This window comes from Pseudomonas sp. UBA6753 (assembly GCF_002453565.1).
Lineage (GTDB): Bacteria > Pseudomonadota > Gammaproteobacteria > Pseudomonadales > Pseudomonadaceae > Aquipseudomonas > Aquipseudomonas putida_Z.
Genome location: NZ_DKHD01000036.1, coordinates 1 through 56,297, shown reverse-complemented (window position 1 = coordinate 56,297; position 56,297 = coordinate 1). Strand labels below are relative to the sequence as shown.

The 56,297-nt window shown below is 63.5% G+C and carries 56 protein-coding genes and 1 pseudogene (1 of these 57 running past the window's edge); 15 read left to right on the top strand and 42 right to left on the bottom strand.

Translation table 11 applies throughout. The features are described from left to right. From relA to B2790_RS15875, 5 genes are all read right to left on the bottom strand, one after another. On the bottom strand, positions 1-1,859 hold the 5' portion of the coding sequence (gene relA, locus B2790_RS15895; RefSeq protein ID WP_015269231.1) for a GTP diphosphokinase. 382 nt of this gene lie to the left of the window's left edge; 1,859 of the gene's 2,241 nt are visible here — the first part of the coding sequence; its start codon is at positions 1,857-1,859; the stop codon falls past the left edge of the window. A 96-nt stretch (positions 1,860-1,955) separates the two neighbouring features. After that, a complete protein-coding gene (gene rlmD, locus B2790_RS15890; RefSeq protein ID WP_286919188.1) occupies positions 1,956-3,314 on the bottom strand; it encodes a 23S rRNA (uracil(1939)-C(5))-methyltransferase RlmD in 1,359 nt (452 codons plus the stop codon). After that, on the bottom strand, positions 3,315-4,214 hold the full coding sequence (gene cysM / locus B2790_RS15885) for a cysteine synthase CysM (RefSeq protein ID WP_025338011.1): 900 nt from the start codon (positions 4,212-4,214) through the stop codon (positions 3,315-3,317). Between the two features lie 161 nt (positions 4,215-4,375). Next, positions 4,376-5,767 (bottom strand): sensor histidine kinase, encoded by a 1,392-nt coding sequence (locus tag B2790_RS15880; RefSeq protein ID WP_286919187.1) that lies wholly within the window; start codon positions 5,765-5,767, stop codon positions 4,376-4,378. 3 nt (positions 5,768-5,770) lie between these two features. Then, on the bottom strand, positions 5,771-6,490 hold the full coding sequence (locus B2790_RS15875; RefSeq protein WP_286919186.1) for a response regulator transcription factor: 720 nt from the start codon (positions 6,488-6,490) through the stop codon (positions 5,771-5,773). Between the two features lie 193 nt (positions 6,491-6,683). On the opposite strand from B2790_RS15875, the gene B2790_RS15870 reads away from it, so the two are divergent. The 4 genes from B2790_RS15870 (at position 6,684) to B2790_RS15855 (ending at position 11,468) form a co-directional block, all read left to right on the top strand. Then, positions 6,684-9,440 (top strand): response regulator, encoded by a 2,757-nt coding sequence (locus tag B2790_RS15870; protein ID WP_286919185.1) that lies wholly within the window; start codon positions 6,684-6,686, stop codon positions 9,438-9,440. 168 nt (positions 9,441-9,608) lie between these two features. Next, the gene (locus B2790_RS15865) at positions 9,609-10,598 is read left to right on the top strand and encodes a 2-hydroxyacid dehydrogenase (protein WP_025338007.1); all 990 of its coding nucleotides are present in this window, start codon (positions 9,609-9,611) and stop codon (positions 10,596-10,598) included. Positions 10,599-10,629: 31 nt separating this feature from the next. Next, on the top strand, positions 10,630-11,067 hold the full coding sequence (locus B2790_RS15860) for a hypothetical protein (protein ID WP_004375491.1): 438 nt from the start codon (positions 10,630-10,632) through the stop codon (positions 11,065-11,067). Then, on the top strand, positions 11,064-11,468 hold the full coding sequence (locus B2790_RS15855; RefSeq protein WP_004375489.1) for an META domain-containing protein: 405 nt from the start codon (positions 11,064-11,066) through the stop codon (positions 11,466-11,468). Before B2790_RS15860 ends, B2790_RS15855 begins: the two co-directional genes overlap by 4 nt. A gap of 126 nt (positions 11,469-11,594) precedes the next feature. Here B2790_RS15855 and B2790_RS15850 read toward each other — a convergent pair whose 3' ends face one another. Continuing rightward, positions 11,595-12,059 (bottom strand): TlpA disulfide reductase family protein, encoded by a 465-nt coding sequence (locus B2790_RS15850; protein WP_015269224.1) that lies wholly within the window; start codon positions 12,057-12,059, stop codon positions 11,595-11,597. Positions 12,060-12,144: 85 nt separating this feature from the next. Here B2790_RS15850 and arsC point away from each other — a divergent pair, with 85 nt between their 5' ends. From arsC to B2790_RS15835, 3 genes are read left to right on the top strand one after another with little or no spacing between them, the layout of a single operon-like run. Further along, positions 12,145-12,498: an arsenate reductase (glutaredoxin) gene (arsC, locus tag B2790_RS15845; RefSeq protein ID WP_025338006.1), complete on the top strand. Its 354-nt coding sequence runs from the start codon at positions 12,145-12,147 to the stop codon at positions 12,496-12,498. Then, the gene (wrbA, locus tag B2790_RS15840) at positions 12,495-13,100 is read left to right on the top strand and encodes an NAD(P)H:quinone oxidoreductase (RefSeq protein ID WP_025338005.1); all 606 of its coding nucleotides are present in this window, start codon (positions 12,495-12,497) and stop codon (positions 13,098-13,100) included. The genes arsC and wrbA overlap by 4 nt, the downstream gene beginning before the upstream one ends. Further along, the gene (locus B2790_RS15835) at positions 13,093-13,506 is read left to right on the top strand and encodes a DUF2069 domain-containing protein (protein WP_075043999.1); all 414 of its coding nucleotides are present in this window, start codon (positions 13,093-13,095) and stop codon (positions 13,504-13,506) included. The genes wrbA and B2790_RS15835 overlap by 8 nt, the downstream gene beginning before the upstream one ends. 102 nt (positions 13,507-13,608) lie before the next feature. Here the strand turns inward: B2790_RS15835 and B2790_RS15830 are convergent, their stop codons facing one another. Both B2790_RS15830 and ttcA read right to left on the bottom strand, forming a co-directional pair. Further along, positions 13,609-14,280: a DNA-3-methyladenine glycosylase I gene (locus tag B2790_RS15830; RefSeq protein ID WP_286919184.1), complete on the bottom strand. Its 672-nt coding sequence runs from the start codon at positions 14,278-14,280 to the stop codon at positions 13,609-13,611. Between the two features lie 4 nt (positions 14,281-14,284). Beyond that, positions 14,285-15,109 carry a tRNA 2-thiocytidine(32) synthetase TtcA gene (gene ttcA / locus B2790_RS15825; protein WP_012270926.1) on the bottom strand — a complete coding sequence of 275 codons (825 nt, stop codon included), beginning with the start codon at positions 15,107-15,109 and terminating at the stop codon, positions 14,285-14,287. Positions 15,110-15,371: 262 nt separating this feature from the next. Here ttcA and B2790_RS15820 point away from each other — a divergent pair, with 262 nt between their 5' ends. Beyond that, a complete protein-coding gene (locus B2790_RS15820; RefSeq protein ID WP_003252385.1) occupies positions 15,372-15,971 on the top strand; it encodes a Yip1 family protein in 600 nt (199 codons plus the stop codon). A gap of 131 nt (positions 15,972-16,102) precedes the next feature. Further along, positions 16,103-16,597 (top strand): SprT family zinc-dependent metalloprotease, encoded by a 495-nt coding sequence (locus B2790_RS15815; protein ID WP_025338002.1) that lies wholly within the window; start codon positions 16,103-16,105, stop codon positions 16,595-16,597. A gap of 171 nt (positions 16,598-16,768) precedes the next feature. Here B2790_RS15815 and fpr read toward each other — a convergent pair whose 3' ends face one another. Beyond that, a complete protein-coding gene (gene fpr, locus B2790_RS15810) occupies positions 16,769-17,548 on the bottom strand; it encodes a ferredoxin-NADP reductase (protein ID WP_286919183.1) in 780 nt (259 codons plus the stop codon). A gap of 121 nt (positions 17,549-17,669) precedes the next feature. On the opposite strand from fpr, the gene finR reads away from it, so the two are divergent. Next, a complete protein-coding gene (gene finR, locus B2790_RS15805; protein WP_004375481.1) occupies positions 17,670-18,596 on the top strand; it encodes a LysR family transcriptional regulator FinR in 927 nt (308 codons plus the stop codon). On the opposite strand, the gene B2790_RS15800 is transcribed toward finR, so the two are convergent. The 3 genes from B2790_RS15800 to B2790_RS15790 form a co-directional block, all read right to left on the bottom strand. Beyond that, on the bottom strand, positions 18,593-18,958 hold the full coding sequence (locus B2790_RS15800; protein WP_286919182.1) for a diacylglycerol kinase: 366 nt from the start codon (positions 18,956-18,958) through the stop codon (positions 18,593-18,595). The two genes, finR and B2790_RS15800, sit on opposite strands and share 4 nt — an antisense overlap. A gap of 73 nt (positions 18,959-19,031) precedes the next feature. Continuing rightward, positions 19,032-19,682 (bottom strand): response regulator transcription factor ErdR, encoded by a 651-nt coding sequence (gene erdR, locus B2790_RS15795; RefSeq protein WP_025338000.1) that lies wholly within the window; start codon positions 19,680-19,682, stop codon positions 19,032-19,034. Between the two features lie 78 nt (positions 19,683-19,760). Beyond that, positions 19,761-20,471, bottom strand: coding sequence for a tRNA-uridine aminocarboxypropyltransferase (locus B2790_RS15790; protein WP_075043997.1), 711 nt, complete (start codon positions 20,469-20,471; stop codon positions 19,761-19,763). A 360-nt stretch (positions 20,472-20,831) separates the two neighbouring features. On the opposite strand from B2790_RS15790, the gene B2790_RS15785 reads away from it, so the two are divergent. Then, positions 20,832-21,251 (top strand): quorum-sensing-regulated virulence factor family protein, encoded by a 420-nt coding sequence (locus B2790_RS15785; protein ID WP_085665685.1) that lies wholly within the window; start codon positions 20,832-20,834, stop codon positions 21,249-21,251. 15 nt (positions 21,252-21,266) lie between these two features. Here the strand turns inward: B2790_RS15785 and B2790_RS15780 are convergent, their stop codons facing one another. Further along, entirely contained in the window at positions 21,267-21,476 is a 210-nt protein-coding gene (locus B2790_RS15780) for a hypothetical protein (protein WP_025337998.1), read from the bottom strand. Positions 21,477-21,638: 162 nt separating this feature from the next. Between B2790_RS15780 and B2790_RS15775 the strand changes: the two genes are divergently transcribed. Beyond that, complete coding sequence (locus B2790_RS15775) at positions 21,639-22,757, top strand: LOG family protein (protein WP_025337997.1); 1,119 nt, start codon at positions 21,639-21,641, stop codon at positions 22,755-22,757. 229 nt (positions 22,758-22,986) lie between these two features. On the opposite strand, the gene recX is transcribed toward B2790_RS15775, so the two are convergent. The 5 genes from recX to B2790_RS15750 form a co-directional block, all read right to left on the bottom strand. Further along, positions 22,987-23,457 carry a recombination regulator RecX gene (gene recX, locus B2790_RS15770; protein WP_075043995.1) on the bottom strand — a complete coding sequence of 157 codons (471 nt, stop codon included), beginning with the start codon at positions 23,455-23,457 and terminating at the stop codon, positions 22,987-22,989. Between the two features lie 21 nt (positions 23,458-23,478). Next, the gene (recA, locus tag B2790_RS15765) at positions 23,479-24,546 is read right to left on the bottom strand and encodes a recombinase RecA (RefSeq protein ID WP_015269214.1); all 1,068 of its coding nucleotides are present in this window, start codon (positions 24,544-24,546) and stop codon (positions 23,479-23,481) included. 103 nt (positions 24,547-24,649) lie between these two features. After that, entirely contained in the window at positions 24,650-25,132 is a 483-nt protein-coding gene (locus B2790_RS15760) for a CinA family protein (RefSeq protein WP_286919181.1), read from the bottom strand. Positions 25,133-25,573: 441 nt separating this feature from the next. Then, the gene (locus tag B2790_RS15755) at positions 25,574-26,095 is read right to left on the bottom strand and encodes a hypothetical protein (protein ID WP_286919180.1); all 522 of its coding nucleotides are present in this window, start codon (positions 26,093-26,095) and stop codon (positions 25,574-25,576) included. Beyond that, complete coding sequence (locus B2790_RS15750; protein ID WP_286919179.1) at positions 26,053-26,340, bottom strand: DUF1778 domain-containing protein; 288 nt, start codon at positions 26,338-26,340, stop codon at positions 26,053-26,055. Before B2790_RS15750 ends, B2790_RS15755 begins: the two co-directional genes overlap by 43 nt. Before the next feature lie 452 nt (positions 26,341-26,792). Here B2790_RS15750 and mutS point away from each other — a divergent pair, with 452 nt between their 5' ends. Both mutS and fdxA read left to right on the top strand, forming a co-directional pair. After that, a complete protein-coding gene (gene mutS / locus B2790_RS15745; RefSeq protein ID WP_286919195.1) occupies positions 26,793-29,366 on the top strand; it encodes a DNA mismatch repair protein MutS in 2,574 nt (857 codons plus the stop codon). A gap of 140 nt (positions 29,367-29,506) precedes the next feature. Further along, entirely contained in the window at positions 29,507-29,830 is a 324-nt protein-coding gene (gene fdxA / locus B2790_RS15740) for a ferredoxin FdxA (protein WP_004375459.1), read from the top strand. Between the two features lie 618 nt (positions 29,831-30,448). On the opposite strand, the gene rpoS is transcribed toward fdxA, so the two are convergent. From rpoS to B2790_RS15700, 8 genes are all read right to left on the bottom strand, one after another. Continuing rightward, entirely contained in the window at positions 30,449-31,456 is a 1,008-nt protein-coding gene (gene rpoS / locus B2790_RS15735) for an RNA polymerase sigma factor RpoS (protein ID WP_013971277.1), read from the bottom strand. 108 nt (positions 31,457-31,564) lie between these two features. After that, the gene (locus B2790_RS15730; RefSeq protein ID WP_084785063.1) at positions 31,565-32,422 is read right to left on the bottom strand and encodes a peptidoglycan DD-metalloendopeptidase family protein; all 858 of its coding nucleotides are present in this window, start codon (positions 32,420-32,422) and stop codon (positions 31,565-31,567) included. A 220-nt stretch (positions 32,423-32,642) separates the two neighbouring features. Next, positions 32,643-33,281: a protein-L-isoaspartate(D-aspartate) O-methyltransferase gene (locus tag B2790_RS15725; protein ID WP_015269209.1), complete on the bottom strand. Its 639-nt coding sequence runs from the start codon at positions 33,279-33,281 to the stop codon at positions 32,643-32,645. 35 nt (positions 33,282-33,316) lie between these two features. Then, a complete protein-coding gene (gene surE, locus B2790_RS15720) occupies positions 33,317-34,066 on the bottom strand; it encodes a 5'/3'-nucleotidase SurE (RefSeq protein ID WP_025337991.1) in 750 nt (249 codons plus the stop codon). After that, positions 34,054-35,112 (bottom strand): tRNA pseudouridine(13) synthase TruD, encoded by a 1,059-nt coding sequence (gene truD, locus B2790_RS15715; protein ID WP_085593278.1) that lies wholly within the window; start codon positions 35,110-35,112, stop codon positions 34,054-34,056. Before truD ends, surE begins: the two co-directional genes overlap by 13 nt. Beyond that, positions 35,109-35,582 (bottom strand): 2-C-methyl-D-erythritol 2,4-cyclodiphosphate synthase, encoded by a 474-nt coding sequence (gene ispF / locus B2790_RS15710; protein WP_286919178.1) that lies wholly within the window; start codon positions 35,580-35,582, stop codon positions 35,109-35,111. The genes truD and ispF overlap by 4 nt, the downstream gene beginning before the upstream one ends. A gap of 175 nt (positions 35,583-35,757) precedes the next feature. After that, positions 35,758-36,612, bottom strand: a complete 855-nt coding sequence (fghA, locus tag B2790_RS15705) for an S-formylglutathione hydrolase (RefSeq protein WP_025337989.1) — start codon at positions 36,610-36,612, stop codon at positions 35,758-35,760. Positions 36,613-36,620: 8 nt separating this feature from the next. Beyond that, a complete protein-coding gene (locus tag B2790_RS15700; RefSeq protein WP_016712915.1) occupies positions 36,621-37,733 on the bottom strand; it encodes an S-(hydroxymethyl)glutathione dehydrogenase/class III alcohol dehydrogenase in 1,113 nt (370 codons plus the stop codon). Between the two features lie 107 nt (positions 37,734-37,840). Between B2790_RS15700 and B2790_RS15695 the strand changes: the two genes are divergently transcribed. Beyond that, complete coding sequence (locus tag B2790_RS15695; protein WP_025337988.1) at positions 37,841-38,737, top strand: LysR substrate-binding domain-containing protein; 897 nt, start codon at positions 37,841-37,843, stop codon at positions 38,735-38,737. 130 nt (positions 38,738-38,867) lie between these two features. On the opposite strand, the pseudogene ispD (B2790_RS15690) reads toward B2790_RS15695, so the two are convergent. From ispD (B2790_RS15690) to B2790_RS15615, 16 genes and pseudogenes are all read right to left on the bottom strand, one after another. Continuing rightward, positions 38,868-38,936, bottom strand: a pseudogene (gene ispD / locus B2790_RS15690) (2-C-methyl-D-erythritol 4-phosphate cytidylyltransferase); the annotation flags it as partial. 123 nt (positions 38,937-39,059) lie between these two features. Then, entirely contained in the window at positions 39,060-39,767 is a 708-nt protein-coding gene (ispD, locus tag B2790_RS15685; RefSeq protein WP_137163173.1) for a 2-C-methyl-D-erythritol 4-phosphate cytidylyltransferase, read from the bottom strand. After that, entirely contained in the window at positions 39,764-40,045 is a 282-nt protein-coding gene (gene ftsB, locus B2790_RS15680) for a cell division protein FtsB (RefSeq protein WP_004375443.1), read from the bottom strand. Before ftsB ends, ispD (B2790_RS15685) begins: the two co-directional genes overlap by 4 nt. Positions 40,046-40,213: 168 nt before the next feature. Further along, on the bottom strand, positions 40,214-41,503 hold the full coding sequence (gene eno, locus B2790_RS15675) for a phosphopyruvate hydratase (protein WP_286919177.1): 1,290 nt from the start codon (positions 41,501-41,503) through the stop codon (positions 40,214-40,216). A 153-nt stretch (positions 41,504-41,656) separates the two neighbouring features. Further along, positions 41,657-42,502 carry a 3-deoxy-8-phosphooctulonate synthase gene (gene kdsA, locus B2790_RS15670; protein ID WP_025337985.1) on the bottom strand — a complete coding sequence of 282 codons (846 nt, stop codon included), beginning with the start codon at positions 42,500-42,502 and terminating at the stop codon, positions 41,657-41,659. A gap of 3 nt (positions 42,503-42,505) precedes the next feature. Then, on the bottom strand, positions 42,506-44,134 hold the full coding sequence (locus B2790_RS15665) for a CTP synthase (protein WP_025337984.1): 1,629 nt from the start codon (positions 44,132-44,134) through the stop codon (positions 42,506-42,508). A 269-nt stretch (positions 44,135-44,403) separates the two neighbouring features. Continuing rightward, entirely contained in the window at positions 44,404-45,687 is a 1,284-nt protein-coding gene (tilS, locus tag B2790_RS15660) for a tRNA lysidine(34) synthetase TilS (protein ID WP_286919176.1), read from the bottom strand. A 140-nt stretch (positions 45,688-45,827) separates the two neighbouring features. Next, positions 45,828-46,775 (bottom strand): acetyl-CoA carboxylase carboxyl transferase subunit alpha, encoded by a 948-nt coding sequence (gene accA / locus B2790_RS15655; RefSeq protein ID WP_286919175.1) that lies wholly within the window; start codon positions 46,773-46,775, stop codon positions 45,828-45,830. Positions 46,776-46,881: 106 nt separating this feature from the next. After that, the gene (gene dnaE / locus B2790_RS15650) at positions 46,882-50,406 is read right to left on the bottom strand and encodes a DNA polymerase III subunit alpha (RefSeq protein WP_286919174.1); all 3,525 of its coding nucleotides are present in this window, start codon (positions 50,404-50,406) and stop codon (positions 46,882-46,884) included. Between the two features lie 188 nt (positions 50,407-50,594). Further along, a complete protein-coding gene (gene rnhB / locus B2790_RS15645) occupies positions 50,595-51,218 on the bottom strand; it encodes a ribonuclease HII (RefSeq protein WP_085593290.1) in 624 nt (207 codons plus the stop codon). Between the two features lies 1 nt (position 51,219). Further along, positions 51,220-52,347: a lipid-A-disaccharide synthase gene (gene lpxB / locus B2790_RS15640; protein WP_286919173.1), complete on the bottom strand. Its 1,128-nt coding sequence runs from the start codon at positions 52,345-52,347 to the stop codon at positions 51,220-51,222. 1 nt (position 52,348) lies between these two features. Continuing rightward, the gene (gene lpxA / locus B2790_RS15635; RefSeq protein ID WP_025337980.1) at positions 52,349-53,125 is read right to left on the bottom strand and encodes an acyl-ACP--UDP-N-acetylglucosamine O-acyltransferase; all 777 of its coding nucleotides are present in this window, start codon (positions 53,123-53,125) and stop codon (positions 52,349-52,351) included. Beyond that, the gene (fabZ, locus tag B2790_RS15630; RefSeq protein ID WP_004375427.1) at positions 53,122-53,562 is read right to left on the bottom strand and encodes a 3-hydroxyacyl-ACP dehydratase FabZ; all 441 of its coding nucleotides are present in this window, start codon (positions 53,560-53,562) and stop codon (positions 53,122-53,124) included. The genes lpxA and fabZ overlap by 4 nt, the downstream gene beginning before the upstream one ends. Positions 53,563-53,676: 114 nt before the next feature. Further along, the gene (gene lpxD, locus B2790_RS15625) at positions 53,677-54,732 is read right to left on the bottom strand and encodes a UDP-3-O-(3-hydroxymyristoyl)glucosamine N-acyltransferase (protein WP_013971258.1); all 1,056 of its coding nucleotides are present in this window, start codon (positions 54,730-54,732) and stop codon (positions 53,677-53,679) included. A gap of 1 nt (position 54,733) precedes the next feature. Continuing rightward, on the bottom strand, positions 54,734-55,237 hold the full coding sequence (locus B2790_RS15620; RefSeq protein ID WP_015269197.1) for an OmpH family outer membrane protein: 504 nt from the start codon (positions 55,235-55,237) through the stop codon (positions 54,734-54,736). Positions 55,238-55,281: 44 nt separating this feature from the next. After that, positions 55,282-56,297 (bottom strand): BamA/TamA family outer membrane protein (locus B2790_RS15615; RefSeq protein ID WP_286919172.1); only part of this gene is annotated, 1,016 nt, incomplete at its 5' end.

Below are 56,297 nucleotides of genomic sequence, written 5' to 3'. Positions count from 1 at the left end.
CCCGGCAGCGGCTGGCAGCAGCCAGCCATCTGCGTCAGCAGGTTGCCGACGCCCTGGATCTGGATGTCGCCACGCTTGCCGGTACGCGGCCCGGTAGGCTTGCGCGGTACCAGTTCGATCTGCTCGATGCGCTCGGGCTCCAGCAACTGCTGGGCGGCGTTGACCAGGTGCGCCAGGCGCAGGTCGCCAGCACCGAGCGAGGCGAACATGTCCTCGGCCGTCTTGACGTTGGTCTTCTCGGCCAGGCGCTCGAAATCCACCTGCGGCAGGCCCAGGCGGCTGAGCTCGCGTTCGAGCAAGGTCTTGCCGGCAGCGACGTTCTGGTCGCGCGCCTGCAGCTTGAACCAGTGCACGATCTTGGCCCGCGCCCGCGAGGTGGTGACGTACCCCAGGTTGGAGTTCAACCAGTCACGGCTGGGGTTGCCATGCTTGCTGGTGATGATCTCGACCTGCTCGCCGGTCTGCAGGCTGTAGTTGAGCGGCACGATGCGCCCGTTGATCTTGGCGCCGCGGCAGTTGTGGCCGATTTCGGTGTGCACGCGGTAGGCGAAGTCCAGCGGCGTGGCACCCTTTGGCAAGTCGATGGCGTGGCCGTCCGGGGTGAACACGTAGACCCGGTCCGGCTCGATGTCGACCCGCAGCTGCTCGGCCAGGCCACCGATGTCGCCCAACTCTTCGTGCCACTCCAGCACCTGGCGCAGCCAGGAGATCTTCTCTTCGTAATGGTTGGAACTGGACTTGACGTCGGTGCCCTTGTAACGCCAGTGGGCGCAAACCCCAAGCTCGGCTTCCTCGTGCATGCCGTGGGTACGGATCTGCACTTCCAGCACCTTGCCCTCGGGGCCGATCACCGCGGTGTGCAGCGAGCGATAGCCGTTCTCCTTGGGGTTGGCGATGTAGTCGTCGAACTCCTTGGGGATATGCCGCCACAGGGTATGCACGATGCCCAGCGCGGTGTAGCAGTCGCGGATTTCCGGCACCAGCACGCGGACCGCGCGCACGTCGTAGATCTGGCTGAATTCCAGGCCTTTGCGCTGCATCTTGCGCCAGATCGAATAGATATGTTTCGCCCGGCCGCTGATGTCGGCCTTGACGCCAGTGGCCAGCAGCTCGTTCTGCAGCTGGTTCATCACCTCGCTGATGAAGCGCTCGCGGTCCAGCCGGCGCTCGTGCAGCAGCTTGGCAATCTGTTTGTACTGGTCGGGTTCGAGGTAGCGGAAGGACAGGTCTTCCAGCTCCCACTTGATGTGGCCGATACCCAGGCGGTGGGCCAGCGGCGCATAGATGTCGAACACCTCGCGCGCGACACGCAGGCGTTTCTCGTCGTCGGCGGCCTTGACCGCACGGATCGCGCAGGTACGCTCGGCCAGCTTGATCAGTGCCACGCGCACGTCGTCGACCATGGCCACGAGCATCTTGCGCAGGTTCTCGACCTGCGCCTGCGAACCCAGCACCAGCGATTGGCGCGGGCTGAGGCTGGCGCTGATGGCGGCCATGCGCAGCACACCGTCGATCAGCTTGGACACCACCGGGCCAAAGCGCTGGCTGACCTCGGCCAGGGTCACCTTGCCCTCGCGCACCGAGCGGTAGATGACCGCCGCCACCAGGGAATCCTGGTCGAGCTTGAGGTCGGCGAGGATTTCGGCGATCTCCAGGCCCGCCTGGAAGCTGGACGTACCGTCCGCCCAGGAATGCTTGGCCGGGTTGCCCTTTTTCTCGACCTCATGGGCAAACTCGCAGGCCTCTTTCAGCGCTGCGCGATCCAGTGCCGAATCGACGCTTACCACATGGTCCAACCATGCTTCGAGATTGATACTGCCGTCAGTGTTGACCGGCTGGTGCACTCTCACCTGTACCATCTTTGTTTTACCTTTCCATACAGCGCACCACGCGGGTGCGCTGGCAATCACCGTGCGGCCACCCTTCCGTGAAAGCCGCACCAAGGGGCCAGTCAGCTAGCCCGCTTCGAATAACGCCATGGCCTCGACATGCGCCGTCTGAGGAAACATGTCGAGAATCCCGGCCCTTTTTAACCGGTACCCCTGGCCGACCAGCACCTGGACGTCTCGCGCCAGCGTGGCCGGGTTGCACGATACATAGACCAGCCTTCTGGCCTTGAGGCGGGCGATGCCTTGCACCACCTCGAAAGCACCGTCGCGCGGTGGATCCAAGAGTACCGCAGAAAAGCCCTCGGCGGCCCATCCGGCGCCCGCCAAAGGCTGCGATAAATCGGCCTGAAAAAACCGTGCGTTATGCACATTGTTGTTCCGGGCATTGGCCGCGGCCCGATCGACCATGGCCTGCACACCTTCCACAGCTACCACCTCGCGCGCCTGGCGGGCCAGCGGCAGGGCGAAGTTGCCCAGGCCGCAGAACAGGTCCAGCACGCGCTCGTCGGCCTGGGGTGCCAGCCAGGCCAGGGCCTGCTCGATCATCGCCGTGTTGACTTGGGCATTCACCTGCACGAAGTCACCTGGGCGCCAGGCCAGTTCCAGCTGCCAGGGCGCCAGGGCAAAGCCCAGTTGCGCGGCCGGGTCCACTGGCGCCGGCTCACCTTCGCCCTGCAGCCACAGCTGGGCATTGGCCTGCTCGCAGAATGCCTGCAGCCTGGCCAGGTCTTCAGCCGGCAACGGCGCGACATGGCGCACCAGCAGCGCCTCGGCAGTGCCGCTGAACAGTTCCACATGGCCCAGCGCCTGCGGCTTGCTCAGCGAGCGCAGCACGGTCGGCAAGTGGCGCAGAATCGATTGCAAGGGCTGTACCAGCACCGCGCAATCGTCGATGGCAATGATGTCCTGGCTGGCTTCGGCGCGGAAGCCGACCTCCAGCTGGCGCGCCTTGGCGTCCCAGCGCACGGCCACGCGGGCGCGGCGCCGGTAGCCGAACTCCGGCCCGCTCAGCGGTGCGGCCCATTCCTCGGGCTGCACGCCGGCCACCCGCTGCAGCTGCTCGGCCAGGGTGCGCTGCTTGAGCGCCAGCTGCGCTTCGTGCGGCAGGTGCTGCAGGTTGCAGCCACCGCAGCGCTCGTAATACCGGCATGGTGCTTGACGGCGCTCGGGGCTGGCCTGCAGCAGGCGCTCAAGGCGGGCCTCGACCACTTTGCCGCGGGCATTGAGCACCCGCGCCTCCACGGCCTCGCCGGCCAGGGCGCCACTGACGAACCAGGTGCGCCCTTCGTGGAAGGCAATGCCCCTGCCGTCACCGGCCAGGCGCTCGATTTCCAGGCGCTGCTTCTTGCCCACCGGGACCTGGGGGCTGCGGTTGCCGCCGGCCGGCTGGAAGCGCAGGCCGCTGTTGCTTTTCTTCTTGGACATTTAGCTCGGGTCGAACAGGCCGGTAGACAGGTAACGATCGCCACGGTCGCAGATGATCGCGACCATCGTGGCATTTTCCACCTCGCGGGACAGGCGCAGCATGGCCGCGACCGCACCACCGGAAGACACGCCGCAGAAAATGCCCTCTTCACGGGCAAGGCGACGGGTGGTTTCCTCGGCTTCCTGCTGCGACATGTCGACCACGCGGTCGACGCGGCTGGCGTCGAAGATTTTCGGCAGGTATTCCTCGGGCCAGCGGCGGATGCCCGGAATGGCCGAGCCTTCCATTGGTTGCAGGCCGACGATCTGCACCGCCGGGTTCTGTTCCTTGAGGTACTGCGAGCAGCCCATGATGGTGCCGGTGGTACCCATGGAGCTGATGAAATGAGTGATGGTGCCCTGGGTCTGCTGCCAGATCTCGGGGCCGGTGCTGTTGTAGTGGGCGATGGGGTTGTCGCCGTTGGCGAACTGGTCCAGCACCAGGCCGCGGCCTTCGGCCTGCAGCTTCTCGGCCAGGTCACGGGCGCCTTCCATGCCCTCCTCCTTGGTCACCAGGATCAGCTCGGCGCCGTAGGCGGTCATGGCGGCCTTGCGCTCGGCGGTGGAGTTGTCGGGCATGATCAGGATCATCTTGTAGCCCTTGATCGCCGCAGCCATCGCCAGGGCGATGCCGGTGTTGCCGGAGGTGGCTTCGATCAGGGTGTCGCCGGGCTTGATCTGGCCACGCAGTTCGGCGCGGGTGATCATCGACAGTGCCGGGCGGTCCTTCACCGAGCCGGCGGGATTGTTACCTTCGAGCTTGAGCAGGAGGGTGTTGCTGGTTTCGCCAGCGATACGCTGCAGGCGAACCAGGGGCGTATTGCCGACGCAATCGGCGATGGTTGGGTACTGCAAGGTCATGGCGTATTTCACAATCCGGACGGCAGGGGTGCCTATCATACCGGCAAACCCTTCCCGGCCATATCACGCAATCTGTGGTCAATATAGCTACAAGCTATATCGGTGTGACCTGTGCCGGCCTCTTCGCGGGCTTGCCCGCTCCCACAGGGATTGCGCTGCATTCAAGATAAATGCTGTACCTGTGGGAGCGGGCGTGCCCGCGAAGGGGCCGGCACATGTAACGGCAATCTCATCCACAACCGCAGCCCGCGTTTGCCATTCTGCGCCCACAAGGTGCCACCCTGGCGCTGGATGGCACTGCGGGCAATGCTCAGCCCCAGGCCGAAACCGCCATCCCCGGGCCGCGAACCGTCCAGCCGCGAGAACGGTGCAAAGATCCGCTCCAGGTCTTCTTCAGCCACGCCTCCGCCTTCGTCTTCCAGCCACAACCGCCAATACCCGCCTTCACGCTGCCCACCGAGGCGCACCACACCATCGTCCGGCGAATGACGAATGGCATTGCGCAACAGGTTCTCCAGCGCCTGGGCCAGGTGGTTCAGGTTACCCTGCACCCAGCAGTCGGCCGGTACTTCGCAGCGCAGCCGCGCCAGCGACCAGCCGCTTTCATAGCTGGCATTCTCGGCCAGCAGCTCCCACAGCGCCTGCACCTCGATCGGCTCCAGGTTCATCGGCGCACGCTCGGCGTCCTGCCAGGCCAGTTGCAGGGTGTCCTCGACCAGCTGCTGCATGCAGTCCACCTCCCGCGTCAGGCGTTCACGCAGGCGCTGCAGGTCGGTTTCGCCATCGCAGGCCACCCGCAGCCGGCTGAGTGGCGTACGCATTTCGTGGGACAGGTCACGCAGCAACTGCTGCTGCATGGCTACCGTGCCCTGCAGCCGCTCGGCCATCTGGTCGAAGGCCCGGGCCAGTTCGCCCAACTCGTCATGCCGGGCGATAGTGCGTGGGTCGAGGCGAGCCGACAACTGGTCGGCGCGCCAGGCATTGGCCTGCTCGCGCAACTGGTTCAACGGCACGATCAGCATGCGGTAAAGGCCCACGCACAACAGCAGGGTGAACAGACCGGGGATGATGCCGTTGGTGACGATGCGCCACAGCATCCGATACTGCCCGGGGTTGAAGCGCTGCGGCAGTTCGATCACCAGCAGGCCCTGCTCCGGAGCCCCCGGGAACGGTATGCGCAGCCACGGCTGCTCGACGCTGCGCCGGCTCATCGGCCAGTCGACACCGCGCAGGCGGGTCAGCCGCTGCATGATCTGCGGGTCGAGGCTGGCGCTGTCCAGCGGCCGCAGGTTGAGGTCGAGCACGCCAACCCAGCCGCGTTCGCGCTGGTGCATCGCCGCCACCCAACGGTCCAGCCCTGCCCGCCCACCACTGCGCAAGGCCTGCTCGGCCTCGGCAGCGTAGCCACGCAAGGCCTGCCGCGCCGGTTCCGAGAGGAAGGCGTTCTGGGTTTCCATGTGCCGGCCCCAGGTGTAGCTGAGGCCGATCATCAGCAGGCAGAAGCCCACCAGCAGGATCGCCAGCTTCCAGAACAGCGAGTGGCGGTCGAGCATGGGTCACTCCGCCTCGCTGGCGCTGAGTACGTAGCCTTTGCCCCACACGGTGCGGATCTGCCGTTCGTGATAGCCGATACCCTTGAGCTTGCGGCGGATCTGGCTGACGTGCATGTCCAGGCTGCGGTCATGCCGCGAATAGCCTCGCTGCAGCACTTGCTGGTAGAGGAACGGCTTGCTCAGCACTTCGTCGAGGTTGCGGTTGAGGATGTCGAGCAGGCGGTATTCGCTGGGAGTCAGGCCGGCCAGGCGACCCTCCAGGCGCACGTCGCACAGTGCCTCGTCGTATTGCAGTTCGCCGCTGCCGGCGCGCGCCTGCGGGGCTTGATGGCGCCGCTCGAGGGCGACGCGGCGCAGGATGGCCTCGATGCGTACCTGCAGCTCGGCCATGCTGAACGGCTTGGGCAGGTAGTCGTCGGCACCGCGCTGGAAGCCGCTGATGCGGTCGGCCTCGGCGCCCAGCGCCGACATCAGGATCACCGGCGTGGCGCTGCGCTTGCGCAACTGCGCGAGGGCATCCAGGCCGTTGAGCCCGGGCAGCAGGATGTCCATGAGCACCACGTCAAAAGCGTGGCGCCCCGCCGTTTCCAGGCCCTCCAGGCCATTGCGGCACCAGGTCACCTGGAAGCCGCCGCGCTGCAGCTCTTCGTGCAGGTAGGCACCGAGGACCGGGTCATCCTCGATGGCGAGGATATTGGAGTTGTGAATAGCTACAGGATTCATTGGCAACTGCCATGCATTCTCAATTGCGCAATTATTGAGTATCCAGCGCCCGCCAGGCAACCGCCCTGCGACCAATGCCCCTGCAAGGGCGCAAAACACGTACTAAAGAGGTGCAATAGCGCGGCAGGCGGAGTAACTTCCCGGCTTGGCCGTCATCGCTTGACGGCGTCCAGGCACATGACAGGAGGCGAGTGTGCTCGATCGCTTGGGAATTCGCAGCCGGGTCCTGCTGCTGGCCCTGCTGCCCGCCGGCCTGATGGCCCTGGTGCTGGGTAGTTACTTCACCTGGCTGCAACAGAACGACCTGCGCACCCAGCTGCTGCAACGCGGCAAGATGATCGCCGAGCAACTGGCGCCGCTGGCCGCGCCCGCCATGGCCAAGCTGGCACCGGCGCAACTTGAGCGCATTGCCGCACAAACCCTGGAGCAGGCCGATGTGCGTGCGGTCGCCTTCCTGGCCCCGGACCGCACGCGCCTGGCCCACGCCGGCCCGAGCATGCTCAACCAGCCACCCAGCGGCGGCAGCGGCACCCAGCTGCTGCAGCGCAGCGGCAATGACGCCACACGCTACCTGATGCCGGTGTTCGGCCACCATCGCGACCTGGCCACCGATGCCGTGCCGGCCGAATCCGAACGCCTGCTGGGCTGGGTCGAGATCGAGCTGTCCCACGACGGCACCCTGCTGCGCGGCTACCGCAACCTGTTCACCAGCCTGCTGCTGATCCTCGCCTGCCTGGTGCTCAGCGGCCTGCTGGCACTGCGCATGAGCCGTACCATCAACGACCCGATCAAGCGCATCAAGCACGCGGTCAACCAGCTCAAGGACGGCCACCTCGAGGAACGCCTGCCGGCCCTGGGCAGCCATGAGCTGGACGAGCTGGCGCGCGGCATCAACCGCATGGCCGAAACCCTGCACAACGCCCACGAAGAGCTGCAGCACAGCATCGACCAGGCCACCGAGGACGTGCGCCAGAACCTGGAAACCATCGAGATCCAGAACATCGAGCTGGACATGGCGCGCAAGGAAGCCCTGGAAGCCAGCCGCATCAAGTCGGAATTCCTGGCCAACATGAGCCACGAAATCCGCACCCCGCTCAACGGTATCCTCGGTTTCACCCACCTGCTGCAGAAAAGCGAGCTGACACCGCGCCAGCTGGACTACCTGAGCACTATCGAGAAGTCCGCCGACAACCTGCTGGGGATCATCAACGAGATCCTCGACTTCTCCAAGATCGAGGCCGGCAAGCTGGTGCTCGACAGCATCCCCTTCAACCTGCGCGACCTGATCCAGGACACCCTGACCATCCTCGCCCCGGCCGCCCACGCCAAGCAGCTGGAGCTGCTCAGCCTGATCTACCGCGATACCCCGTCGTCGCTGATCGGCGACCCGTTGCGGCTCAAGCAGATCCTTACCAACTTGGTCAGCAACGCCATCAAGTTCACCCGCGAAGGCACCATCGTCGTGCGCGCCATGCTCGAAGACGAGCACGAAGACAGTGCGCAGCTGCGCATCAGCGTGCAGGACACCGGCATCGGCCTGTCGCCACAGGATGTGCGTACGCTGTTCCAGGCCTTCAGCCAGGCCGACAACTCGCTGGCCCGCCAGCCCGGCGGCACCGGCCTGGGGCTGGTGATCTCCAAACGCCTGATCGAGCAGATGGGCGGCGAAATCGGCGTCGACAGCACCCCGGGCGAGGGTTCGCAGTTCTGGATCAGCCTCAACCTGCCCAAGGCCCACGATGGTGTCGAGGAGCTGCCGCTGCAACCGCTGCTGGGCCGCCGCGCAGCCATCGTCGATGGCCACGAGCTGGCGCGCCAGGCGCTGGAACACCAGCTGGAAGACTGCGGCCTCAGCGTCAGCCTGTTCGCCTCCTACGACCAGCTGCTGCAGGGTGTACAGGCCGCCAGCCAGGCTGGCCTGCCGTTCGAGTTCGCCGTGCTCGGGGCCAACCTTGGCAACCTGTCGCCCGAGCAGCTGGGCCATTACCACCAGCAGCTCGAGCGCTACCATTGCCAGTGCGTGGTGCTGTGCCCGACCACCGAGCAGGCGCTGTACCATCCGTACCTGCCCAACGGCCATGGCCAGTTGCTGTCCAAGCCGACCTGCACGCGCAAACTGCGCCGCCTGTTGCTGGAACTGGTGCAACCGCGCCGCCCGCAGGGCGAGGTGAACAGCGTCAACGGCCAGCGCCAGCCGAAGATCCTCTGCGTCGACGACAACCCCGCCAACCTGCTGCTGGTGCAGACCCTGCTCGAAGACCTGGGCGCCGAGGTGCTGGCCGTCGACAACGGCTATGCGGCGGTGCAGGCGGTGCAGGACGAGCCGTTCGACCTGGTGCTGATGGACGTGCAGATGCCCGGCATGGACGGCCGCGCCTGCACCGAGCAGATCCGCCTGTGGGAAAACACCCAAAGCGGCAACCCGCTGCCGATCGTCGCCCTCACCGCCCACGCCATGGCCAACGAGAAGCGCGCGTTGCTGCACGGTGGCATGGACGACTACCTGACCAAGCCGATCAGCGAACGGCAGCTGGCCCAGGTGGTGATGAAATGGACCGGCCTGAGCCTGGGCGCGCCACAGCAGGAACGCCTGGCCGAGCAACTGGCCAACGGTGATGACCTGAAGGTGCTGGACCCCGAGGAAGGTCTGCGCCTGGCCGCCGGCAAGGCGGACCTGGCGGCGGATATGCTGAGCATGCTGCTGACCTCGCTGGAAGCCGACCGCGAAGCCATACGCGCTGCCCGCGAGGCCGACGACCGCAACGGCCTGATCGAACAGGTGCACCGCCTGAACGGCGCCTCGCGCTATTGCGGCGTGCCGCAGTTGCGGGCCGCGTGCCAGCGCAGCGAGACCTTGCTCAAGCAGGAAAACCCGCTGGCTCAGCAGGCACTGGACGAACTGGATGCGGCAATCAACCGCTTGGCGGCGCAGGCCAGATTGAGCGCCTGACCTCACCGGCCCTATCGCCGGCAAGCCAGCTCCCACAGGAAATCACTGCTCTTGAAGGCCGTGTTGTACCTGTGGGAGCTGGCTTGCCGGCGATAGGGCCGGTCCAGGTCAACACCCCTTTCAACCCGCTGGCTACAATCCCCAGACCATTGCAAAGGAAGCCCCACCATGCGCGCCCTGTTGTTCAGCAGCCAGCACTACGACCAGGAAAGCTTCACCCGTGCCGCCAGCGGCACCACCCTGGACCTGCACTTCCAGCCCGCCCGCCTGACCCTCGACACCGCTGCCCTGGCCGATGGCTACGAGGTGGTCTGCGCCTTCATCAATGACGAGCTGGACGCCCAGGTGCTGCAACGCCTGGCCGCAGGCGGCACGCGCCTGGTCGCCCTGCGTTCGGCCGGCTACAACCATGTCGACCTGGCCGCCGCCCAGCGCCTGGGCCTGACCGTAGTGCGGGTGCCGGCCTACTCGCCGCACGCCGTGGCCGAACACGCCGTGGCGCTGATCCTGGCCCTGAACAGGCGCCTGCACCGGGCCTACAACCGCACCCGCGAGGGTGACTTCACCCTGCACGGGCTGACCGGCTTCGACCTGCACGGCAAGACCGTCGGCGTGGTCGGTACCGGCCAGATCGGCACCGCCTTTGCCCGCATCATGGCCGGTTTCGGCTGCCAATTGCTGGCCTATGACCCTTATCCCAACCCCGACCTGCTGGCCTTGGGCGCGCGCTACCTGCCATTGCCCGAGTTGCTGCGCGAAGCCCGCGTCATCAGCCTGCACTGCCCGCTGACCGAGCACACCCGGCACCTTATCAATGCACAAAGCCTGGCCCAGCTGCAGCCCGGCGCCATGCTGATCAACACCGGCCGCGGCGCGCTGGTCGACACCCCGGCGCTGATCGACGCGCTGAAGAGCGGCCAGCTCGGCTACCTGGGCCTGGACGTCTACGAAGAAGAAGCCCAGCTGTTCTTCGAAGACCGCTCCGACCTGCCGCTGCAGGACGACGTACTGGCCCGCCTGCTGACCTTCCCCAACGTGATCATCACTGCCCACCAGGCGTTCCTTACCCGCGAGGCACTGGATGCCATCGCCGCGACCACGCTGGACAACATCAACCGCTGGGCGGCAGGCAATCCACAGAATCTGGTGATGGGTTAGTGCTAGGATACGCGGCATTTCTGGAGGACCCATGGTCGAACACGATTTCCGCTACACCCTTTTCAACCCGCAACACACCCTGATCGAGTGCCGCGCCCTGGTGCCGGGCCGCTATCAGGTCACCGGCAACGGCGGTTCGATGCACAAAGGCGACACCCTGCTGGTCACCCTCAAGGGCAGCAAGGACTTGTCCATGCGCCTGACAGTGGAGAGCGTGCGCCACCTGATCAACCCACGCGGCCAGTGGGTTGCCGTGGCCAGCGGCCCGGTGTTCAACGAGCTGGAAATCCTCACCTGGCAGGTTGCGTGCGACAGCTGCGACGCCGTGCTGGACTTCGAGTTCGCGGTGGACGCCAAGCTGGGCAAGAAAGCCCGCCAGCCTGCCGCCAGCGCGCGCGTTGCCGAGCTGGGCTGGGCCAGCCGTGGCGAAAAACACCTGTGCCCGCGTTGCCAGGAGAGCGCCGAGTGAAGAATCTGCTGACCGGCGTGCTGATTGCCACCGGCCTGCTCGGCTGCGCCGCGGAACCTTCGAAACTGCAGCAGGAGCGCAGCTACGTGCTGGAGTGGATTGGCGAACGGCCGCTGATCGACTACAGCCACCTGACCCTGACCTTGGCCAGCGATGGCCGTGCCTATGGCAACGGCGGCTGCAACCACTGGTTTGCGCCGTACACACTGGACGGCGAGCACCTGAGCTTCGGCAAGGTCGGCAAGACCCGCAAGCTCTGCGCACCGGCGTTGATGGAGCAGGAAAAGCGCTTCCTGCAGGCGCTGGAAACAGTGCAGCGCTGGGATGTGTCGCCTATCGAGCAGATGCGTTTCTGGCCGGCCGAAGGCAAGCCGCTGCGCTTCTGGCCTGAGGAAGGCTGAATCGCTATTGCCTGTACTGGCCCTATCGCCGGCAAGCCAGCTCCCACAGGTACTGCACAGGGTTCATATGCTGTGCAGTACCTGTGGGAGCTGGCTTGCCGGCGATAGGGCCGGTACAGGCTGACTTCAGGCGCCCTTCAGTGCCTTGATCTTGGCCTGCAGCCCTTCCAGGGTCTGCTCGCCCATCAGCTGTTCCCGCACCTTGCCCTTGTCATCGATGATGTAGGTCACCGGCAATGCCTCGCTACGTGGCAGGTCATAGCGCTCGGCCGGGTCCTGCGCCAATACGGTGAAAGCGATGCCCAGGGTTTCGGCAGCCTGCTTCAGCTCCTGCCCCTGCAAGCCATCGAAGTTCACCCCCACTACCTTGATACCGTCGGCCGCCCACTGCTTGGCTGCCGCGTTCAGTTCAGGGATTTCGGTACGGCACGGCCCGCACCATTCGGCCCAGTAGTTGAGCACCAGCCAGTGCCCGTCGATCTGTTCGGCCTTAACCGTATTACCGTGTTGGTCCACGCCATAATCGGCACCGCAACCACCGAGCAACAGGCTCGCGGTGATGGCCAGTACTGCTGCCAGACGCCTTGCCATGGGTCAATCCTTCTCGAGTTTTAAAGCAAATTGGTCAGTCGCTGCGGTTAGAATAGCCGCCACACCCTGCTGGATGCGACCCGACATGACCGACCTCACGCTCTATCATAACCCGCGCTGCTCGAAATCCCGCGGCGCCCTGGAACTGCTCGAAGCTCGCGGCCTGGCGCCGACCATCGTGCGCTACCTCGAAACCCCGCCCGACGCTGCCACCCTGAAGGCCCTGCTCGGCAAGCTGGGCATCGCCGCGCGCCAGCTGCTGCGTACCGGCGAGGACGAGTACAAGGAGCTGAACCTGGCCGACCCGGCACTGACCGACGCACAACTGATCGAGGCCATGGCCCGGCACCCCAAGCTGATCGAGCGGCCGATTCTGGTCGTCGGTGACAAGGCCGTGGTCGGCCGACCGCCCGAGAAAGTACTGGAGATCCTGCCGTGAGCCAGCCCTACATCCTGGTGCTGTATTACAGCCGCCATGGTTCGACCAGCGAGATGGCCCGGCACATCGCCCGCGGCATCGAGCTGGCCGGCATGGAAGCCCGCCTGCGCACGGTACCGGCGATTTCCACCGAGTGCGAAGCAGTGGCCCCGGACATCCCGGCCAGTGGCGCGCTTTACGCCACCCTGGACGACCTGCGCCACTGCGCCGGCCTGGTATTGGGCAGCCCGACCCGCTTCGGCAACATGGCGGCACCGCTCAAGTACTTCCTGGATGGCACCAGCAGCCTGTGGCTGGGCGGTGAACTGGTCGGCAAGCCGGCGGGCGTTTTCACCTCAACCGCCAGCCTGCATGGCGGGCAGGAAACCACCCTGCTGTCGATGATGCTGCCACTGATGCACCACGGCATGCTGGTAATGGGCCTGCCGTACAGCGAATCGGCACTGCTCGAGACCCGCGGCGGCGGCACCCCGTATGGCGCCAGCCATCATGCTGGCGCCGATGGCAAGCGCGAGCTCGACCAGCACGAGATAGCCCTATGCCGCGCCCTTGGCCAACGCCTGGCGACCACCGCCAAGGCCCTGGAGGCCGCACGTGGCTAAGAAGCCCAAGGTATTGCCGGCGCTGGAATGGCTGGCACCGCGTCTGCGCCTGACGCGGGCGCTGAGCCTGGCGTTTTTCTTTGGCCTGATTGCCCTGCTGGTGGTGAACAACCTGTGGTTCGCCAACCTGCACGGGGCGCGGGTCGAGGTGATCCTGGCGATCGAACTGGTGCCGTTGCTGCTGTTGCTGCCGGGCATGCTGACGGGCAGCGCCCGGGCACATGCCTGGACCTGCTTCGTGGTGAATATCTATTTCATCAAGGGGGTGCTGGCGGCGTTCGACCCGGCACGGGCGGTATTTGGCTGGGTAGAGGTGCTGGTGAGCCTGGGGCTGTTCATTGCCGGGCTGCTGTATGTGCGCTGGAAGTTCCAGCACGAGCGGCGCATGGCCGGCGAAGGCAGTTAGATTCTTCGCGGGCTTGCCCGCTCCCACAGGTACAGCGCAAGCCTCAAATGCGGTGCGATCCCTGTGGGAGCGGGCATGCCCGCGAAGAGGCCAACACAAATCTCAATGGTTGACGGTATGCGCCAGCATCACCGACAACTGGCACAGCGGCCGCCCACTCTCGGCATGCCACTGGTTGAACGCCTGCTGCACCAAGGCCAGGTCCCGCTGGCTGGTCGGCGGCTTGTCGATCACTTTCTGCGCAATCAACGCCGCAGCCATGTCATCGGTAGGGATGAACGTGTCCTTGCCGACCATGCGCAAGAAGCGCGGTGCCGACAACCCGCCCAGCTGGTTGCCGTGCTTGGCCAGGTACTTCCACAAACCGACGATGTCGGTCACCGGCCAGTCGGCGATGAAGGCGCCGAAACTGCCCTTCTCCTTGGCCACGTCAAGAACCATCTGCGCATTGCGCGGCACGCTCTTGAGCTTGCCCAGGTGGCGGATGACGCGCTCGTCGTGCATCAGCCGCTCGAGGTGCTCGGCGCCCATCAATACCACCTTCTCCGGGTCGAAGCCGAAGAACACCTGCTCGAACGCCGGCCACTTGGCATCCACCAGGCTGTGCTTGAGCCCGGCGCGAAACACGCGCAGAGCCAAGGTCGACAGGTAGCGGTCATCGCTGATATCACGCAGTTGCGCCGGTGTGCGCGGCTGCGGCAGGAAGGCCTCCAGGGCCTGGGCCGAGCCGAAGCGGTTCAGGCAGTACTCGTGCAACCACTGGTAATCGCGCATGGGCTCAGATGTTCAGCACGTCAAGGAAACGCGGGGTAGCGTTTTCGTCGATCTTCAGGCTGGTGAAGTCGAACAGGTTGCGGTCAGCCAGCTGCGACGGCGCCACGTTCTGCAGGGCACGGAAGATGCTCTCGGTACGCCCCGGGTGCTTGCGCTCCCACTCCACCAGCATGTCCTTGACCACCTGGCGCTGCAGGTTTTCCTGCGAACCGCACAGGTTGCACGGGATGATCGGGAATTCCTTCATGTCCGAGTAGGCCTGGATATCCTTCTCGCTGCAGTAGGCCAGCGGGCGGATCACCACGTTGCGGCCATCGTCGGCGCGCAGCTTCGGCGGCATGCCCTTGAGCGCGCCGTTGAAGAACATGTTGAGGAAGAAGGTTTCGACGATATCGTCGCGGTGGTGCCCCAGCGCCATCTTGGTCGCGCCGATTTCGTCGGCGAAGGTGTACAGGGTGCCACGGCGCAGGCGCGAGCACAGCGAGCAGGTGGTCTTGCCCTCGGGGACCAGCTCCTTGACCACCGAGTAGGTGTCCTTCTCGACGATGTGGTACTCGACACCCAGTTCCTTGAGGTAGGCCGGCAGCACATGCTCGGGGAAACCCGGCTGCTTCTGGTCCATGTTCACCGCGACGATCTCGAACTTGATCGGTGCCACCTTCTGCAGGTGCAACAGAACGTCGAGCATGGTGTAGCTGTCCTTGCCGCCGGACAGGCAGACCATGACCTTGTCGCCATCCTCGATCATGTTGTAGTCGGTGATGGCTTCGCCGGCGAGACGACGCAGGCGTTTTTGCAGTTTGTTCTGGTTGACCGAGAGGGTGCCCATAGCGCTTGGATCCGCGAGGTGTGACAAAAGCCGGCTATTTTACGCACAAACGCGGCGGCGCTGTAGGCATTCCGATAAAGACTTCATTGTAATCAACAGCGCGCCTTACAGCGCAATTTGCTCTAAAAAGCTCGGTTTATGCGGGTAACGGCTTCCTATACTGCGACATAAGGCCACATTACCGCTTGCTTCGGTGTTCGGGCCTCGGGCCGCTTGCGCTCCATCTGGGGGGCGTTTGGCAACATTGAGAGGAGTGATCGGCATGATTCATCACGTTGTGGGGCTGTTTACCCATCCCGACCAGGAATGGCGGGAAATTCGTGGCGAAGAAGAAACCATCAGCCACATGTACCTGACGCACACCCTGATCCTGGCTGCGATCCCCGCCGTTTCGGCGTTCATCGGTACCACCCAGGTCGGCTGGGTGATCGGCGACCGGCCAGCGGTGATGCTGACCATGGAAAGCGCCATCTGGATGAGCATCATGTCGTACCTGGCGATGCTTGCCGGGGTGGCGGTAATGGGGGCGTTCATCCACTGGATGGCCCGCACCTACGATGCCAACCCGTCCATGGCACAGTGCATCGCCTTTGCCACCTACACCGCCACCCCGTTGTTCATCGGCGGCCTGGCGGCACTGTACCCGCACCTGTGGCTGGGCATGCTGATCGGCACCGCCGCCATCTGCTACACGGTGTACCTGCTGTACGTCGGCTTGCCGACGTTCATGAACATACCGTCCGACGAAGGCTTCCTGTTCTCCAGCTCGGTGCTGGCAGTGGGCCTTGTGGTACTGGTGGCGATCATGGCCGCCACGGTGATCATCTGGGGACTGGGCGTGGGGCCCGTCTACACCAACTAGAACAGACTCGACCAACACTGGGGCATCAACCTGGGGCCGCCGCAAGGCGGCCTCTGGCTGTGCGCTGACCGGTGGCTCGGCAGGCTGCCCGGGGTTGCGGCATAATGCCCGGTCAGGAGAACCACCCCGCCATGCCCGAGCTGCTCAGACAACGCGTCGAAACCTGTTACCAGCAAGCTGAAACCTTCTTCAAACGCCCCTTCCCGCGCCCGGAAGTCAGCTTCAAGCTGCGCGGGCAAAAAGCCGGTGTCGCCCACCTGCACGAGAACCTGCTGCGCTTCAACCTGCAGCTTTACCGCGAAAACCAGGAAGACTTCCTGCGCCAGACCGTGGCCCATGAAGTGGCGCATCTGGTGGCCCACCAGCTGTTCGGCGACCGCATACAGGCCCATGGCGAGGAGTGGCAGCTGATCATGCGCGGGGTGTATGAACTGCCGCCCAACCGTTGCCACAACTACGAAGTGCAACGGCGCGTGGTGACCCGCTACATCTACCGCTGCCCGTGCCCGCAAAGCGACTTCCCGTTTACCGCGCAGCGGCACAAGCTGGTGCGCCAGGGGCGGCGCTACCTGTGCAAGCGCTGTCGGGAGATATTGGTGTATAGCGGCGAGACGCGCGTCGAATAGATTGTGTATTGCCTGTACCGGCCCTTTCGCGGGCTTGCCCGCTCCCACTCAGGCCTTGTGATATCCCTGTGGGAGCGGGCAAGCCCGCGAAAGGGCCGGTACAGGCGATACATGAATCACAGGCACAAGAAAGGCGACCCAAGGGTCGCCTTCTTTGCATCAGCCTGCGCCTTACTTCTCGACGAAGGCACGCTCGATCAGGTAATCACCCGGCTCGCGCATGCGCGGGGAGATCTTCAGGCCGAAGCTGTCCAGTACTTCGCTGGTCTCGTCGAGCATGCTCGGGCTGCCGCAGATCATCGCGCGGTCGTCCTGCGGGTTGATCGGTGGCAGGCCGATGTCGCTGAACAGCTTGCCGCTGCGCATCAGGTCGGTCAGGCGGCCCTGATTCTCGAACGGTTCACGGGTCACGGTCGGGTAGTAGATCAGCTTTTCGCGAACCGACTCACCGAAGAATTCGTTCTGCGGCAGGTGCTCGGTGATGAACTCGCGGTAGGCCACTTCGTTCACGTAGCGCACGCCGTGCACCAGGATCACCTTCTCGAAGCGCTCGTAGGTTTCCGGGTCCTGGATGACACTCATGAACGGTGCCAGGCCAGTGCCGGTGCTCAGCAGGTACAGGTGCTTGCCCGGGTTCAGGTCGTCGAGTACCAGGGTACCGGTAGGCTTCTTGCTGATGATGATCTCGTCGCCTTCCTTCAGGTGCTGCAGCTGCGAGGTCAGCGGACCGTCCGGCACCTTGATGCTGAAGAACTCCAGGTGCTCTTCCCAGTTCGGCGAAGCGATGGAATAGGCGCGCATGAGCGGACGGCCGCTTTCTTGTTGCAGGCCGATCATCACGAACTGACCGTTCTCGAAGCGCAGGCCCGGGTCGCGAGTGCACTTGAAGCTGAACAGGGTGTCGTTCCAGTGGTGCACACTGAGGACACGTTCGTGGTTCATGTTGCTCATTTAATGGGGCTCCTGAAGAAAGACGCGGCGCGCGCAAGACGCGCAGTTGCGCGATAGTTTAGGGGCAGCGACAATATCTGTTAACTGGATTATCAAGATATGTGTTATCGGTTATATCGATATGCGATTTACACTTCGTCAGCTGCAAGTCTTCGTTGCCGTGGCCCAGCACCAGAGCGTTTCGCGCGCCGCCAGTGTGCTGGCCTTGTCGCAGTCGGCCGCCAGCACCTCGATCACCGAGCTTGAGCGCCAGTCCAGCTGCCAGCTGTTCGACCGCGCCGGCAAGCGCCTGAGCCTCAACGCCCTGGGCCAGCAACTGTTGCCGCAGGCCGTGGCCCTGCTCGACCAGGCCAAGGAAATCGAAGACCTGCTCAACGGCAAGTCCGGTTTCGGCTCGCTGGCGGTCGGCGCCACGCTGACCATCGGCAACTACCTGGCCACCCTGCTGATCGGCAGCTTCATGCAGGTGCACCCGGAAAGCCAGGTGAAGCTGCATGTGCAGAACACTGCGCATATCGTGCAACAGGTGGCGCATTACGAAATTGATCTGGGTCTGATCGAAGGCGATTGCAACCACCCGGACCTGGAAGTGCAGCCCTGGGTCGAGGACGAGCTGGTGGTGTTCTGCGCGCCGCAGCACCCGCTGGCCAAGCTGGGCCGCGCCGATGTACAGACCTTGTCCCAGGAAGCGTGGATCCTGCGCGAACAGGGCTCGGGCACGCGCCTGACCTTCGACCAGGCCATGCGCCACCACCGCACCAACCTCAACATCCGCCTGGAGCTGGAACACACCGAAGCGATCAAGCGCGCGGTGGAGTCGGGCCTGGGCATCGGCTGCATCTCGCGCCTGGCCCTGCGTGACGCCTTCCGCCGCGGTAGCCTGGTAGCGGTAGAAACCCCGGAGCTGGACCTGATGCGCCAGTTCTACTTCATCTGGCACAAACAGAAGTACCAGACCTCGGCCATGCGCGAATTTCTCGAACTGTGCCGCAACTTCACTGCGGGCTTCACCCGCAGTGACGAGATCGTGTTGCCACCAATCGCTTAAAGCAGGATCACACCCCACACCAGCGCCACCATGGTCAGTGCCACCAGTTGCGCGGCGCTGCCCATGTCCTTGGCGTTTTTCGACAGCGGGTGGCGCTCCAGCGAAATGCGGTCGATGGCTGCTTCCACCGCCGAATTGAACAGTTCGACGATCAGGCCCAACAGGCACACGGTGATCATGATCGCCCGCTCCGCACGGCTGACCGGCAGCCAGAAGGCGACCGGGACCAACAGCACGTTGAGCAGCACCAGCTGGCGGAACGCGGCCTCGCCCTTGAAGGCGGCGCGCAGGCCGTCCAGCGAATAGCCGGCGGCGTTGAGGATACGTTTGAGGCCGGTCTGGCCCTTGAATGGCGATGTCATGTGAGTCACTTCACAACGGAAAGGCCAGCAGACTAGACCGGCACGGGTCAAAAAAGCGTGAAGCCACGCGCACTCAGCTGCTGGCAACCGATTCAAGTTGTTGCAGCAACAACGCCGCCTGGGTGCGGGTACGCACACCCAGCTTGCGGAAGATCGCGGTCACGTGGGCCTTGATGGTCGCTTCCGACACGTTCAGCTCATAGGCGATCTGCTTGTTCAGCAAGCCTTCGCAGACCATGGTCAGCACGCGGAACTGCTGCGGCGTGAGGCTGGCAAGGCCTTCGCTGGCGGCCTTGGCCTCGGCCGAGACATCGACCTTTTCGAACGCCTGCGGCGGCCACCAGACCTCGCCGTCGAGCACCTTGCGCACCGCATCCTGGATCACTTCCAGGGTGCTGGACTTGGGAATGAAGCCACTGGCGCCAAACTCGCGGGACTTGACCACCACTGCGGCCTCTTCCTGCGCCGATACCATCACCACGGGGATCTGCGGGTATTGCCCGCGCAGCAGCACCAGCCCGGAAAAACCGTAGGCACCCGGCATGTTCAAGTCCAGCAACACCAGGTCCCAGTCGGCTTTTTCGCTCAGACGGGTTTCCAGTTCGGCGATGCTGGCGACTTCAACCAGGCGTACATCCGGGCCCAGGCCGAGGGTAACGGCCTGGCGCAAGGCGCCACGGAACAGCGGGTGGTCATCGGCAATCAGGATTTCGTAAGTGGCCATCGATCTGGGGATCCTGTTCTGTGTCGGGCACTCGGGTAAGGGTCATTATGAACCAAAGCAGGGGTTGTGCCCCTTGGACTATAGGAAGGTATGCAAACGCTGGTGGGTGTCGTCCTGCTCGTCCAGCGGCAGGCGCCGCTTGCCGCTCAGGTAATGCAGGCTGAACACATCCAGGTAGGCGTCCAGCGCCTGCGAGGCCTGGGTATCGCCGGCCAGGTCCAGGCACATGGCAGCGACTTCCGCGGTGCAGAAGTGATCGTCGCGCTTGGAGCGGCGCAGGCGGTAGCGGGACATCTGCTCGGCCTGCAGGCTCAACACCGGGAAGCGGTCAAGGTACGGGCTTTTGCGGAACATTTTGCGCGCTTCGGTCCAGGTGGCATCCAGCAGGATGAACAGCGGGCGCTTGCCCGGCTCGCGCACTACCTCGCTGACCACCCGCTCCTGGGCAACGAATTCGCCAGGGAAGACGATGTAGGGCTGCCAATGCGGATCGCCCAGCAACGCCAGCAAGCGTTCGTCGACCGAAGTACGCAGCCAGCCGAAGGCCGAGGTGTCCTCGATCAGGTCGGCGATCAGCCAGCCGGTATTGGTGGGCTTCAGTGGCTCGGTGTCATGCATCAGCAGGCACACGCCGGACTCTGCCTGCACCCGCGGCTTCCAGGCGCACAGGCAATGAGTGGCGATGACCCGGCAATCGGGGCAGCGCTCGGCACGCGAACCACGGGCGATGAAGGGTTTGTTGCTGCGGGCCAGTCGTTCGGCGCGCAGACGCGCTACCGCATGGCTCATGCCGGCAGGCCTCTGGACAGGTTGGGAATGGACACAAGGATGACTCGGAAAAAACTAAGAGCGCCAGTCTACCAGAACAGGGGGCAATTGCTGTGCAGGTGGCGGCGCGGCCCATATAATCGCTGTTTTTACCGTACCCCCAGTCGCGCCTGCGCGCTTCTGGGGCTGCTGCGCAGCCCATCGCCGGCAAGCCAGCTCCCACCTCGACCGCATTGCACCAGGCCATGTGCAATCCCTGTGGGAGCTGGCTTGCCGGCGATGGGCCGCACTGCGGCCCCAATTGCAGCCACCGTGCGGTTTTCACGGAACGCCGTCGACCTGCGCATGTCAAAGCGCCAGTCATCGAACCAGGAGAGATTCATGCTGCGCCGTATCGTCCCCGCCCTGAGCCTGCTGCTCGCCCTGCCCCTGGCAGCCCAGGCGGCTTCCAAGCAGGAATACGACCTGAACAACACGCTGCAGAAGGTTGCCAAAGAGAGCAGTGTCGGCACCCCGCGAGCCATCAACGAGGACATCCTCGACCAGGGTTACACCGTGGAGGGCAAGGCACTGGTCAACCACCTGAGCGTGCGCCAGGACCATGCCGCGCGCATGCAGGCCAACCCCGAACAGGTACGCAGCCAGCTGGGTGACAGCGTCTGCCGCAACAGCGGTTTCCGCAACCTGATGTCCAAAGGCGCGGTCATGGTCTACCGCTTCACAGTCTACAAGACCAACCAGCCGATCATGGACCAGGCGTTCGACAATGCCAGCTGCGTGGCCGGCAACAAGAAGAAGTAACCAACACTTCGATCGCTACGCCTTCTCGTCTTCACGGGCGCGCCAGCGCCCTTCAGCGGCATCGGCGCGCATCTCTGCCAGCAGCGCCTGCAGGTAGCGCGACTGGCATTCCAGCCCCGACAGCCTGCGCCGGCATTCGGCCTCCAGGCTCAGGTGATGCACCTGGGCCGCATTCTCCAGCTGCTGGTAAAGCTGCCGGTCCACTTCGATGATCAAGCGATGCATACCGCCACCTCCTGCATCGACACGTTTCGCTCTACCCAGTTAACCAAACCCGCATCCCCCGTGGCTGCATGCCGACGGGCGGCTGTGCCGAACACCCCCGGCACAATTGAGCGCAAGGGTCTAGATTGAGGTCAGAGGTATTGGTGCAGAAGGAGACGTTGCATGCCTTACCAATCGAGTGAACTGCTGTTCAGCCACTTCCGCGACAACAACATCGACCTGAGCAACATCGACGCACAACTGCAACTGGTGGCACCGAACAGCCCCAACCTGCCGCTGTACCGCGACATGATGCTGACCATCCTGCGCATGGCCCATGACGACACCGACCGCTGGAGCGCCAAGATCACCCTGCAGGCCCTGCGCGAACTGGACCATTCGTTCCGCACCCTGGAACGCTACAAGGGCCGGCGCAAGGTGACCGTGTTCGGCTCGGCGCGCACTCCGCTGGAGCACCCGATGTACGCCCTGGCCCGCGAGCTGGGCGCAACCCTGGCACGCTCCGACCTGATGGTCATCACCGGTGCTGGCGGCGGCATCATGGCAGCTGCCCACGAAGGCGCCGGCAGCGACCACAGCCTGGGGTTCAACATCACCCTGCCCTTCGAACAACACGCCAACCCCACGGTGGACGGCACCGACAAGCTGCTGCCGTTCCATTTCTTCTTCATCCGCAAGCTGTTCTTCGTCAAGGAGGCCGATGCCCTGGTGCTGTGCCCGGGTGGTTTCGGCACTCTGGATGAAGCGCTGGAGGTGCTGACCCTGATCCAGACCGGCAAGAGCCCGCTGGTACCGGTGGTGCTGCTGGATTCGCCAGGTGGCAGCTTCTGGCGCGACTGCCTGGACTTCATCAGCCGCCAACTGGAGGAAAACCGCTACATCCTGCCCAGCGACCTGAAACTGCTGCGCCTGGTGCACAGCGCTGACGAGGCAGTGGAAGAAATCAACCAGTTCTACAGCAACTACCACTCCAGCCGCTGGCTGAAGAGCCAGTTCGTGATCCGCATGCATCACCCGCTCAGCGAGGCGGCGCTGTATGACATCCAGGAAGGCTTTGCCGACTTGCGCCTGAGTGGCAAGTATCACCAGCAACCTGACAGCAGTGCCGAGCACGAAGTGGGCAACTTCAGCCACCTGACCCGTTTGTCATTTGCCTTCAATGGCCGGGACCAGGGCAGGCTGCGCGAGCTGGTGGACTTCATCAACCTGCCGGAGAACTGGGCCAAGCCGCAGCCCATGCATACCACGCAGCGGGCCAGGGAGGCGTTGAAGGTCAGTTGATTGTCGAACAAATTTCCAAAGCGCGCCGCGCAACCTGTGGGAGCGGCGTTGCCGGTACTCGCGGGTAAACCCTAATGCCGGTCAGATAACGTTTGCCGGCTGGATTGGGGCTGCTTTGCAGCCCTTCGCGGGCTTGCCCGCTCCCACAGGGACCGCGCATTTTCTGAACCTTGCACCAAACCTGTGGGAGCGGGCAAGCCCGCGAAGGGCCGCAAAGCGGCCCCAGTCTTCAGTAGTCGTCGATATCACGCCCACTGAGCAGACGGCCGATCATGTCCATGGGGAAACCCCGGTAAGCCAGAAACCGGGTCTGCTGGGCACGGCTGCGGGGATCGTGCGGGCGCTGACCAGCAAACTTGCGCTGCCATACGTCACGCATGCGCTCGCCCCAATCCACCTCGCTCTCGCGTAGCGCCTGCTCGATATCAGCACGCGCCAAACCGCGCTGGCCTAGCTCTTCGCGAATACGCGCAGGGCCGTAGCCGGAGCTGGAACGGTATCGGATGAAACTTTCGAGGTAACGGGCTTCGCTAAGCAGCCCTTCTTCGGCGAGCCGGTCGAGTTCAGGCTCGATCAGCTCGTCCGAAGCGCCGCGCTGACGCAACTTGCGCGTCAGCTCGACGCGACCGTGCTCACGTCGCGCGAGCAGGTCCATGGCTGTCCGCCGAATGGCGACGGGGGTGTCGAGTACGGCGGACATGTTCGGCTATCTACCGCGCAATCAATAACCGGCGTCAGCGTCGGCCATGTCATCGGCATCGGCTTCGGCAGCAGCAGCCTTACCAGCAGCCGCAACAGCACCAGAGGTCAGCAGCTTCTCGCGAATCTGCTTCTCGATCTCGGCACCAATAGCCGGGTTCTCAGCCAGGTACTTGGCAGCGTTTGCCTTGCCTTGACCGATCTTGTTGCCCTGGTAGGCGTACCAGGCACCGGACTTCTCGACCAGGCCTTGGGAAACACCCAGGTCAATGATTTCGCCGTTACGGTAGATACCCTTGCCGTAGAGGATCTGGAACTCGGCCTGACGGAATGGCGGCGAAACCTTGTTCTTGACGATCTTGACGCGGGTTTCGCTACCGACCACCTCGTCGCCTTCCTTGACCGCGCCGGTACGGCGGATATCCAGACGCACCGAGGCGTAGAACTTCAGGGCGTTACCACCGGTGGTGGTTTCCGGGCTGCCGAACATCACGCCAATCTTCATACGGATCTGGTTGATGAAGATGACCAGGCAGTTGGCGTTCTTGATGTTACCGGTAATCTTGCGCAGCGCCTGGGACATCAGGCGCGCCTGCAGGCCCACGTGCATGTCACCCATCTCGCCTTCGATCTCGGCCTTCGGTACCAGAGCAGCCACGGAGTCGACGATGATCACGTCAACAGCGTTGGAACGCACCAGCATGTCGGTGATTTCCAAGGCCTGTTCACCGGTGTCCGGCTGCGAAACCAGCAGGTCGTCGACGTTGACGCCCAGCTTGCCGGCGTACTCGGGGTCGAGGGCGTGTTCGGCGTCGACGAAGGCGCAGGTGGCGCCGTTTTTCTGGGCTTCGGCGATGACCGACAGGGTCAGCGTGGTCTTACCCGACGATTCCGGGCCGTAGATCTCGACGATACGGCCTTTTGGCAGGCCGCCGATGCCCAGGGCGATGTCCAGGCCCAGCGAGCCGGTGGAGATGGCAGGGATAGCCTGGCGCTCGTGGTCGCCCATGCGCATGACGGCGCCCTTGCCGAATTGGCGTTCGATCTGACCCAGGGCCGCAGCCAAGGCGCGCTTCTTGTTGTCGTCCATTGAAATCCTCACGTGTTCGACTTGGCCCTGACGGCCGGAATACCTGTATAAGTAGCCAGTATTATTCCACAGGCAAGCGCCCACGCAAACCCCTGTCGTCGATTTACTCGGCACCAAGCTGTAACAAGCCGTCTAACGCGGCGATCACCGTCTGTCGGCGCACCGACTCGCGGTCACCGTCGAACTGGCGCCGCTCGCTGACCACATGGTTGCCGTCGCCCCAGGCCAGCCACACGGTGCCCACCGGTTTGGCCGGCGAACCACCGTCCGGCCCGGCCACGCCGCTAACCGCCACGGCAAAGCGCGCGCCGCTGGCGGCCTGGGCGCCGCGGACCATGGCTTCGACCACTTCCTGGCTGACCGCGCCAACCTGGCCGAACAACGCCGCGGGCACTCCGAGTTGACGGGTTTTCTGGGTGTTGGAATAGGTCACGTACCCAGCCTCGAACCAGGCCGAGCTGCCGGGCACGCGGGTGATGGCCTCGGCGATGCCGCCACCGGTGCAGGATTCGGCGGTGGTCACCTGCGCGTTGAAGCGGCGCAGGTGTTCACCCAGGCGGGTGGCAAGCGTAGTGATCGGGTCCATGTCGGGCTCCTTGGAGGCAGGCTTCTACCCTAGCATCTTGGTGAGGTGGGATGGGCGCCCGCTTCGGTCTCGCACATCACTTGTTCCAGGCCACTACCGGCCACGGCAGGGGCGCCGGGCGGAATATCGCAGGTACAGCCTGCCGGGTAGCCGTGTTAACCTATGTGGCTTGAAAATCCGGTGGGTCTCGGCGTCGCGCGTGCAACACAGAACGCCCCAATTTGCCCCACAATATTGAGACCTACTTTCTAAGCCCTTGATGAATAAAGCAATTTCCGATTTCTCCGCACATACCACTTAACGATGCTCGTGGAAGTCTATGCAAAGTGGATGATCACGAGTCTCCCCAGGAACTAGAACGAATCTGGAAGGGGATTTGCCAGGGTCGGCCCAAGACCTAAAGAGGAGAACCCCCCGCCGGAGAACCGGCGGGATGGGCTGCTACCGCAAGGACAGCATCATGGTGAGCGGGGAGATATCTGGGCAGCGAACAAAACCTGCCTTCTTCTCGTAGAACTGAGCCAATGCTTCGTTCAGAGGATGGACCAGCAGCACCGCAGTACCGACAATCTCAGAGGATGCGAGCACCCGGCTAATGGCATCCTGCAGAAGCCCCTCGGCAAAACCGAAACCCTGAACAGTCATCGTGATCCCCATGCGGCCGAGAATCGTCGCCGGATGGACATTCGGAGTATTCCGCTGGAGCCGCTTCGGCGTCACGTGTTCACGCACGATAGAACCATTAGATAGAGTGTAGTATCCGGCGACCCGGTTGCTACCTTTGAAGCAGGTCACGTAGACCACAGCTTGCTTCTTCTCTTGCCCTTTCCTTGCGTTCTTGTGAAGGTACTCGTTGATCGAGCTCTCCCCACAGTCAAAGTCACTGAAATCGTGAAACGCGTTCAGCTTCTCGGGTTTGCTCAGCTCCAGGGGGCTGGTTTGGACATTAATTTCTGTAGACACTTGTTACTCCTTAATGGATTGGATTCAAGTGCCTGTTCAAAGCGGTCAAACGCTTCATCGCTTAGGATGAACAGCTGACGGTCCATGATCACTTCTTCAGCTCTCTTACAAGCAGCATCTAAAATGAAACTAGTCCTGTCAGTCCCCAGCAGTTCCACGGCCGCATCGATCAGGCTTCGTTTTTTTGTATCAACCCGCATGTTGATTGGTACGGGCTTATCTCGCTCGATGGTTAGAGCAGACATTTTTCTTACCTCTATTTAGTTTGGTTACTGGTTCCTTGTTCTCCTTATTGGTCCGTATCGGCTTAGATTGTCTAATCTGTTTTCACATGATGTTGCTTGCATGCGGTCACACATTTACTTTTGCCTCGGTATGCCCCAGATAAGCGGGGACTTTTTTCCCATAGAAATCGGGACTTGAGCTAGACCTTCGTAGGTTGTGCTCCTGACATGTAGGAGCTTAGGTGTGGAGGCCATCTCCACATTGCTAATACTACCCGCGCGTGTAGCCAATGTCTACACCTGTGTATGAATCTGACTTACAAAAAACCTGCCTCGCTTCAAGGCGTCGCCGTGGTACCCTAGGTGAATTCTCACTACGGATGCGGCATCGTGCCTTAGGCTCTAAACTGAAATGCCTCGCTCATGCCCCAGCAGCAGAACCGAACCCACCTAAGTTATTGATGAATAAAGCAATTTCTGACTTATCAGCACACACCCCGATGATGCAGCAGTACTGGAAGCTGAAGAACCAGCACCCGGACCAGCTGATGTTCTACCGCATGGGCGACTTCTACGAGATCTTCTACGAAGATGCGAAAAAAGCCGCAAAACTGCTGGACATCACCCTGACCGCGCGCGGTCAGTCGGCCGGCCAGTCCATCCCCATGTGCGGGATTCCGTTCCATTCGCTGGAAGGCTACCTGGCCAAGCTGGTCAAGCTCGGCGAATCGGTGGTGATCTGCGAGCAGATTGGCGACCCCGCCACCAGCAAGGGCCCGGTGGAACGTCAGGTGGTGCGCATCATCACCCCGGGTACGGTCAGCGACGAGGCCCTGCTCGACGAGCGTCGCGACAACCTGATTGCCGCGCTGCTCGGTGACGAGCGCCTGTTCGGCCTGGCGGTACTGGACATCACCAGTGGCAACTTCAGCGTGCAGGAGATCAAGGGCTGGGAAAACCTGCTGGCCGAGCTCGAGCGCCTGAACCCGGTCGAGCTGCTGATCCCCGACGACTGGCCGCGCGACCTGCCCGCCGAGAAACGCCCGGGCGCCCGTCGCCGTGCGCCATGGGATTTCGACCGCGACTCGGCGCGCAAGGCCCTGTGCCAGCAGTTCGCGACCAAGGACCTCAAGGGCTTTGGCTGCGACAAGCTGACCCTGGCCATCGGCGCCGCCGGTTGCCTGCTGATCTACGCGAAGGAAACCCAGCGCACCGCCCTGCCGCACCTGCGCAGCCTTCGCCACGAACGCCTGGACGACACGGTCATCCTCGACGGCGCCAGCCGCCGCAACCTGGAGCTGGACATCAACCTCGCCGGCGGCCGTGACAACACCCTGCAGTCGGTGATCGACCGCTGCCAGACCGCCATGGCCAGCCGATTGCTGAGCCGCTGGTTGAACCGCCCGTTGCGCGACCTCAAGGTGCTGCAGGCACGCCAGGACTCGATCCGCTGCCTGCTCGACGGCTACCGCTTCGAGAAGCTGCAGCCGCAACTCAAGGAAATTGGCGATATCGAGCGGATTCTCGCCCGTATCGGCCTGCGCAACGCCCGCCCACGCGACTTGGCACGCCTGCGCGATGCCCTGGGCGCGCTGCCCGAGCTGCAGAACGCCATGGCCGAGCTGGAGGCGCCGCACCTGGCACGCCTGGCCGCCATTACCGGCACCTACCCCGAACTGGCCAGCCTGCTGGAACGGGCGATCATCGACAACCCGCCGGCGGTGATCCGCGATGGCGGCGTGCTCAAGGCCGGTTATGACAACGAACTGGACGAGCTGCTGGCGATCAGCGAGAACGCCGGCCAGTTCCTGATCGACCTGGAAGCCCGGGAAAAGGCCCGCACCGGCCTGGCCAACCTCAAGGTCGGCTACAACCGGGTGCATGGCTACTTCATCGAGCTGCCGACCAAGCAGGCCGAGCAGGCCCCGGGCGACTACATCCGCCGCCAGACCCTGAAAGGCGCCGAGCGCTTCATCACCCCAGAGCTGAAGGCGTTCGAGGACAAGGCCCTGTCGGCCAAGAGCCGCGCCCTAGCCCGCGAAAAGATGCTCTACGACGCCCTGCTGGAAACCTTGATCAGCCACCTGGCACCGCTGCAGGACAGCGCCGCCGCCCTGGCCGAACTGGACGTGCTCAGCAACCTGGCCGAACGTGCACTGAACCTGGACCTGAACTGCCCGCGCTTCGTCGACGAGCCGTGCCTGCGCATCGAGCAGGGCCGCCACCCCGTGGTGGAACAGGTATTGACCACGCCGTTCGTGGCCAACGACCTGGGCCTGGACAACAACATGCGCATGCTGATCATCACCGGCCCGAACATGGGCGGTAAGTCCACCTACATGCGCCAGACCGCCCTGATCGTGCTGCTGGCGCATATCGGCAGCTTCGTGCCGGCTGCCAGCTGCGAGCTGTCGCTGGTCGACCGCATCTTCACCCGCATCGGCTCCAGCGACGACCTGGCCGGCGGCCGCTCGACCTTCATGGTCGAGATGAGCGAAACCGCCAACATCCTGCACAACGCCACCGACCGCAGCCTGGTGCTGATGGACGAAGTGGGCCGTGGCACCAGTACCTTCGACGGCCTGTCGCTGGCCTGGGCCGCCGCCGAGCGCCTGGCCCAGCTGCGTGCCTACACGCTGTTCGCCACGCACTACTTCGAGCTCACCGTGCTGCCGGAAAGCGAGCCACTGGTGGCCAACGTGCACCTGAACGCCACCGAGCACAACGAACGCATCGTGTTCCTGCACCACGTGCTGCCTGGCCCTGCCAGCCAGAGCTACGGCCTGGCCGTGGCGCAGCTGGCCGGCGTGCCGACGGCCGTCATCCAGCGTGCCCGTGAACACCTGGCGAGGCTGGAGACCACCAGCCTGCCGCATGAACAGCCCCCGGCCCAAAAGGCCAAGGACGTGCCACAGGTCCCGCACCAGAGCGACCTGTTCGCCAGCCTGCCACACCCGGCCATCGAGAAGCTGGGCAAGCTGCAGCTGGACGACATGACCCCGCGTCAAGCTATCGAAATGCTATATCAACTAAAGAACCTGTTATAACGGCGCCCACTACAAGCTGGTAGAATCCGCCGCGGTTTGCTGGTGCTGCAGGTTATTAGCCTGGCCTGCAGCCACATGCCCGCAAACCGCGCGGCCCTGAGAGGAAGGGCCGCCGCCGTCGCCTGAGGAGAGAATTAGAAATGACCTTCGTCGTCACCGACAACTGCATCAAATGCAAATACACCGACTGCGTGGAAGTCTGCCCGGTGGACTGCTTCTACGAAGGCCCGAACTTCCTGGTCATCCACCCGGACGAGTGCATCGACTGCGCCCTGTGCGAGCCGGAATGCCCAGCGCAAGCCATCTTCTCGGAAGACGAAGTGCCTGCGGGCATGGAGAACTTCATCGAGCTGAACGCCGAACTGGCGGAAATCTGGCCGAACATCACCGAGCGTAAGGACGCCCTGCCGGACGCTGAAGAGTGGGATGGCAAGACTGGCAAGATTGCAGACCTGGAGCGCTGATAGCGTCCGGACACGAAAAAGGCCCCTTGGGGCCTTTTTTGTTTTCTGCGGACAAAAAAAAGGGGCGGTTTGACCCGCCCACATTTTTTCCGTAGTCCCTGCTTGTCCCAAACATCATCCTGATGAAATCGCGTCGTGCGACGTCCCTGGCTTTCTTCCTGAAAGCCTGTGCATGTCCCTGTGCACAGTTCGAATACTAGCGACTTGAGCCGGGCGGGCAACCGCTAAACCTCACAGGGTGTTGCAGGTGACACATTTCCTCACAGCTGAATAAACCAGGTTTTTCAATGAGTTGGGAAAACGCAGGATCTGGATACGACAATGATTTACTGAAGCGTACATAGAAGGCTTACAAAACAAGTAAGCAAAGGCTTACACGCGATGTTACTGGGGTAGCGCAGTACATAATGTCTTGGGGCTGCTTTGCAGCCCTTTCGCGACACAAGGCCGCTCCCACAGGTTAGTGGCGCATTCGAAGGCGATGAAATACCTGTGGGAGCGGCCTTGTGTCGCGAAAGGGGCGCAAAGCGCCCCCGGCAATTTTGAATGGGGCACCTCTGATCGAAACATACAAAAACGCCCCGAAATCATCGGGGCGCTTTGTGTTGCAGGCTTCCGCTACTGGAACAACGACTCACTGGACAGGCCGTTCTTCTCGAGGATCTCACGCAAACGCTTGAGCCCCTCGACCTGGATCTGCCGCACCCGCTCACGGGTCAGGCCAATCTCCAGGCCGACATCTTCCAGGGTGCTGCTTTCATGCCCGCGCAGGCCAAACCGGCGCACCACCACTTCACGCTGCTTGTCGGTCAACTCGCCCAGCCATTGGTCGATGCTCTGCGACAGGTCGTCATCCTGCAGCAGTTCGCACGGGTCGGTCGGGCGGTCGTCGGTCAGGGTATCGAGCAGGGTCTTGTCCGAGTCCGGGCCGAGCGACACATCCACCGAAGACACCCGCTCGTTCAGGCCCAGCATGCGCTTGACCTCGGCGACCGGTTTCTCCAGCAGCGTGGCGATTTCTTCTGGCGAGGGTTCGTGGTCGAGTTTCTGGGTCAGCTCGCGCGCAGCGCGCAGGTAGACGTTCAGTTCCTTGACCACGTGGATCGGCAGGCGAATGGTGCGGGTCTGGTTCATGATCGCCCGCTCTATGGTCTGGCGAATCCACCAGGTCGCATAGGTCGAGAACCGGAAACCACGCTCCGGGTCGAACTTCTCGACGGCACGGATCAGCCCCAGGTTGCCCTCCTCGATCAGGTCGAGCAGCGACAGGCCGCGGTTCACGTAACGACGGGCAATTTTTACAACCAGGCGCAGGTTGCTTTCAATCATGCGCTTGCGGCCGGCAGGGTCGCCCTTTTGCGACAGGCGCGCAAAGTGCACTTCCTCTTCCGGCGAAAGCAGAGGCGAGAATCCGATCTCGTTGAGATACAACTGGGTGGCATCGAGCGCCCGGCTGTAATCGATATACTTGTGTTGCTTGAGCGAAGAGCCCGACTTGGCCCTCGTCCGAACCGAAGATACAGCAGGTTCGTCTGACACCACATCCGTTTCCAAAACGATACCCGTCTCCATCAGAAGCAGGTCATCGTCGATGTCAAACTCCGGCACTTCTTTACTGAGAGCCATTGTTATAGTCCTTTGCTGAGTTCGAACTCAGACTCGAGCGGCACCTATCTCCCTGGCAGCGCTGGAGCCTGTCCCCTCTACATCACAGGAACAGGCCGGGTACAACGGTCAACGACGTGGCAGGAACTGGAGCGGATCGACGGGTTTGCCCTGGCGGCGAATCTCGAAATGCAGCTTCACCCGATCTGTGCCCGTGGACCCCATTTCAGCAATCGACTGCCCTGCCTTGACCTGCTGCCCCTCCCGAACCAACAGCCTGCGGTTATGGCCGTAGGCACTGACGTAGGTATCGCTGTGCTTGATGATGATCAGTTCGCCGTAGCCCCTCAAGCCACTCCCGGCGTACACCACTGCACCATCAGACGCAGCAAAAACAGGCTGTCCCAAATCACCGGCGATATCAATGCCTTTATTCAAACTACCGTTTGAAGCGAATTTTCCAATCAGCACGCCATTGGCAGGCCAGGTCCAGCCGCCTACCGCGCGCTCCGCGGCAGGCACCGTGGCGACCACCGGGGCGCTACTGGAGGCTGCCGGCGTCGCCGGTTTGCTGGTGCTGGCAGGGGGTGTGCTGGTACTTCCCACAGGCCGCCGGATGACCGTGGTCTTGCTCGACGACGACGGGCTGGACACCACCGTGGTGCTGCCGGTAGAGCCGCTGCTGAAACGAATCGCTTGCCCCGGGCGAATGGTGTAAGGCGCAGCGATGCCGTTGCGCGCAGCCAGTTCCTTGTAGTCCCAGCCATAACGGAAGGCGATGGAGAACAGCGTATCGCCAGGCTTGACGATGTACTGCCCGGTGGTTACCGCCGGGCGCTTGGGCACGGTGTTATTGCGGTCGACCACCCGCGCGCTGTTGCTGCTGGTGCTCGAGCAACCCACCAGTAGCGTGCCCATGGCCAGTGCAATCACCAGAAGCGTGAAACCCGACCCGTCCTTGCGCTGCCGAATGACTGTGTGACCCACCCGCGCTCCCCTCATGGTGCCGAAAACGATATGAAGACAAGAAATGCAATATTATTGCAATTATAACCAAGCCCGCCCGCATTGGCAGGGTTGGTGAAAGACTGCTGCAAAGCCATGGCACGCGCTGTGCGCTAGCGCTTCACCCCGCCAGATAGACAGGGCGTTGCTGCAAGAATTCGGTGCTGGCGCAAAAATATCGCGCGGCTCGAACCAGCAGTGTTCAGGCCAGCGGGCCGTTGAGCAGCGGTACGAAGCGCACTGCCCCCAACACGCGGCGGGAGAATCCATGCTCCTCGCGCACGATCAGCATCAGCTGCTGGGTTTCGCCGGCTGGCCCCACCGGGATCACCATACGGCCACCGGGCGCCAGCTGGTCGAGCAATGCCTGCGGCACTTCCGGCGCCACGGCGGTGACGATGATGCCGTTGTACGGCGCCAGCGCCGGCCAGCCTTCGCAACCGTCGCCCCAGCGGAACACCACGTTGCGCAGGTTCAGTTCCACCAGGCGCTCCTTGGCCCGGTCCTGCAACACCTTGATGCGTTCCACCGAGAACACCCGCTCGACCAACTGGGCCAGGATTGCCGTCTGGTAGCCCGAGCCGGTGCCGATCTCCAGCACCTTATCCAGCGGCCCGGCCTCGAGCAGCAGCTCGCTCATGTGGGCAACCATGAACGGTTGCGAGATGGTCTGGTTGTGGCCGATCGGCAGCGCGGTGTCTTCGTAGGCGCGATGCGCCAGCGCCTCGTCGACGAACAGGTGGCGCGGGGTACGACGGATCACGTCGAGCACCTTGGTGTTCGAAACGCCCTCCTCGCACAGGCGCTGGATCAGCCGCTCCCGGGTACGCTGGGAGGTCATGCCGATGCCACGCCGCAGCATATCGTCCTCGCGCATCAGAGCAGGCCCTCCAGCCAACCGTCGAGCTGCTCGAAGGCATCACTGAAGGTGCGGTCGAGCTGCAGCGGAGTGATCGATACATAGCCTTGCATCACCGCGTGGAAGTCGGTACCCGGGCCACCGTCCTCGGCATCGCCGGCCACGGCGATCCAGTAGCCTTCCTTGCCGCGCGGGTTGACCACCTTGGTCGGCGCCGCCGCCCGCGCCCGGTGACCGAGGCGGGTGAGCTGGATGCCACGAATGTGCTCCAGCGGCAGGTTGGGGATGTTGACGTTGAGCACGGTGCGCGGCGGCAAGGCCAGGCGCGACTGCGCCTCGACCAGGCGGCGGGCGATATGGGCCGCGGTCGGCAGGTTGTCCGGCTGGCGCGACAACAGCGAAAACGCCAGCGAGGTACCGCCGAGGAAACGGCCTTCCAACGCGGCCGCGACCGTGCCCGAATAGAGCACGTCGTCGCCCAGGTTGGCGCCGAGGTTGATCCCCGACACGACCATGTCCGGGGCCTGTGGCAACAGCCCATTGAGCCCCAGGTGCACGCAGTCGGTCGGCGTGCCGTTGAGGCTGATGAAGCCATTGGCCAAGGTCTGCGGATGCAGTGGCCGGTCCAGCGTCAGCGAACTGCTGGCGCCGCTCTTGTCTTGATCCGGGGCAATAACCACGCACTCGGCGTAATCCGCCAGCGCAGCGTGCAGCGCGGCGATGCCGGGTGCGGTAACACCGTCGTCGTTCGAAATCAGAATACGCATGAGCTGTCCGTCTGCCCCGCCGACACCAGATCCACGACTTCGCGCACCACCACGGTGGCGAAGCATCCGGCCGGAAGGACGAATTCCAGTTGCAGGATATCAGGCTCCGGATAATGCCACGTAAGACCGCCAATAGGGAGCCGCAGAATGCGTCGTTCGTGATCCATGCCCGCCAAGGCCAGCCACTGGCAAAGTGCCGGCTGCCGTGCGGCGATCGCATCCTCTTGTTGCGCAGTACTCCCCGTAGCCGGCGAATCGCCTGCCCCCCACAGCGGGCCGGTCGGATGCAGGTCAAGGATCGCTAGCCGAGGATCGGAACATTCCGACTCCCCAGCAGGAAAGAAGCTACGACTCGTGGTGAACGCCAACAGGTCGCCCACCTGCGCACGCGCCCAGCTGCCGTCGGCAACACGGGCTGCCAGCACCTGGTTGAACAGGTAGCTGCGCCCGGCCGAGAGCAACCGAGAACGCACGTTGCGCTGTTCGGGCAGGGCCTTGCGTGCGGCCCAATCGAGAGCGTCGTGCACGTTGCCGCCACCGTGGCCGAAGCGCTGGGTGCCAAAATAATTCGGCACACCGTGCTGCTTGAGCTGTTCCAGGCGCGCATCCACCGCCTGGTGATCGGCAGCCAGGGCAGTCAGGCGCAGCGTGAAGCCGTTGGCCGAATGCGCACCGCGCTGCAGCTTGCGCTGGTGGCGCACCTGCTTGAGCACACGCAGGCTGGCATCCTCGGCACGCGACAGGTCCGGGTCGGCCTTGCCGGGCAGGTGCAGGCTGAACCACTGTCGGGTCAGGGCCTGGCGGTCCTTGAGGCCGGCGTAGCTGATCGTGCGCACCGGCACCCCAGCGGCACGGGCCAGGCGACGGGCTGCCTCCTCGGTGTTCAGGTCACGCTTCTCGACCCACAGCCACAGGTGCTCGCCCTGGCCCGACAGGGGGATGTCCAGTACTTCGTCGACCTGGAAATCCTCGGCCACCGCCTTGAGGACGGCGGTACCCAGTGGTTCGCCCGATGCGCGCGGGCCCAGCAGTTCCAATTCGGTCATGCTGGCAGCAGCAGGGCTACCGAATGCACGGCGATGCCCTCCTCGCGGCCGGTGAAGCCGAGCTTCTCGGTGGTGGTAGCCTTGACGTTGACCTGGTCGAGTTCGACCTGCAGGTCTTCGGCGATCAGCTTGCGCATGGTCTCGATGTGCGGGGCCATCTTCGGCGCCTGGGCGACGATGGTGGCGTCGATGTTGCCGACCTTCCAGCCCTTGGCCTGGACGATGCTTACTACATGGCGCAGCAGCACCCGGCTGTCGGCGCCCTTGAATTGCGGATCGGTGTCGGGGAAGTGTTTGCCGATGTCACCCAGCGCCGCCGCGCCAAGCAAGGCATCGCTCAGGGCGTGCAGCAGCACGTCGCCATCGGAGTGGGCCAGGAGGCCGTATTTGTGGGGGATACGCACCCCGCCCAGGGTAATGAAATCACCGTCGCAGAAACGGTGCACATCGTAGCCGTGGCCAATACGCATAGAAAAACGCCCTGAATGAGTCAGGGCGTGATTCTACCTGCTTTTGAGGCATTGGGGCTGCTTCGCAGCCCATCGCCGGCAAGCCAGCCCCCACAGGTACGGCACAGGCCCGAGGCCCATGCGGTCGAGGTGGGAGCTGGCTTGCCAGCGATGAAGCAAGCACCACAGCTACGCCTTACACCCGCCCCAAGGCCACCGCATGATGACGCAGGTGCTCCTCGATGAAGCTGGCGATGAAGTAGTAGCTGTGGTCATAGCCAGGCTGCAGGCGCAGGGTCAGTTCATGCCCACCTTTGCGTGCCGCCTGCTCCAGGGCTTCAGGCTTGAGTTGCTTCTCGAGGAAGTCGTCGCGGTCGCCCTGGTCCACCAGCAGCGGCGGGCATTCGCCGGCCGGGGTCTCGGCCAGCAGCACGCTGGCATCCCACTCGCGCCAGCGCGCACGGTCTTCACCCAGGTAGCGGCTGAAGGCTTTCTCGCCCCAAGGGCAATCCATCGGGTTGCTGATCGGCGAGAACGCCGACACCGAGCGGTAGCGCCCCGGGTTGCGCAAGGCGCACACCAGCGCGCCATGCCCACCCATGGAGTGGCCACTGATGCTGCGCTCGCCCGAAGCCGGGAAGTGCGCTTCGATCAACGCGGGCAACTCCTCCACCACATAGTCGTGCATGCGGTAGTGCTGGGCCCAGGGCTGCTGAGTAGCATTGAGGTAGAAGCCGGCACCCAGGCCGAAGTCCCAGGCACCGTCCGGGTCGCCCGGCACCTGCTCGCCACGCGGGCTGGTGTCGGGGGCGACGATGATCAACCCAAGCTCTGCGGCCAGGCGCTGGGCGCCGGCCTTCTGCATGAAGTTCTCGTCGGTGCAGGTGAGGCCGCTGAGCCAGTACAGCACCGGCAGCTTCTCGCCCTGTTCGGCCTGCGGCGGCAGGTAGACGGCGAACACCATGTCGCAGCCCAGCACCTTGGAGTGATGCCGGTAACGCTTGTGCCAGCCGCCGAAGCTCTTCTGGCAGGAGATGTTATCCAGGCTCATGGCAAACCTCAGAAGTGGATCACGCTGCGAATGCTCTTGCCTTCGTGCATCAGGTCGAAGGCCTTGTTGATGTCTTCCAGGCCCATGGTGTGGGTGATGAAGGTATCCAGCGGGATCTCGCCCTTCTCAGACATTTCCACGTAGCTTGGCAGCTCGCTGCGGCCACGTACGCCACCGAACGCCGAACCACGCCATACGCGGCCGGTGACCAGCTGGAACGGACGAGTGGCGATTTCCTGGCCGGCACCGGCCACGCCGATGATCACCGATTCGCCCCAGCCCTTGTGGCAGCATTCCAGCGCAGCACGCATCAGCTGCACGTTGCCGATGCACTCGAAGGAGAAGTCCACGCCGCCGTCGGTGAGGTCGACGATCACTTCCTGGATCGGGCGGTCGTAGTCTTTCGGGTTGATGCAGTCGGTGGCACCCAGCTGGCGGGCGATTTCGAACTTGGCCGGGTTGATGTCGATGGCAATGATGCGCGACGCCTTGGCCTTGACCGCACCGATCACTGCCGACAGGCCGATGCCGCCCAGGCCGAAGATGGCCACGGTGTCACCCGGTTTGACCTTGGCAGTGTTGAGCACCGCGCCGATACCGGTGGTGACGCCACAACCCAGCAGGCAGACCTTTTCCAGCGGCGCTTCTTTCTGGATCTTGGCCACGGAGATTTCCGGCAGCACGGTGTACTCGGAGAAGGTCGAGGTACCCATGTAGTGAAACAGCTGCTGGCCTTTGTAGGAGAAGCGCGTGGTGCCGTCCGGCATCAGGCCCTTGCCCTGGGTGGCGCGGATGGCCTGGCACAGGTTGGTCTTGCCCGAGAGGCAGAACTTGCACTTGCCGCATTCCGGGGTGTACAGCGGGATGACGTGATCACCGACGGCGACCGAGGTGACGCCCTCGCCTACCGCCTCGACGATCGCGCCACCTTCGTGGCCGAGGATCGACGGGAAGATGCCCTCCGGGTCGGCGCCGGACAGGGTGTAGGCGTCGGTGTGGCAGACACCGCTGGCGACCACGCGCAGCAGCACTTCACCGGCCTTGGGCATGGCCACGTCGACTTCGACGATTTCCAGGGGTTTCTTGGCTTCGAAGGCTACGGCAGCACGGGACTTGATCATCAAAGGTCTCCAGACAGAGGGTCGATTCAGTCTGGCAGTGTAATTCACCGCCTTTTGATGAATAATCCGGCCAAAGACAAAACATTATTGCCATACAGGGACAATCAATGAGCAGCCGCTGGGAAGGCATCGACGAATTCGTCGCCGTGGCCGAGTCGGGCCAGTTCACCGCGGCCGCCGAGCGCCTGGGGGTTTCCTCGTCGCACATCAGCCGGCAGATCGCCCGGCTGGAGGAACGGCTGCAGACGCGCCTGCTGTACCGCAGTACCCGGCGGGTGACCCTGAGCGAGGCCGGGCAGACATTCCTGCAGCACTGCCAGCGCCTGCAGGATGGCCGCGAGGAAGCCCTGCGCGCCATGGGCGACTTGGCCAGCGAGCCCAAGGGGTTGCTGCGCATGACCTGCGCGGTGGCTTATGGCGAGCGCTTCATCGTGCCGCTGGTGACACGGTTCATGGCGCTGTACCCGCAGCTGCGGGTGGATGTGGAACTGAGCAACCATACCCTCGACCTGGTGCATGAAGGCATGGACCTGGCCATCCGCCTGGGCCGGCTGGCCGATTCACGACTGGTGGCAACCCGCCTGGCGCCCCGGCGCATGTACCTGTGCGCTTCGCCGGCCTACCTGGAACGTTACGGTCGGCCACACAGCCTGTCGGAACTGGCGCGGCACAATTGCCTGGTGGGCAGCTCGGATTTGTGGGCGCTGCAGCAGGACGGCCGCGAGATCAGCCAACGAGTCCAAGGCAACTGGCGTTGCAACAGCGGGCAGGCGGTGCTGGACGCGGCGCTGCAGGGGATGGGGTTGTGCCAACTGCCGGATTATTACGTGCTGGAGCACTTGAACAGTGGTGCGCTGGTGTCGTTGCTGGAGGCGCACCAGCCACCGAATACCGCGGTGTGGGCGCTGTATCCGCAGCAACGGCACCTGTCGCCGAAGGTACGGCGGCTGGTGGATTACCTGAAGGAAGGGTTGGCGGGGTTGCCGGAGTATCGGCAAGGCTGAAGGGGTGTGTTGGCTGTGCCGGCCTCTTCGCGGGCTCGCCCGCTCCCACAGGTCCTGCGCATACCTTCAGGCTGGCGCTGTACCTGTGGGAGCGGGCATGCCCGCGAAGAAACCAGCACTGGTCAAAGCCTCAGCGGCGCCCTGCCCAACGCTGGCGCAACCACTCCAGGTCTTCCGGCCGGGTCACCTTGATGTTGTCGCGCGCCCTTCGACCAGAAGGGTTGGCGGGGTTGCCGGAGTATCGGCAAGGCTGAAGGGGTGTGTTGGCTGTGCCGGCCTCTTCGCGGGCTCGCCCGCGAAGAAGCCAGCACTGGTCAAAGCCTCAGCGGCGCCCTGCCCAACGCTGGCGCAACCACTCCAGGTCTTCTGGCCGGGTTACCTTGATGTTGTCGCTGCGCCCTTCGACCAGCCGCGGCGCCTGGCCGGACCACTCGATGGCGGAGGACTCGTCGGTTACCAGCACATCCGACACCAGGCACTCGGCCAGCGCCCGATGCAACGCCCCCAGGCGGAACATCTGCGGCGTATAGGCCTGCCAGATGGTGCTGCGGTCGACGGTAGCCCCCACCCGGCCATCGGCATCGGCCCGCTTGAGGGTATCGCGCGCCGGCACCGCCAGCAGGCCACCCACCGGGTCGCCCGCCAGCTCCGACAACAGCTTGTCCAGATCGCTGCGCGCCAGGTTCGGTCGCGCGGCATCATGCACCAGCACCCAGTCGCTGTCCGCCGCCCCTTGGGCATGCAGCACCAGCAAGGCATTGAGCACCGAGTCGGCACGCTCGCGGCCACCCGTGGCGCGCTGGATGCGCGGGTCGCTGGCGCAGCGCAGGCCAGGCCAGTACGGGTCATCTTCGGCAATGCTGACCACCACGCCCTTGAGCATCGGGTGGCCAAGAAAACAGTCGAGGCTGTGCTCGAGAATGGTCTGCCCGGCCAGCTCCAGGTACTGCTTGGGGCGGTCGGCAGCCATGCGGGCACCTACGCCCGCAGCAGGAATCACGGCCCAGAAGGCCGGTAAGGTTTCGATCATTTCTGTGGCAACTGGAAGAGGGTTTCGCCCTCTTTGACCATCCCCAATTCGTGGCGAGCCCGCTCTTCAACGGTCTCCATGCCTTTTTTCAGCTCCAGCACTTCGGCATCGAGCACGCGGTTGCGCTCGAGCAAGCGCTCGTTTTCGGCATGCTGCTCGGCAATCTGCTGCTTCAGCTCGGTCACTTGCGCCAGGCTGCCATTACCCACCCACAGGCGGTACTGCAGGCCACCCAGCAGCAGGAGCAGGACGAGGAACAACCAATAGGGACTGCGCATCACGTTATCCAGGTTAAAAAGGCTGCCGGGTACTTTTTACTTCGGGGCCTCGAATAGCACGAAGCCTGGCCGAGGCCAGGCTTCGTCGACAGAAACCCGTTGGAATGTAGAAAAGAACAGTACGAACGTTCCTACAACTCCGGCTGCTGTCTTTTTACCATCTCTTGCTTAGCCGCGAAACTCGGCACGACCGCGGTAAACCGCTTTGGCACCCAGTTGTTCTTCGATGCGCAGCAGCTGGTTGTACTTGGAAACGCGGTCGGAACGGCACAGCGAACCAGTCTTGATCTGGCCAGCAGCAGTACCCACGGCCAGGTCGGCGATGGTCGAGTCTTCGGTTTCACCGGAACGGTGCGAAATCACCGCGGTGTAGCCAGCAGCCTTGGCCATCTGGATGGCTTCCAGGGTTTCGGTCAGCGAGCCGATCTGGTTGAACTTGATCAGGATCGAGTTACCGATGCCCTTCTCGATGCCTTCCTTGAGGATCTTGGTGTTGGTCACGAACAGGTCGTCGCCAACCAGCTGCACCTTGGTGCCGATCTTGTCGGTGAGGATCTTCCAGCCAGCCCAGTCGGACTCGTCCAGGCCGTCTTCGATCGAGATGATCGGGAAGCGCTCGGTCAGGCCTTTCAGGTACTCGGCAAAGCCTTCGGCGTCGAACGACTTGCCTTCGCCGGACAGGTTGTACTTGCCGTCTTCGTAGAACTCGGAAGCCGCGCAGTCCAGGGCCAGGGTCACGTCGGTGCCCAGCTTGTAGCCGGCTTTCTCGACGGCTTCGGCGATGGCGCCCAGGGCGTCTTCGTTGGAAGCCAGGTTAGGGGCGAAACCACCCTCGTCACCAACGGCGGTGTTCAGGCCACGGGCCTTCAGCACGGCTTTGAGGTGGTGGAAGATTTCGGTACCCATGCGCAGGCCCTCGGAGAAGGTCTTGGCGCCAACCGGCTGAACCATGAACTCCTGGATGTCGACGTTGTTGTCGGCGTGCTCGCCACCGTTGATGATGTTCATCATCGGTACCGGCATCGAGTACTGGCCCGGGGTGCCGTTCAGGTTGGCGATGTGCGCGTACAGCGGCAGGTCCTGGTCCTGGGCAGCGGCCTTGGCGGCAGCCAGGGAAACGGCCAGGATGGCGTTGGCGCCCAGCTTGGCCTTGTTCTCGGTACCGTCCAGTTCGATCATGGCGCGGTCCAGGCCCTTCTGGTCGGCAGGGTCCTTGCCCAGCAGCAGGTCACGGATCGGGCCGTTGATGTTGGCGACGGCCTTCAGCACGCCCTTGCCCAGGTAACGGCTCTTGTCGCCATCACGCAGCTCCAGCGCTTCGCGCGAGCCAGTGGAAGCACCGGACGGCGCGCAGGCGCTGCCGATGATGCCGTTGTCGAGCAGTACATCGGCTTCCACGGTGGGGTTGCCACGCGAATCGAGAACTTCACGACCTTTGATGTCGACGATTTTTGCCATTGTTGTAAGCACTCCAGAATTGACGAAAACAACTTAGCTTAGGAAATTCTTGCCGTTCACCGGGCGGACTTGCAGTGGGCAGGCCGGGTGAAGGGAACCCCTGACCGACTGGTCAGGGGTGGATCGGACGGTACTTTACCCGAGAATCGAGCTTTACGCGGTTTCTACCGTCGGAAAACTTTTCACCAGGTCGTCCAGTTGCTTGAGCTGGGCCAGGAACGGCTCCAGTTTGTCCAGGCGCAGGGCGCATGGGCCATCGCACTTGGCGTTGTCCGGGTCGGGGTGGGCTTCGAGGAATAGCCCGGCCAGGCCCTGGCTCATGCCGGCCTTGGCCAGGTCGGTGACCTGGGCGCGGCGACCACCGGCGGAATCGGCGCGACCACCCGGCATCTGCAGGGCGTGGGTCACATCGAAGAACACCGGGTACTCGAACTGCTTCATGATGCCGAAGCCGAGCATGTCCACCACCAGGTTGTTGTAGCCGAAGCTCGAACCACGCTCGCAGAGGATCAACTGGTCGTTACCGGCCTCCTCGCACTTGGTCAGGATGTGCTTCATTTCCTGGGGTGCGAGGAACTGGGCCTTCTTGATGTTGATCACCGCGCCGGTCTTGGCCATGGCCACCACCAGGTCGGTCTGCCGCGACAGGAAGGCCGGCAGCTGGATGATGTCGCACACCTTGGCTACAGGCTCGGCCTGGTAAGGCTCGTGCACGTCGGTGATGACCGGCACGTTGAAGGTGCGCTTGATCTCTTCGAAGATCTTCAGCCCCTCTTCCATGCCCGGGCCACGGTACGAGGTTACCGACGAACGGTTGGCCTTGTCGAAGCTGGCCTTGAACACGTACGGGATACCGAGCTTCTCGGTCACCCGCACGTACTCCTCGCAGACCTTCATTGCCAGGTCACGGGACTCCAGGACGTTCATGCCGCCGAACAGGACGAACGGCTTGTCGTTGGCGATCTCGATGTTACCGACGCGAATGATCTTCTGGGTCATTGATCAGGCCTTGTTCTTCTGAGCCAGGGCTGCCTTGACGAAGCCGCTGAACAGCGGGTGGCCGTCACGCGGAGTCGAGGTGAATTCCGGGTGGAACTGGCAGGCGACGAACCATGGGTGGTCCTTGGACTCGACCACTTCCACCAGCGCACCGTCTTCGGAACGGCCGGAAACCACCAGGCCGGCGTCGACCAGTTGTGGCAGCAGGTTGTTGTTCACTTCGTAGCGGTGACGGTGACGCTCGGTGATCACGTCCTTGCCGTAGCAGTCGTGCACCTTGGAGCCGGCGGCCAGCTGGCAGTCCTGTGCACCCAGGCGCATGGTGCCACCCAGGTCGGAGGCTTCGCTGCGGGTTTCGACGGCACCGGTGGCATCGGCCCACTCGGTGATCAGGCCGACGACCGGGTGGCCGCTGTTGCGGTCGAACTCGGTGGAGTTGGCGTCTTTCCAGCCCATCACGTTACGGGCGAATTCGATCACGGCCACCTGCATGCCCAGGCAGATACCCAGGTACGGCACCTTGTTCTCACGGGCGTATTGCACCGCGGTGATCTTGCCTTCCACGCCGCGCAGGCCGAAACCGCCCGGTACCAGGATGGCATCGGCGCCTTCGAGCAGGCTGGTGCCCTGGTTCTCGATGTCTTCCGAGTCGATGTAGCGCAGGTTGACCTTGGTGCGGTTGGTGATGCCGGCGTGGCTCATCGCTTCGATCAGCGACTTGTACGCATCCAGCAGCTCCATGTACTTGCCGACCATGGCGATGGTCACTTCGTGCTCGGGGTTGAGCTTGGCATCGACCACCTTGTCCCACTCGGACAGGTCGGCGCCATTGCACTGCAGGCCGAAACGCTCGACGACGAAGTCGTCCAGGCCCTGTGCGTGCAGCACGCCCGGGATCTTGTAGATGGTGTCGACGTCTTCCAGCGAAATCACCGCACGCTCTTCAACGTTGGTGAACAGCGCGATCTTGCGACGCGACGAGGCATCGACCGGGTGGTCGGAGCGGCAGATCAGCACGTCAGGCTGCAGGCCGATGGAGCGCAGCTCCTTGACCGAGTGCTGGGTCGGCTTGGTCTTGGTCTCGCCAGCGGTGGCGATGTACGGGACCAGGGTCAGGTGCATCAGCATGGCGCGCTTGGAGCCCACTTCGACGCGCAGCTGGCGGATGGCCTCGAGGAACGGCTGCGACTCGATGTCACCCACGGTACCGCCGATTTCCACCAGGGCCACGTCGGCATCGCCGGCGCCCTTGATGATGCGACGCTTGATTTCGTCGGTGATGTGCGGGATGACCTGGATGGTCGCGCCCAGGTAGTCACCACGACGCTCCTTGCGCAGTACGTGCTCGTAGATGCGGCCGGTGGTGAAGTTGTTGTTCTGGGTCATGGTGGTGCGGATGAACCGCTCGTAGTGGCCCAGGTCGAGGTCGGTCTCGGCGCCATCGTGGGTGACGAACACTTCACCGTGCTGGAACGGGCTCATGGTGCCCGGATCGACGTTGATGTACGGATCCAGCTTGAGCATGGTGACCTTCAGGCCCCGCGCTTCCAGGATGGCCGCCAGGGAAGCCGAGGCAATGCCTTTCCCCAATGAAGAAACAACACCGCCCGTGACGAATATGTAGCGCGTCATGAAAAACCCTAGAAGTCTGCGTTAAGGCGGCCAGCGCCGCCGGAGAAAGCGAAGGAAGGCCGAAGCCCCCGATCACCTGCGTCAATCACAGTGCATCTCGAAAAACTGCCGCGTCTGTACAGACCAGGGGTATCCCCGGCATGGAGCTCGCTCGTCATTTCCAGAATCAGCCCAGCAAAAAACTGCTTGGTAATCGGCAACTCCTGTGTTTTCGCGGAACCCACAGAAGCTGTATCAAGAAGGGAGAGTAGTCTACCCGAATGTACCCTTCAGCTCAAACCTTGCGCGTTCGTCGGCAACTGCCAGGACAGCTGGCAATCAGCCTGCACCAGCCCCGGCAGGTTGGCCACCGCCAGCAGGCGCTCGCCCTGGTACAGCAGTGGCAGGCGCGGGCGCAGGAAAAGCGGCACCTGCAACTCGTTGAGCAGGCGCTTGAGGTCGCGCCGGCCGCGGCCGGGGAGGTCCAGCACTTCACCGCCCTGACGGTAGGCAATGCGCAAGCCGTGCAGCGGCGCTGCGCCAACAAGACGCACACTGCCGTTACCCGGCAACGGCAAAGGCTTGGCGGGATCGGCCCAGGCCAGTTCGCCGACGGGCAGCTGCAGCCAGTCACCGCTCAACCACCAGATGCGCCCATGACTGCGCAGCAGTTGCCCATCGGCAAGTTGCCAGGCGGGCTGGGCATCGGCGGCGGCATCGCGCAGGTCCGCCCAGCCGGCCCAGTGCCGGGTGTCGGGCAGGCGGGTACGGCGGCTCAGCCAGTATTGCAGGGCATTGCGCTGACGGGCCGGCGACAGCGCCACCAGAGTAGCCAGGTCGAGGGAGTCCAGCCCCGGCCAAGCCACCGGCGCGCCCTCCCCGGCGAGCGCCAGGTCGTCCTGGGCCAGCTCGTCCAGCAGGCCTTGGGCTTCGCCCAGGTGCTCGGCGGCGCGGGCCAGGTTCTGGCTGGCCTGCGGCCAACGTTGCTGAAGCAGCGGAAACACTTCGCTGCGCAGGTAGTTGCGGGCAAATTGTGTGTCAGCGTTTGACGGATCTTCGATCCAGGCCAGCCCATTGGCCTGAGCATGGTCCTGCAGTTGCTGGCGGGAACAGCCCAGCAATGGCCTGACCAGGCTGCCCTGCCCTAGCGCCCGCTGCCCCGGCATTGCCGCCAGGCCACGCAGGCCTGCGCCGCGCAGCAGGCGGAACAGCAGGGTTTCGGCCTGGTCGTCGCGGTGCTGGCCGGTGAACAGGATGTCACCCGGGCCGAGGGCTTGCCTGAAGGCAGCATAGCGGGCGTCGCGGGCGGCTTGTTCGAGGCTGGCGCCGGGGGTGACCTGGACGTGGATGACCTGGAGTTCGATGCCGAGATTGTCGCAGATGGTTTGGCAGTGGGCAGGCCAGGCATCGGCGGCGGATTGCAGGCCGTGGTGGACGTGGATGGCGCGCAGTGGAGGGGATGCGTGATTGCGGGCGTAGTCGGCCAGCAGGTGCAGGAGGACGGTGGAATCGAGGCCGCCGGAGAAGGCGATGTACCAGGTGGGGGCGTTGAGCCAGGGGGTGAGGTTGATCATCTAGCCTCGCTCGATTCAAGAACGCATTCGCGGGCACGCCCGCTCCCACAAGTATGGCGCTAGCCCCGAGGGCAGAGCATTAACTGTGGGAGCGGGCGTGCCCGCGAACACCGGCGAAGCCGGTGCCATTCATCTCGCTATCAGAGACCGTAGCTCATCAGGCGATCGTAACGGCGGGCCAGCAGCGCGTCATGGTCGAGCTTGCCGAGCATTTCCAGCTGCTGTACCAGGTCGGCACGGATGCTTTCCGACATCTTCGCCGGGTCACGGTGGGCGCCGCCCAGCGGCTCCTGGATGACCTTGTCGACGATGTTCAGGCTCTTCAGGCGCTCGGCAGTGATGCCCATGGCCTCGGCTGCGTCGGCTGCCTTGTCGGCAGTCTTCCACAGGATCGAGGCACAGCCTTCCGGCGAAATCACCGAGTAGGTGGAGTACTGCAGCATGTTCAACTGGTCGCATACGCCGATGGCCAGCGCACCGCCGGAACCACCCTCACCGATCACGGTGGCGATGATCGGGGTTTTCAGGCGCGCCATCACGCGCAGGTTCCAGGCAATGGCCTCGCTCTGGTTGCGCTCTTCGGCGTCGATGCCCGGGTAGGCGCCCGGGGTGTCGATGAAGGTCAGGATCGGCATCTTGAAGCGCTCGGCCATTTCCATCAGGCGGCAGGCCTTGCGGTAGCCTTCAGGGCGTGGCATACCGAAGTTGCGGCGTACCTTCTCGCGCACTTCACGGCCCTTCTGGTGGCCGATGACCATGACCGGCTTGCCGTCCAGGCGCGCGGTACCACCGACGATGGCAGCGTCGTCGGCGAAGTGGCGGTCGCCGTGCAGCTCTTCGAACTCGGTGAAGATGTGCTCCAGGTAGTCCAGGGTGTAAGGACGACGCGGATGACGGGCCAGGCGGGCGATCTGCCAGCTGGTCAGGTTGCCGAAGATGCTTTCGGTCAGGGTGTTGCTCTTGTCTTGCAGACGGGCAATTTCATCGCTGATGTTCAGCGAGTTGTCGTTGCCTACCAGGCGCAGGCCTTCGATCTTGGCTTGCAGGTCGGCAATCGGCTGTTCGAAATCGAGAAAATTCGGGTTCATAGTCATCCGTCTTGGGTCTACGGCCAGGCGGCCGGCCGGTTGATCCGTTTGGCGCCCTACCTTAAGGGATCAGGCGCATTCAGGTCGAGATTAAATTTTTGTCGGTTCAACGATATTGCAGGAAGACGTTCTCACGCCCGAACTGGTCACGCAGCGCCTGAATCAGCCCATCGGCCGGGTCGATCGCCCACTGCTCGCCGAACTGCAGCATGGCCTTGGCGTCGCTGCCGGTGTACTCGAGGGTGATCGGGCAAGCGCCGCGATGGCGGGTAATCAGCTCGCCCAGCCACTTCAGCCGGTCGCCCTTGAGCGCTTCGTGTGCCACCTTCAGGCGCAGGCTCTCGGCCAGCTTGGTGCGCGCATCCTCCATGGTCATCACCTGCTTCACCCGCAGGCGCAGGCCACCGGAGAAATCGTCGTTGCTGACCTCGCCTTCGACCACCACCATGGCATCGGTCTGCAGCAAGGACTGTGCCGCCATGAAGGCATCGGCAAACAGCGACGCCTCGATGCGCCCGGAGCGGTCATCCAGGGTGACGAAGCCCATCTTGTCGCCCTTCTTGTTCTTCATCACCCGCAGGGCAATGATCATGCCGGCGATGGTCTGGGTTTCGCGTGACGGCTTGAGGTCGATGATGCGCTGGCGGGCGAAGCGGCGGATCTCGGTCTCGTACTCGTCGATCGGGTGGCCGGTGAGGTACAGGCCGAGGGTGTCCTTCTCGCCCTTCAGGCGTTCCTTGAGGGTCAGTTCGCGCACCTTGCGGTGGTTGGCGTAGACGTCGGCATCCGCCGCTTCGAACATACCGCCGAACAGGTCGACGTGGCCACTGTCGGCGGTGTGGGCGGCCTGCTCGGCAGCCTTGATGGCCTCGCCCAGCGCCGAGAGCAAGGTTGCACGGTTGATGTCGATGTTGGCGTGGTAGGCCTTGATCTCGTCATGGAAGTGCGGGCCCAGGCGGTCCAGCGCGCCACTGCGGATCAGCGCGTCGAGGGTACGCTTGTTCACCCGCTTGAGGTCGATGCGTTCACAGAAATCGAACAGGTCCTTGAACGGGCCACCCTGGGCGCGGGCCTCGACGATCGCCTCCACCGGGCCTTCGCCGACGCCCTTGATAGCGCCCAGGCCGTAGACGATGCGCCCGTCATTGTTGACGGTGAACTTGAAGTCGGAGAAGTTCACGTCCGGCGCGTCGAGGCGCAGCTTCATGCTGCGCACTTCCTCGACCAGCACCACCACCTTGTCGGTGTTGTGCATATCCGCCGACAACACCGCAGCCATGAACGGCGCCGGGTGGTGGGTTTTCAGCCAGGCGGTCTGGTACGACACCAGGCCATAGGCGGCGGAGTGGGATTTGTTGAAGCCGTAACCGGCGAACTTTTCCACCAGGTCGAAGATGTTACCGGCCAGGTCCGCATCGATATTGTTGTTGGCGCAACCTTCGATGAAACCACCACGTTGCTTGGCCATCTCCTCGGGCTTTTTCTTACCCATCGCACGGCGCAGCATGTCGGCGCCACCAAGGGTGTAACCAGCCATCACCTGGGCGATCTGCATCACCTGTTCCTGGTACAGGATGATGCCGTAGGTGGGCGCCAGTACCGGCTTCAGGCCTTCGTACTGGTAGTCCGGGTGCGGGTAAGCCAGCTCGGCGCGACCGTGCTTGCGGTTGATGAAGTCGTCCACCATGCCCGATTGCAGCGGGCCCGGGCGGAACAGTGCCACCAGTGCGATCAGGTCTTCCAGGCAGTCGGGCTTGAGTTTCTTGATCAGCTCCTTCATGCCACGCGATTCAAGCTGGAACACCGCCGTGGTTTCGGCCTTCTGCAACAGCTCGTAGGTCTTGCGGTCGTCCAGCGGGATGAAGTCGATGTTGACGTCGGGCAGGTTCTTCTTGGCCTGCTCGCGGTTGATGATCTCCATCGCCCACTTGATGATGGTCAGGGTCCGCAGGCCGAGGAAGTCGAACTTCACCAGGCCGGCAGCCTCGACGTCATCCTTGTCGAACTGGGTTACCAGGCCGCCGCCCTCTTCGTCACAGGCGATCGGCGAGAAGTCGGTGAGCTTGGTCGGGGCGATGACCACACCACCGGCGTGCTTGCCGGTACCGCGCGTCACGCCCTCGAGCTTCAGGGCCATGTCCCAGATCTCGCGGGCGTCTTCGTCGCCCTTGAGGAAGTCACGCAGGATCTCTTCCTGCTCGTAGGCCTTCTCCAGGGTCATGCCCACTTCGAAGGGGATCATCTTCGACAGCCGGTCGGCCAGGCCGTAGGACTTGCCCTGTACCCGCGCCACGTCTCGCACCACCGCCTTCGCCGCCATGGTACCGAAGGTGATGATCTGGCTGACTGCGTTGCGGCCATAGGCTTCGGCGACGTAGTCGATCACCCGGTCACGGCCATCCATGCAGAAGTCGACGTCGAAGTCGGGCATGGAAATACGTTCAGGGTTGAGGAAGCGCTCGAACAGCAGGTCGTAGGCCAGCGGGTCGAGGTCGGTAATCTTCAGCACGTACGCCACCAGCGAGCCGGCACCCGATCCTCGGCCCGGGCCAACCGGTACGTCGTTGTTCTTGGCCCACTTGATGAAGTCCATGACGATCAGGAAGTAACCGGGGAAGCCCATCTGGATGATGATGTCCAGTTCGAACTTCAGGCGGTCCAGGTAGACCTGGCGCTTCTCTTCGTAATTGGGCGTGGTCTCTTTCGGCCACAGCACCGCCAGGCGCTCTTCCAGGCCTTCGTGGGACACATGCCGCAGGTACTCATCGATGCCCATGCCGTTGGGCGTGGGGAAGTCGGGCAGGAAGTACTTGCCCAGCTGCACCTGGATGTTGCAGCGCTTGGCGATCTCGACAGTGTTGGCGATGGCGTCGGGCAGGTCGCTGAACAGCTCGGCCATTTCCTCGGCCGATTTCAGGTACTGCTGGTCGCTGTACATCCTTGGCCGACGCGGGTCGTCGAGGGTCCACCCCTCACCGATGCATACGCGGGTTTCGTGGGCGTCGAAGTCGGACTGCTTGATGAAGCGCACATCGTTGGTTGCCACCAGCGGAGCGCCGAACTTGTCAGCCAACGCCACGGCGGCGTGCACGTACTCTTCGTCACGGGCACGGTTGGTACGCTGCACTTCGACGTAGAAGCGCTCGGGGAACATGCCCATCCAGTCTTGCAGCAGGGCCTCGGCTTCATCGTCCTTGCCGGCCAGCAAGGCCATGCCGATATCGCCTTCCTTGCCTGCGGAAAGGGCGATCAGGCCCTCGCTGGCAGGGGCGATCCATTCACGCTGGAGGATAACCAGGCCGTTACGCTGGCCCTCGGTCCAGCCGCGCGAGATCAGCTCGGTGAGGTTGCGGTAGCCCTTGGGGTTCATGGCCAGGAAGCAGATACGCGACAGCGGTGCTTCCGGGTCGGCAGCGGCCAGCCACAGGTCGGCGCCGCAGATCGGCTTGATGCCGGCGCCCATGGCAGTCTTGTAGAACTTTACCAGCGAGCACATGTTGCTCTGGTCGGTGATCGCCACCGCCGGCATGTTCATCCCGGCCAGCGCCTTGGCCAGCGGCTTGATCCGCACCAGGCCGTCGACCAGCGAGAATTCGGAGTGGACGCGCAGGTGAACGAAGGGAACCGACATGGAAGATCCTGTAGCAGTGCTTAACGACAAGGGCGGGATTGTAGCTTAAATGGGGATGTTTTTTGGGGCTGCTTCGCAGCCCATCGCCGGCAAGCCAGCTCCCACAGGGACCGCGTAGCTGTCAGGGATTGTACGATCCGTGTGGGAGCTGGCTTGCCGGCGATGGGCCGCAAAGCGGCCCCGGGGGTTCAGATCAGGGAATCGAGAACACCGGCACGCGCTTCCCACGCGGCCCGCACCGGGGCAAAGGAGCGCCGATGAATAGGTGTAGGCCCCAAGCGTGCCAGCGCCTCGAGGTGCACTGGGGTTGGGTAGCCCTTGTGCCCGCCAATGCCATAACCCGGGTAGATCAGCTCGAATGCGCTCATCTCCCGGTCACGGGTCACCTTGGCCAGGATCGACGCCGCCGCGATGGCCGGCACCTGGCTGTCGCCCTTGACTACCGGCGACGCCGGTACGGCGAGTTTCGGGCAGCGGTTGCCGTCGATCAGGGCCAGCTTCGGTGTAATGTGCAGGCCTTCCACGGCGCGCTGCATGGCCAGCATGGTCGCATGCAGGATGTTCAGGCGGTCGATTTCCTCGACCTCGGCGCGGGCGATGCAGAAGCTCAGGGCCTTTTCGCAGATCTCGTCGAACAGCGCCTCGCGCTTGGCTTCGGTGAGTTTCTTCGAATCGTTCAGGCCGAGGATCGGGCGCGCCGGGTCGAGGATCACCGCCGCGGTCACCACCGCGCCGCACAGCGGGCCACGGCCCACTTCGTCGACGCCGGCGACCAGGTCTTCGACCAGGTTGAAGTCCAGTCCAATTTGCATGTCAGCGGTCCTTGAGCAAGGCCAGTACCGCCTCTGCCGCCTGGTTGGAGGCGTCACGGCGCAGAGTGCGGTGAATTTCGTCAAAACTTTCGGTCTGCTGGCTGCCATCAGCCACCAGCGGCGCCAGGGTATTGGCCAGGGCTTCGCTGGTGGCGTCGTCCTGCAGCAACTCGGGTACCAGCGCCCGCTGGGCCAGCAGGTTCGGCAACGACACGTAGGGGCTCTTTACCAGGCGCTTGAGGATCCAGTAGGTCAGGGGCGCCAGGCGATAGGCCACCACCATCGGTCGCTTGTACAGCAGTGCTTCGAGGGTGGCGGTACCCGAGGCGATCAGCACCGCGTCACAGGCCGCCAGGGCCTGGTGCGACTGGCCATCGAGCAGGGTCAGCGGCAGCTGGCGCCCTTCGAGCATCTGCTCGACCTGGGCGCGCCGCGCGGCATTGGCGCAGGGCAGCACGAAACGCACGCCCGGTACCTGCTGGCGCAGCCGTTCGGCAGCATCCAGGAACAGTGCGCCCAGCCGCCCTACTTCGCCGCCCCGGCTGCCCGGCATCAACGCGACCACCGGCCCTTCGCCCAGGCCCAGCGCGGCACGTGCGGCAGGGCGGTCGGCTTCGAGCGGGATGGTGTTGGCCAACGGGTGGCCGACGAAGCGCACCGGTACGCCCTGCTCTTCATAGAACCGCGCCTCGAATGGCAACAGCGTCAGCATCAGGTCGCAGCCTTCGCGAATCTTCAGCACACGCTTCTGCCGCCAGGCCCAGACCGACGGGCTGACGTAGTGCACGGTCTTGATCCCGGCCTGACGCAGTTTCAGTTCGATGTTGAGGGTGAAGTCGGGGGCATCGATGCCGATGAACACATCGGGCTTTTCGCCGATCAGGGTCTCGATCAGCAGCTTGCGGCGCTTGAGCAGCTCGCGCAGGCGCCCCAGCACTTCGACCAGACCCATGACGGCCAGGCGTTCCATGGGGAAATAGGATTGCAGGCCTTCGGCTTCCATCAAGGGGCCGCCAACGCCGATGAACCGTACGTCGGGGTGGCGTGCCTTGATGGCACGCATCAAGCCGGAACCGAGAATGTCGCCGCTGGCCTCACCTGCGACCAAGGCTACGCAAAGCTGGGCCATGTCAGCGGGTGATGCCGCGGGCGGAGTTCACGATCGACTGACGGAACAGATCGACCTCAGGGTGCTTCGCAGCCAGTTCGTCCAGCTCCTTGAGCGCGTCTTCGACGGTCAGGCCCTGGCGATAGACGATCTTGTAGCAACGGCGCAGCACATGGATCACCTCATCGCTGAAACCCCGGCGGCGCATGCCTTCGAAGTTCATGCTGCGGGCTTCGGCCGGGCTGCCGAACACGGTGACGAAGGCCGGGACATCCTTGCCGATCGCCGTGCCCATGCCGGAAAACGCGTGGGCACCGATATGGCAGTACTGGTGCACCAGGGTGTAGCCGGACAGGATCGCCCAGTCCCCCACGTGCACATGGCCGGCCAGGGCCGTGTTGTTGACCAGGATGCAGTGGTTGCCGATGACGCTGTCGTGGCCGATGTGGGCATAGGCCATGATCAGGTTGTGGTCGCCCACGGTGGTTTCCGCACGGTCCTGGACGGTGCCGCGGTGAATGGTCACCCCTTCGCGGATCACATTGTGATCGCCGATCACCAGGCGCGTCGGCTCACCCTTGTACTTGAGGTCCGGGGTGTCTTCGCCGATCGAGGAAAACTGAAAGATACGGTTGTGCTTGCCGATGCGGGTCGGCCCTTTGAGCACAACATGCGGGCCGATAACGGTGCCCTCCCCGATTTCCACATCGGGGCCAACGATCGACCAGGGGCCGACCTCGACACCATCGGCCAGCTTGGCCGACGGGTCGATAATGGCCCGAGGATCAATCGAATTCATAGGGAGCGTTCCGCGCAGGTGATTTCTGCCGAGCAAACCGGCTTGCCGTCCACCAGGGCGCGGCACTCGAATTTCCAGATCATGCTCTTGCGGCTGAGGAACTTGGCTTCCAGCACCAACTGGTCACCCGGCAGTACCGGCTGACGGAAACGCAGCTTGTCGGAGCCGACGAAGTAGTACAGGGTGCCATCGGCCGGCTTGGCGTCGAGCATCTTGAAACCGAGGATACCCGCGGCCTGTGCCATGGCTTCGATGATCAGGACGCCCGGCATGATCGGGTGAGCCGGGAAATGGCCGTTGAAGAACGGCTCGTTGATGCTGACATTCTTGTAGGCACGAATGCTCTGGGCCTCGTAGTCCAGCTCCGTCACGCGGTCCACCAGCAGGAACGGGTAACGGTGAGGCAGGTATTCGCGAATCTCGTTGATGTCCATCATTTCGGGGGGGAAGCCTGTAATAAGAATAGGGAGCGCAGGTGCTGACCACACGCTCCTTTTGCAGTCCAAAGAGGAGCCAGCTAGCGACTGTTCACTCTTGCTCAGGGAATGGTATCAGCCTTCTGATGTCGGCTGGCCACCTGAGGTCACGGTATCGACGCGTTTTTCCAGCTGCTGGAGACGCTTGGCCATGTCGTCCAGGTGGCGGATACGCGCGGCGCTCTTGCGCCATTCAGCCAGTGGCTGCATGGCAGTGCCGGAAGAATAGGCACCCGGTTCGGTGATCGAACGGGTCACCATGGTCATCCCGGACACGAAAACGTTATCACAGACATCGATATGACCCACCATGCCGACACCGCCGGCAATGGTGCAATGCTTGCCGATGCGCGTGCTGCCGGAAATTCCGACGCAGGCGGCCATGGCCGTGTGCTCACCGATCTGCACGTTGTGGGCGATCTGGATCTGGTTGTCGAGCTTGACCCCATCAGCGATCCGCGTATCCGACAGCGCGCCACGATCAACCGCGGTGTTGACACCGATTTCCACGTCGTCGCCGATGGTCACGCCACCGATCTGGGCGATCTTGCGCCACACGCCCTTCTCGTTGGCAAAGCCGAAACCTTCACCGCCGATCACCGCACCCGACTGGATGACCACACGCTTGCCGATGGTCACATCATGGTACAGGGTGACCCGTGGGGCCAGCCAGCCGCCCTCTCCGATCACGCAACGGGCACCGACCACGCAGTGTGCACCCACGCTGACATTGGCCGCGATGCGCGCACCGCTTTCGATGACCGCGAACGGCCCGATGCTGGCACTGGCGTCCACCTGCGCGTCCTCGGCCACCACGGCGCTGGGATGAATACCCGCCACAGCCTTGGGTTTGGGGTCGAACAGATGGGAAATGCGCGCGTAGGCCAGGTACGGATCGGCGACGATCAGCGCATTGCCGGCAAAGCCTTCGGCGTCCGCCGCCTTCAGCAGCACCGCGGCCGCCTGGCTGCTATCCAGGAATTTGCGGTACTGCGGGTTGGCGAGGAAGCTCAACTGACCTGGGCCAGCCTCCTGCAAGGTGGCCAGCCCGGTAATCTGCAGCGCCTCGGGCCCCTTGAGGGTGGCGCCGAGGGCCTCGGCCAACTGGCCTAGCGTCATGGTCACGGTCATATCAACGGGCTTGGTTCATGCGCTCGATGACTTGGCGGGTGATGTCGTACTGAGGTTTGACATCGATGACCGCACCACGCTCGAGGACCAGGTCGTAACCACCTTTCTTGATCACTTCCTCGACAGCGCCATCCAGCTTCGGCTTCAGCTGCTTGAGCATGTCGCGGTCAGCAACGGCCTTGGCTTCGTTCAGTTCCTTGGACTGGAACTGGAAGTCTCGGGCCTTCTGCTTGAACTCGAGCTCCAGGCGCTCGCGCTCCTGCTGCTGCATCTTGTCGCCGCCCTTGATCAGACGGTCCTGGATGCCCTTGGCGCTGCTTTCCAGGCTTTTCAGCTTGGTCAGTTGCGGGCCGAACTTCTTCTCGGCATCCACCGCGTATTTCTTGGCGGCATCCGACTCCAGCAGGGCCATCTGATAGTTCAGGACGGCAACCTTCATTTCGGCGAAAGCCGGGGTGGCGACCAGCGCCGCGGCCACTACGGCCAGTTGGGTCAACTTACGCACGATGCACTCCTGGATAAACCGTTGTCATTAAGCGAGGGCCGACCTCAGAAGGTCTGGCCCAGAGAGAATTGGAACACCTGGGTGTCGGCATCGTCCGGCTTCTTGACCGGCATTGCCAGGCTGAAGCTCAGCGGGCCCAGTGCGGTGATCCAGGTCACGCCCAGGCCGACCGAACTGGCCATGCCCGAGAAACCGACCTTCTCGCAATCCGGCTGGTTGCCGCAATTGGTGTCGAACACGTTACCCACGTCCCAGAACACGGAGGTGCGCAGCGAACGCTGGTCCTTGACGAACGGCAGCGGGAACAGCAGCTCGACACCACCTTGTACCAGTACGTTGCCACCAAACGGCAACGGATCCTGGTCCGGGTCGGCGATGGTGCCTGGCTTGCCACCGTTGGCCTCGCCGCGGCTTGGGGTACTGCGTGGGCCCAGGCTGCTGTCCTTGAAGCCACGGACGGAGTTGAAGCCACCCGCGAAGTAGTTCTCGTAGAACGGCAGGCCCGAGGTGCTGCCATAACCGTCACCATAACCCAGCTCGGTGTGCAGGCGCAGGGTGTAGTCGTTGGTGATCGGCTTGAACAGCTGGCCGCGGTAGTCGAGCTTGAAGAACGACAGGTCGCTGCCCGGAATGGTGGATTCCAGGGTCAGGCTCTGGGAGTGACCACGGGTTGCCAGCACACCTTTGTTCAGGGTCGACTCGGACCAGCCGATCGAGGCCTTGAAGTTCAGGAAGTTGTCGCCTTCCTCTTCGAGGAAATCGAAGATCTCGTCAACGGTGTACTTGCCGGTCTTGATCTTGTCCTGCTGCACGCTCAGGCCATAGGTCAGGCGCGATGTCTCGCTGATCGGGTAGCCGAGGCTGACGCCCGCACCGTAGCTGTCCACCGCGTAGCTGGCCACGTCGACGTCGAGGTCGTCGTAGTCGGTGCTGCGGTAGAAGGCGTTGTAGCCCAGGCTCACGCCATCGGCAGTGAAGTAGGGATCAACGAAGCCGAAGTTGTAGCGGGTCTGGTATTCCGAACGGGTCAGGCCGATGGACACCTTGTTACCGGTACCGA

Bases quoted from the DNA above. Each gene is read 5' to 3' on its own strand.
- B2790_RS15695 (WP_025337988.1), top strand. From the start codon at position 37,841: ATGAGCAGCCGCTGGGAAGGCATCGACGAATTCGTCGCCGTGGCCGAG.
- rnhB (WP_085593290.1), bottom strand. From the start codon at position 51,218: ATGCAAATTGGACTGGACTTCAACCTGGTCGAAGACCTGGTCGCCGGC.
- ttcA (WP_012270926.1), bottom strand. From the start codon at position 15,109: ATGGGCACCCTCTCGGTCAACCAGAACAAACTGCAAAAACGCCTGCGT.
- B2790_RS15800 (WP_286919182.1), bottom strand. From the start codon at position 18,958: ATGACATCGCCATTCAAGGGCCAGACCGGCCTCAAACGTATCCTCAAC.
- B2790_RS15785 (WP_085665685.1), top strand. From the start codon at position 20,832: ATGCTGCGCCGTATCGTCCCCGCCCTGAGCCTGCTGCTCGCCCTGCCC.
- B2790_RS15760 (WP_286919181.1), bottom strand. From the start codon at position 25,132: ATGGACCCGATCACTACGCTTGCCACCCGCCTGGGTGAACACCTGCGC.
- dnaE (WP_286919174.1), bottom strand. From the start codon at position 50,406: ATGTCGGTTCCCTTCGTTCACCTGCGCGTCCACTCCGAATTCTCGCTG.
- B2790_RS15850 (WP_015269224.1), bottom strand. From the start codon at position 12,059: ATGGCAAGGCGTCTGGCAGCAGTACTGGCCATCACCGCGAGCCTGTTG.
- arsC (WP_025338006.1), top strand. From the start codon at position 12,145: ATGACCGACCTCACGCTCTATCATAACCCGCGCTGCTCGAAATCCCGC.
- lpxB (WP_286919173.1), bottom strand. From the start codon at position 52,347: ATGGCCCAGCTTTGCGTAGCCTTGGTCGCAGGTGAGGCCAGCGGCGAC.
- ftsB (WP_004375443.1), bottom strand. From the start codon at position 40,045: ATGCGCAGTCCCTATTGGTTGTTCCTCGTCCTGCTCCTGCTGCTGGGT.
- B2790_RS15880 (WP_286919187.1), bottom strand. From the start codon at position 5,767: ATGCTCGACCGCCACTCGCTGTTCTGGAAGCTGGCGATCCTGCTGGTG.
- B2790_RS15725 (WP_015269209.1), bottom strand. From the start codon at position 33,281: ATGACCTCCCAGCGTACCCGGGAGCGGCTGATCCAGCGCCTGTGCGAG.
- surE (WP_025337991.1), bottom strand. From the start codon at position 34,066: ATGCGTATTCTGATTTCGAACGACGACGGTGTTACCGCACCCGGCATC.
- B2790_RS15750 (WP_286919179.1), bottom strand. From the start codon at position 26,340: ATGTCTGCTCTAACCATCGAGCGAGATAAGCCCGTACCAATCAACATG.
- truD (WP_085593278.1), bottom strand. From the start codon at position 35,112: ATGACCGAATTGGAACTGCTGGGCCCGCGCGCATCGGGCGAACCACTG.
- B2790_RS15775 (WP_025337997.1), top strand. From the start codon at position 21,639: ATGCCTTACCAATCGAGTGAACTGCTGTTCAGCCACTTCCGCGACAAC.
- finR (WP_004375481.1), top strand. From the start codon at position 17,670: ATGCGATTTACACTTCGTCAGCTGCAAGTCTTCGTTGCCGTGGCCCAG.
- B2790_RS15700 (WP_016712915.1), bottom strand. From the start codon at position 37,733: ATGATCAAGTCCCGTGCTGCCGTAGCCTTCGAAGCCAAGAAACCCCTG.
- B2790_RS15875 (WP_286919186.1), bottom strand. From the start codon at position 6,490: ATGAATCCTGTAGCTATTCACAACTCCAATATCCTCGCCATCGAGGAT.
- tilS (WP_286919176.1), bottom strand. From the start codon at position 45,687: ATGATCAACCTCACCCCCTGGCTCAACGCCCCCACCTGGTACATCGCC.
- fdxA (WP_004375459.1), top strand. From the start codon at position 29,507: ATGACCTTCGTCGTCACCGACAACTGCATCAAATGCAAATACACCGAC.
- kdsA (WP_025337985.1), bottom strand. From the start codon at position 42,502: ATGACCCAGAAGATCATTCGCGTCGGTAACATCGAGATCGCCAACGAC.
- B2790_RS15830 (WP_286919184.1), bottom strand. From the start codon at position 14,280: ATGCGCGATTACCAGTGGTTGCACGAGTACTGCCTGAACCGCTTCGGC.
- rpoS (WP_013971277.1), bottom strand. From the start codon at position 31,456: ATGGCTCTCAGTAAAGAAGTGCCGGAGTTTGACATCGACGATGACCTG.
- B2790_RS15665 (WP_025337984.1), bottom strand. From the start codon at position 44,134: ATGACGCGCTACATATTCGTCACGGGCGGTGTTGTTTCTTCATTGGGG.
- fghA (WP_025337989.1), bottom strand. From the start codon at position 36,612: ATGAGCCTGGATAACATCTCCTGCCAGAAGAGCTTCGGCGGCTGGCAC.
- lpxA (WP_025337980.1), bottom strand. From the start codon at position 53,125: ATGAATTCGATTGATCCTCGGGCCATTATCGACCCGTCGGCCAAGCTG.
- eno (WP_286919177.1), bottom strand. From the start codon at position 41,503: ATGGCAAAAATCGTCGACATCAAAGGTCGTGAAGTTCTCGATTCGCGT.
- fpr (WP_286919183.1), bottom strand. From the start codon at position 17,548: ATGAGCAACATGAACCACGAACGTGTCCTCAGTGTGCACCACTGGAAC.
- B2790_RS15780 (WP_025337998.1), bottom strand. From the start codon at position 21,476: ATGCATCGCTTGATCATCGAAGTGGACCGGCAGCTTTACCAGCAGCTG.
- B2790_RS15820 (WP_003252385.1), top strand. From the start codon at position 15,372: ATGATTCATCACGTTGTGGGGCTGTTTACCCATCCCGACCAGGAATGG.
- erdR (WP_025338000.1), bottom strand. From the start codon at position 19,682: ATGGCCACTTACGAAATCCTGATTGCCGATGACCACCCGCTGTTCCGT.
- accA (WP_286919175.1), bottom strand. From the start codon at position 46,775: ATGAACCCGAATTTTCTCGATTTCGAACAGCCGATTGCCGACCTGCAA.
- cysM (WP_025338011.1), bottom strand. From the start codon at position 4,214: ATGACCTTGCAGTACCCAACCATCGCCGATTGCGTCGGCAATACGCCC.
- B2790_RS15865 (WP_025338007.1), top strand. From the start codon at position 9,609: ATGCGCGCCCTGTTGTTCAGCAGCCAGCACTACGACCAGGAAAGCTTC.
- B2790_RS15790 (WP_075043997.1), bottom strand. From the start codon at position 20,471: ATGAGCCATGCGGTAGCGCGTCTGCGCGCCGAACGACTGGCCCGCAGC.
- fabZ (WP_004375427.1), bottom strand. From the start codon at position 53,562: ATGATGGACATCAACGAGATTCGCGAATACCTGCCTCACCGTTACCCG.
- ispD (WP_137163173.1), bottom strand. From the start codon at position 39,767: ATGATCGAAACCTTACCGGCCTTCTGGGCCGTGATTCCTGCTGCGGGC.
- recA (WP_015269214.1), bottom strand. From the start codon at position 24,546: ATGGACGACAACAAGAAGCGCGCCTTGGCTGCGGCCCTGGGTCAGATC.
- B2790_RS15860 (WP_004375491.1), top strand. From the start codon at position 10,630: ATGGTCGAACACGATTTCCGCTACACCCTTTTCAACCCGCAACACACC.
- rlmD (WP_286919188.1), bottom strand. From the start codon at position 3,314: ATGTCCAAGAAGAAAAGCAACAGCGGCCTGCGCTTCCAGCCGGCCGGC.
- recX (WP_075043995.1), bottom strand. From the start codon at position 23,457: ATGTCCGCCGTACTCGACACCCCCGTCGCCATTCGGCGGACAGCCATG.
- ispF (WP_286919178.1), bottom strand. From the start codon at position 35,582: ATGCGTATTGGCCACGGCTACGATGTGCACCGTTTCTGCGACGGTGAT.
- B2790_RS15815 (WP_025338002.1), top strand. From the start codon at position 16,103: ATGCCCGAGCTGCTCAGACAACGCGTCGAAACCTGTTACCAGCAAGCT.
- lpxD (WP_013971258.1), bottom strand. From the start codon at position 54,732: ATGACCGTGACCATGACGCTAGGCCAGTTGGCCGAGGCCCTCGGCGCC.